The organism is Halorubrum saccharovorum DSM 1137 (assembly GCF_000337915.1).
GTDB lineage: Archaea > Halobacteriota > Halobacteria > Halobacteriales > Haloferacaceae > Halorubrum > Halorubrum saccharovorum.
Window position 1 is genome coordinate 54,829 of record NZ_AOJE01000060.1, and the last position, 54,292, is coordinate 109,120.

Below are 54,292 nucleotides of genomic sequence, written 5' to 3' on the forward strand. Positions count from 1 at the left end.
TCGCGGCGCCGACGAAGTACAGCCCCGCGGTCGGCAGCGTGAGGTCCGCGAGCTCGGGACGCGGTCCGCCGACCCAGTGGTACGGGTAGGCGTACGCGAACAGCGCGACGCCGAGGCCCATCACGCCCGCCCCGACGATCGCGGCGACGCGGGTGTTACGGTCCGCCGGGAGGACGGTCATCACGCCGAGAAACACCAGGGGGACGCCCACGCCGCCGAGTACGCCGCCGAGGCGCCGCGCTTCGCCGGAACTGTAGCCGCTCGGGAGGACGACCTCCGCGGCCACGAGGAGTCCGGCGACGAGGAGCAGCGTTCCGGCGACGAACGAGCCCACACCGAGGTACAGCCGGCGCGGGTCGACCTCGGAGCGCCCCCGCCCGCCGTACGCCTCCGAGAGACTGGTCATACGCGCCCTACGTCGTCCTCCCTGAAAACAGTATGTCAGACGTTCGCCCGCGGCGGGGGACGCGAGGGGGATCCACCCCGCTGGGCGGCGGGATCGACTCAGACCAGCGCGTCCACGTCGACGTGAGCGTCGAGCAGCTCCGCCATCCGCTCGACGGTGCGCGCGTCGCGCGTCCGGCCGCCGCGGACGATCCCCTCAGCGCGGTCGATGGCGGTGACCGTGTCGGTGTTCACCGCGAGGACGGGCTTGCCGGCGTCGGCCGCCTTCCCGAGCACGGCGCCCGAGGGGCGGTGTCCGCCGGTCAACACGAGACAGGCGACGCCGGAGGCCTCGAGCGCCGCGGTCTGAACGTCGGCGCGGTCGCCGCCGGTGATGACGGCGGCGTCGCGGGCGCGCCGGAAGTACCGGAGGGCCTCGTCGCCGCCCATCGCGCCCACGAGGAAGCGCTCGACGAAGCCGTCGGTCGGGGCGTCGGTCAGGAGCTCGGCGCCGAGCTCGTCCGCGAGCTCGCCGACGGTGACGCCGGCGAGCTCCTTCTCGGAGGGGATGGCGCCGAACACGGTGATCCCCTTCGACTCGAGGAACGGGATCCCGTCCTGATCGAGCGACTCGAACGCGTCGTCGGAGACCTTGTTGAACACGACGCCGGCGAGCCGGTCGCCGAACGCGTCGGCGGCCGCGAGCACGTCGTCGAGGTCGTTCGGGGAGTCGTAGCCGGCGACCAGCACGACCCGCGCGTCGAGCAGCTCCGCCACGTCCACGTCGGTGAGGTCGACGACGCCGCCGGTGGTCCAGCGGCCGCCGCCCTCGACGAACATGTGGTCGCGGTCGGCCGCGAGCTCCTCGTACTCCTCGCGGATCCGGTCGCGGAGCGCGCCGGCGTCCTCCGTGCCGCGGATCGCGCCCTCGACGAACGTCGGCGAGTAGACGACGGGCTCCATCTGGTGCATCTCGGCGTCCAGATCGAGCACCTCGCGGGCGAGCATCGGGTCCTGGTCGAGCGTCTTGCCGACGTTCGACTGGAGCCGCGTCCCCTTCGGCTTCATGTAGCCGACGCTGCGGTCGCGGTCGGCGGCCAGCCGCGCCAAGGCGACGGTGATCGCTGTCTTTCCGGCGCTGTCTCCGGTCGCGGTGACGAGTGTCGTGGTGGTGTCTGTCATTGGTCGAGTTCCTCCGGGTCGACGGTGAGTCTCACGTCGACGGCGGCGGCGTTCGTGCCGCCGTCGGCGTCGGGCAGTGCGACGAGCGGGTTGATGTCGAGTTCGAGAATCGCCGGGAAGTCGGTGACTAGCTGGGAGAGCCGGCCGATCGTCTCGATCACGGCGTCGACGTCGACCGGGTCGCGGCCGCGGGCGCCGCGCAGCAGCGGCGCCGACTGGATCTCCTCGGTCATCTCGCGGGCCTCCGGCTCGGAGACGGGCGCGACGCGGAAGGTGGTGTCCTCCATTACCTCCACGAAGATGCCGCCGAGCCCGAACATCAGGAGCGGGCCGAACTGCGGGTCGCGGTTCATCCCGACGATCGTCTCGACGCCGTCCTCTAAGTCGACCATCTCCTGGACTTGGACGCCGAGCACGGTCGCGTCCGGCTGGTAGTTTCGCGCGCGGGTGATCAGGTCCTCGTAGGTGTCCGCCACCTCGCCGTCCGCGACGCCGACGGCGACGCCGCCGATGTCGGACTTGTGGAGGATGTCGGGCGAGACGATCTTCATCACCACGTCGCCGTCGATGTCGGCGGCGACTTCCGCGGCGCGCTCTGGCGTGTCGACGATCTCGCCGTCGGGCGTGGGGATCCCGTACGCGTCGAGCAGCTCCATCGCCTCGACGCCGAGTCGGTTGTCGTCGCGGTCGCGGACCGTTTCGAGGATCTCGCGAGCGCGCTCTCGGTCGACATCGAACGACATGGGTTCGGCGTACTCGCGCTCCTTGATGTCGCGGTACCGCGCCAGCGTCGCGAGGCTCTCGATCCCGCGGGCGGGGTCGAAGTAACAGGGGATCCCCTTCGCCTGGAGCTGCTGTTTCGGCTCGCGGGTCCGGTCGCCGCCCATCAGGCAGGCGGCGACGGGCGCGTCCATCTCGTCGCTCACCTCGCTGACCGCGTCCGCGAGGTCAGCGAAGTCGATCGTCGCGGTCGGCGCGGCCAGCACCAGGGCGGCCCCGACGTTGTCGTCGGCGACGGTGATCTCCAGGGCCTCGCGGAACCGCTCCACGTCGGCGTCGCCGATCACGTCGACCGGGTTGTGGATGTTCGCCTCCCCCGGCATCGACTCGGCGAGCCGATCGGTCGTCTGACCGGTGAACGACGCCATGTCGAGGTCGGCGTCGCCGACCGCGTCGGTCGCCATCACGCCGGGGCCGCCGGCGTTGGTGACGATGGCGACGCTGTCGGTGTCGGGGAGCGGCTGGCTCCCGAGGATGCCCGCCGAGTCGAACAGCTCGTCGACCGACTCGGCGCGGATGACGCCCGCCTGATCGAGACCGGCCTCGTACGCCTTGTCGGAACCGGCGAGCGTGCCGGTGTGCGAGGAGGCGGCCTGCGCGCCCGCGCTCGTCCTGCCGGACTTCACGGCGACGATCGGGGTGTCCTGCGTCGTCTCGCGGGCGGTCTCGATGAACTCGCGACCGTCCTCGATCCCTTCGAGGTAGCCGATGATCACGTCGGTCTCCTCGTCGCCCCCCCAGTGGTCGACGAAGTCGGTCTCGTCTAAGACGGCCTTGTTTCCCAGCGAGACCACGTCCTTGAAGCCGATCCCGTTGTCGTTGGCCCAGTCGAGGACCGCGGTGACGAACGCCCCGGACTGGCTCATGAAGGAGAGCCCGCCCGGGAGCGCGTTCTCCGGCCCGAACGTCGCGTTCATGCCCGAGGGCGTCGACATGATCCCCAGGCTGTTGGGGCCGACGAGGTTCAGGTCGTACTCGTCGGCTATCTCCGCGAGGCGTCGCTCCCTCGCGGCCCCGTCCTCTCCCGTCTCGCCGAACCCGGCGGTGATCACGACGACGTTCCGGACGCCGGCCTCGCCGCACGCCTCGATCGCGTCTAGCACGATCGTCGGCGGCACGACGATCACGGCGACGTCGGCGTCCGCGTCGGCCACCTCGTCGACGCAGGCCGTCCCGAGCACCTCGTCGTAGTTCGGGTTGACGGGAACGGTGTCGCCGTCGAAGTCGTCGAGCAGATTCGACGTGACGGCGCGGCCGACGGCCCCCTCTCGGGCGGTCGCGCCGACGACGGCGACCCGGTCCGGGTCGAACAGCTCGTTGAGCGTACCCATCGGTGTTTAGATACACGCACCGACGGTTTAAGATCGACGGGAGCTTTCCCATGCTCTGATTATTAATGAACGACCGATCGCATCGGCGCCCGATCGTTCGAGGACCGATGATGTGATCTCCCGTCCGACCGTGCATTCCCTCGCTTTCGCCTTCGCTCCGTCGAACGGCCCGCCCGTTCAGTCCGAGTCGTCGGGCCCCTCGGGCTCCGAATCGCGGCGGTCCGGATCCGAGGGGGCAGACCCGTCCGTCCGCATCTGCGTGTCCGATCCACCGACTGCGGCGGTCCTCGGACGCTTCGAGGCGCTCACGTCTCTCGGCTCCTCGGCGGCCGCGCCGGACTTCGCGTTCGGGACGGAGAGGGTCACGACGTTCCCGCCGGCGTGGGTGTCGAAGGTCAGGTCGCCGCCCGACCGGTTCGCGACCCAGTACACGAGCCACAGGCCCATCCCCCCGGTGTGCCGGAGGTCGTCCATCTCCCACCGGTCGGTGATGACGTACCGCTCCTCGACCGGGATCGGCGGGCAGTTGTCCCGGATCGACACCTGGATCGCCTCGTCGCCCGCGCGCACGTCGATCCGGATCCGCGGCGTCGAGTCCGCGTGTTCGAGGGCGTTCTCGACCAGCTCGGCGATCGCGTAGTCGAGCTCCGGATGCGTGAACGCCCTCGCGTTCGGCGGGTACGAGACCGATATCTGCGGGGACATCGAGTCGGCGTCTTTCGGCTTCCCGCCCGCCGCTTCGCCGCCGGTCGCCCAGCCCGCGCTTTCGGTCCCGTCTCCGGCTCCGCTTCCCACGGTGCCCGCACTGTCGTCCGGCTCGCGATAGGCGATGTCGATCGCCTCGTCGCAGTCGTCGACGACCATGCCGAGCGCCTCCTCGACCACGGGTGCGACCTCGACCGATCGGGGCGATCCGCGCTGTCGAAGCAGGTCGATCACGCCACGCTGCTTCTCCGCCGTCGTCAACAGGTCGGAGGCGATCCGGCGGATCGTCTCCGCGTGCTCCTGTAGGTCGGCGCCGAGCGCGGCGAGGTCGTCGGGGTCGATCTGGGCGCCGGCGGCTTCCGGCCCGTCGGTGTCGGTGGCTTCCGGCCCGTCGGGGTCGTCCCCCGCGGCCGCGACGCCGTCGTCCCACGCCTCCGGATCGAACGCGTCCGACTCGTCGACGGAATCGACGATGCGCTCCGCGGTCCCGTCGACGATGTTCATGTCGTTGCGGATCGTGTGCCGCAGGAGGTTGTCCATCACGGCGAGCTGTCGCTCGCGGCGGTACTCCTCGGTGACGTCGCGAGCGAACCCCGCGACTGCGACGACCTCGCCGTTCTCCGTCACCGGTTCGCCGGGCACGCGGACCCACTTCGTGGTTCCGTCGGCGGAACCCAATCGGTAATCGATCAGCGTCGACCCGCCGTTCGAGAGCCGCTGCATCGCCCGCTCGACGTAGGGGCGGTCGTCGGGGTGGACCGCGTCGAGGAACCTCGTGGGACTCCGTTCGAGCGCGTCCGGTGACACGCCGAACACCTCCTCGGCGGCGTCGTTGACGAACAGCAGTTCGTCCCACTCGGCGGAGAACATCCAAAACACGTCGGAGGACACCGACGCGATCGTCTCCAGCCGGCGCCGGGACTCGACCTCGGCCGTGATGTCCCGCGAGGTCACCACGTAGCCGTCGATTCCCGTCTCGCCGGGCGGATGCACCGTCGTCCGGAGCCACACCCACTCGTCGTCGGCGGTGCCGTACCGGTACTCCAGCGACTCGCTGGCTCCCGGATCCTCGGCGACGATCCGCGCGAAGGCCTCCCGAAGTCGCCCCTCGTCGTCGGGATGTGCTCGCGCGAAGGCGTCCGTCCCGACGAGTTCCTCCGCTCGAAACCCGAGTAGGTCGGCGACGGACGCGTTGAGGTGCCGGTAGATCCCCTCCTCGTCGAGAACGGCGATCTTGTCTCCGGCGAGATCCAGAAGAGCGGCGGGATCCGGAGACTCGGTCATACGGGTACCGCTTTCCGAGGTCGGTGATAAGGCTAATCTCCCGATTATCACGTGAGAAATTTCTCGGCCGCGTGTCGGTCGGCCGAGGGAAGCGATCGATCGCTCCGCGAGACGTGCTCTCGATCGGTCGGATGGCGCCTCAGTCGGCCGAGACGCCGGTGGTGTCGAACGCGGCGCTCACCGGGTCGGCCGCCGAGTCGTCGACGGTCAGCGTGACGCCGTCGTCGCCGAGCTCGATGGTGGCGTCGGTCGCGCCCCGCGTGTACTCCGCCGCGTGGTCCCCGTCTGGGTCGAAGCGGACGCCCTCGACCAGCAGGGGGGTCTCGCTGAGCCGTTCGACCTTGCGGTACGCGGTCGAGAGCGCGATGTCGCAGGCCTCGGCCAGTTCGCTCGTCGTCATCGCCGTGTCGGCGGCCCCGAGGATCGCCCGGCAGTCGGGGTCGGCGAGCGCTTCGAACGTGTCGTCGAGCGTCTCGTCTCCTTCCGTCGCGGTCGTCGGTCCGGTCGCCTGCGGCGCGTGTCGCTTCATGGATGTACGTGGTGGCTCCGTCCACCCCAACACCGGCCCTGCATATGAGGGGTGTTTTATAAGGGAGAGTCGATCGGTGGCGCCTGCGAGCTGCCTCCGGCAGTGACGCCGCCCCGACGGCGTCAACGTTTTGCCGGGGGGCGGACACGAACGGACGCAGATGGGATCCGGAATCAGAGCGGAGGTCTCGCTCCCGACGGCGTCGCCCTCCCCGTTCGACGGCGTGGTCGACGGGTCGACGCCGATCTACAGCGTCGCGCGCAGTACGCCGGTCGACGACCCGGAGACTGTCGTCCTCGAGTTCATCGCCGACGCGGACCTCTCGGTTCCCGAGGGCGTCGAGGTCGTGTTCGACTACGGCGCCAAGGCCGCATACCGGTTCGAGGCGCCCTGGGCCGAGGGATCGCCGTTCGCGGTGCTCGACCGGCACGGCGTCCCCGCCTCGGAGACCACCATCCGGGACGGGCGACTGCTCGTCACTTTCCACGCGACCGACCTGCCGACGCTCCGTTCCGTGCTCGACGAGTTTCGAGAGCACTGCGCCGACATGCAGGTGTTGCGGCTGCTCCAGTCGTCGTCGACGCCCGAGGAGTCTGACCTGGTCACCGTCGACCGGAGCGAACTGACCGAGCGCCAGCGCGAGGTGCTCACCGCCGCCTACGACGCCGGCTACTTCGACCACCCGAAGGGGGCCAACGCCGGGGAGGTCGCCGAGTCGCTCGGCATCGACCGGTCGACGTTTTCGGAACATATCGCGGCCGCGCAGCGGAAACTGCTCTCGACGCTGCTCGACTGAACTCCCCTCCTCGTCGCTCGCGACCCTCGGGGCCCCGGCTCGCCGGATTCCGAACCCTCAGGAATCCGATCCATCCTTCATGTGGATCGGTGTCGTACTCTTCGCCATGAGCCCACGGACGCACACCTTCGTCTGTCCGGAGTGTCGCCGGTCGATCGAGGTGGACGACGCGATGCGGGCGACGCTGCTCGAAACGGGCTGTGTCGTCTGCGGCGCCCCCGTTACCGAGGGCGACATCGCGGACCCTCAGACCGCGTAGCGGTCGTCGTCTCCCTCGGTCTGCCCAACTCCCGGGTCCCGTCGCGGGCCTCCGCCACCGACAGCCGTCGGCTCCCCCTCGTCCGCTCTCGTGTCCTTTATCCCCTCGTACCCAGAGGATCGCGTATGGCGACGAGAAGCGAGGTCGAGATGTCCGACGCGGAGGTCGACGCGCTCCTGTCCCGGCACGAGACCGGGGTGCTGTCCCTCGCGCGAGACGAGACTCCGTACGCGATCCCGATCTCGTACGGGTTCGACGAGGAGTCGCGGAACGCCTTCCTCCGGCTCGTGTCGACGCCAGACAGCGAGAAGCGAGAGTTCCTCGCGTCCGACCCGCAGGCCCGAATCGTGGTGTACGAGGAGGGCGGGAAGGGCGGGAAGGGCGGCCGCGAGGAGTACGCGAGCGTCGTCGGCGTCGGGACCCTCCACCGGGTCGACCTCGCCGATCTCACGCCCGAGACGATCGCGCAGTACGGCGAGGCGCAACGGCCCCTGTTCGAGATCTGGGCCGAGGGGAAGGCGGACCTCGACATCGAGCTGTACCGGTTCGAGCCCGAACGGCTCACCGGCCGCACCGTCGTCGTCGACCGCGACGAGTAGGAGTTCGTCGGTCTGAATCGGTTTTTCGCTGATCACTTATAAACAGACTCCAGTGACCCCGCGGTGAACACCTCCAAAGCCACAGTCGCGACGACTCGCGCGACTCGCTGCGGTCCTCGTCGCTCGCTTCGCTCGCTCCTGCGGTCCTTACGTCGTCGTGCTTCGTCCTCGCGACTGCCCCTTTGAGTCCCNCTATCGCTCGCGGGAACGCAACCGCAGCCTCACACCTCCCCAGCCTCGCGGTTCGCGCTCTCCGAGCGCTCACCGCGTCCCTCGCGCGGCACTCCTCGCGGTCGCCGGTGGCGACCGCTCGGAGGCGCGCGCCGACAGCAGAATTCGTTTATAAAGAGTCGCTACCGGTGTCGCTCAGTCGTCCGCGGCCGCCGCGTCGACTTCGGGCTCGTACAGCTCGCCGGCGCGCTCGCGCTCGGTGAGGTACTCGTCGACGTCGAGCGCGGCCTTCACGCCCATCCCGCTGGCCGTGGCCGCCTGCTGGTAGTGGAAGTCCACCACGTCGCCCGCGCCGAACAGCCCCTCGACGCCGGTCGCGGTCTGGTTCCCGCCGCGACCGCCCTCGGTGATGAGGTAGCCGTCGTCGTCGGTCTCGATCCCGGTGCCTTCGAGGAAGTCGGTGTTCGGCGTGTGGCCGATGGCGAAGAAGACGGCGCCCACGTCGAAGTCGTACTCGTCGACCTCGTCGGCGGTGGCGGGGTCGTCGAGCTTCTCTTTGGGGTGGCCGTCCGGGTGCTCGACGAGGGTGACATGGTCGACGCCTTCCTCGGGAGTGCCGTGGATCTCGGTGAGCTCGGTGTTGAGGAGCAGTTCGATCTCGCCGTCCTCCACCTTCTCCATCGTGCGCTCAATCCACACGTCCTCCGCGCGGAACTCCTCGCGGCGGTGGGCGACGTAGACGGTGTCCGCGAACTTCGTCAGGAAGTTCGCCTCCTCCATCGCGGCGTCGCCGCCGCCGACGACGAGCATGTCCTCGTCGCGGAAGAACGCGCCGTCGCAGGTCGCGCACGTCGAGAGCCCGTACCCCATCAGCTCGTCCTCGCCAGGGACGCCCAGCGTGCGGGCGCTGGCGCCCGAGGCGGCGATGAAGGCGTCGGCGGTGTAGACGTCGCCGTCGGAGAGCTCGACGCGGAAGTGGCCCGCGGGCTCTTTGGTGACGTCCTCGATGACCCCGTTTCGGGTCTCGGCGCCGAACTTCGTCGCCTGCGCTTTCATGTCGTTGATCAGGTCCGGCCCGGAGATCCCCTCGGGGAAGCCGGGGTAGTTCTCCACGTCGGTGGTGAGCGTGAGCTGGCCGCCCGGCTCGTCCCCCTCGATGAGCAGGGGGTCGTTGTTCGACCGCGCGGCGTAGATGCCCGCGGAGAGCCCGGCGATCCCGGTGCCGGCGATGATGAGTCGGCGGTGTTCGACGGCGTTGTCTGTCATACTCACCAGTTCGACGTCGGGAAGTATGTAGGTTGCGACCGTTGCATCTCCGCTGCACGACCGGTGGACGATCACCCGTCGCACGGCGACGAACACGCCGGCCAGGCCCCGCCGTCGCCGTCCTCAGTCCGTCGGGAACTCCGGAACTCCCCCCGAGGGCGGCGAGGGCGCGTCGTCGAGCGCCTCGAAGAACCGTCCGGCGACGAACGCCTCGACGATGTCCTCGAGCGACTCCTCGTCGGTCACCTCTTCGAGGATGCCGAGCGAGACCTGTGCGCCGGCCATGGTCGCGTGGCCGCCGGCGGAGCCGACCGGGTCGAGCGCGTCGCGGAGCAGTTCGCCCACGTCGAGGTCCGCGCCGCGAGCGCGCGCGGAGCCGTAGATCACTCCGTCCATGTAGCCGAACACGAACGTCACCGCGATCCCGTCCAGATCGAGGAGGCGCTCGGCGGCCTGCGCGAGGGCGTCGCGGTCGCCGATCTCGCCCACGCAGGAGGCGACGGTCGAGCCGCGCACGTCCCGCCCCTCGATGGCGCGGGCGAGCACGCGGAGCGTCTCGGGGCTCACGCTCGGGCTCTCGACGCGTTCGAGCGTCGACTCGTCGGCGAACGCCGACAGCGACGCGGCCGCCTCGAAGTCCGGGATCGACGTCGACCGCGTGAAGTCCTTCGTGTCGATCCGGATCCCGTACAGGAGGGCGGTCGCGAGGTCCCGATCCGGCTCGATCCCGATCCGCGAGAGGTACTCTTCGATCAGCGTGCTCGTCGCGCCCGCGTCCGGTCTGATGTCGACGAACTCCCCGGCGACGGGGCCGCGCGGCGGGTGATGGTCGATGACGACGTCGACCGGGTACCCCTCGGGGAGGCTGTCGTTGATCCCGGCGCGCGAGTGGTCGACGAGGGCGACCCCGCCGTAGTCGTCGAGGTCGATCCCGTCGAAGGTCCGCAGCGAGAGGTCCAGGAGGTTCACCATCGCGCGGTTCTCCTGGTGGGCGATCTCGCCGCCGTAAGAGGCGTCCGCCGGGACGCCGACCTCCTCGGCGACGCGGGCGAGCCCGAGCGCGCTCGCGATGGCGTCGGGGTCGGGGTTGTCGTGCGCGACGACGAGCAGGGGTCCGGAGAGGTTCCGAAGCGCTCGCAACAGCCGGACCGGCTCCTCGTCGGCGTCGACGCCGGTCGCCTCGCGGACCCGCGAGACGACGGCCTCGACCGGGTCGACGACGCGGTCGGCGACCGCCTCCAGCGCGTCCTGCTGGGCCGCGGTCGGGTTCGTGCCGACGTGCGCGACGATCATCGCGTCCGGGTAGCGGCGCCGTGCGGCCTCCGCGGCGGCGACGTTCCGCTCCGGGTCGTCGCTCGCGACCAGCACGACCGCGGCGCTGTCGGGATACGCCGCGGGGTCGGTCGGGTCGGCCTCCACGGTGGCGACGTTGCGGTCGCGCAGCGTCGAGACCCACCCGGTGTCGTCGGTGATCGCGACGAGCTCGCCGTGCGACTCGCGGGTGCGCTCGACGAGCGTGTTCCCGACCGCGCTACAGCCGAGCAGCAGACGCCGGGCCATATCGGAGCGAGGCGGTCGCGACGCAAAACGCTGCCGTCATTCGCCCGGTTCGTCTCCTTCGGTCTCGTCGCCGGGGTCCGTCTCTCCTCGCGACGCCCCGCCCTCTCGGAGGGAGCCGTTCACCGCGGCGGCGATGTCGACGGCGGCGCGGTTCTCGGCCACGTCGTGGACCCGAACGATATCCGCCCCCCGATCGGCGGCGAGCGCTGTCGCGGCGACGGTGGCGTGCTCGCGGTCGTCCGGCCCCCGATCGACCGCACCGTACATCGACTTGTGGGAGTGCCCGATCAGCACCGGGCAGTCGAGCGCGGCGAACTCCCCGGCGCGGTCGATCAGCTCGAACGCCTCGGCGGCGGACTTGCCGAAGCCGATCCCCGGGTCGACGATCACCTTCTCCCGGTCGATCCCGGCGGTCTCGGCCAGCGCGAGCCGCTCGCGGAGCGCCGCGATCACGTCGTCGACGGCGTCGTCGTACTCGGGGTCGTTCGTCGGGTCGACAGGCGCGTCGAGGCTGTGCATCACCACGACCGGGCAGCCGGCGTCGGCGACGATCTCGCGCATCTCCGGGTCCGCCAGGCCGGTCACGTCGTTGATGACGTCGGCGCCCGCCTCCAGCGCCGCCTCCGCGACGGCCGGCTTCCGCGTGTCGACCGAGACCAGCACGTCGCCGTCGGCGACCGCCGGCACCGACTGAATCGCTTCGAGCGTCGGGACGACGCGGTCGATCTCCTCGTCGACCGGTACGGGCTCGGCGCCCGGCCGGGTCGACTCGCCGCCGACGTCCACGATGTCGACGCCGGCCTCGGCCATCCGCTCGACGCCCGCGACCGCGTCGTCGAGGCCCGCGTGTCGTCCGCCGTCGTGGAAGGAGTCCGGCGTGACGTTGAGCACGCCCATGACCGCGGTGCCGTCGGTCCACGGGTAGTCGTCGGAACCGTCGGGGTCGGAGTCGTCGGGAGCGAAGTCGCCCCGCGAGCCCTCGGCGATCCCGATCCGGTCGGCGATGTCGTCGGCGATCCCCGCGAACTCCTCGTCCTCACGCTCTCTGAGCCGAGAGAGCAGTGCGCGGTACTCCGCCACCGTCCCCGCGAGCGTGACGGGAACGCGCTCGCCACCGGGGACGCGTCCCTCCCCCGCCCCGAGCCCGCCGATCGCGGCGTCGCCGCCGGCCTCGCGGAGGGCGCCCGCGAGCCGCTCCGCTCGGTCGCCGCGGAGCCGGAGCGCGAGGACGCGGTGATCGACTGCCTCGCGTCGGGGTCGACCCGCGCCGGATTCGCCCGCCTCGGGCGGAACGCCGCCGGCGTCGAGCGCGCGCCTCGCGCTCGCGTCGGGGTCGTTCCCGCCGCCGACCGACCGCGGCGTCACGGTCCGCATGCGCGCCGCGCGCGCCTCGGCGACCGCGAACAGCGAGCCGACGAGCAGCACGCAGTCGTCGGGGTCGGCGCGCTCCACCGCGGCGTCGAGGGCGGCGGCCACGTCGCCGCCGGCGGCCACGTCGTCGACGCCCCCGTTCCGGAGCGCGGCGGCCAACACCTCGGGGTCCTCGGCGCGGTCGAGATCCGGGCGGCAGGTGACCGCCGAGGCGGCCGGGGGAAGCGCGCTCGCCGCGCCCGCGTGATCCTTGTCGTGCATCGCGCCGTACACGAGGTGGAGGTCGTCGTAGTCGTACTCGGCGAGGGTCCCCGCGAGGGTCCGGCAGGCCGCCGGGTTGTGCGCGCCGTCGAGCACCGTCAGCGGGGCCGTGTCGACCACCTCGAACCGACCGGGCCACGTCGCCCGGACGAGGCCGTCCCGGACCGCGGCGTCGGAGAGGGGAGCGTCGCCCCCGTCCGCGTCGCCGAGAGCCGCCGCGGTGCGCCGAGCGAGCGCGACCGCGATCCCCGCGTTCGTCGCCTGGTGGTCGCCGACGAGGGGGATCCGATAGGTTCCCTCCACCTCGCCCGACAGCGTCACCTCGGAGTCGGTCGGGCTCACGCATCCCTCGTAGGCGACGGAGATTGCGGGGTCGCCGTTCCCCTCGGCGTCCCCGCCCTCGTCAGCCCCCGCGACCGTCGCGACCGGGGCGCCCGCCTCGTCGGCGACCTCGCGAACGACCGACAGGGCCTCGCCCTCGCAGGCGGTGACGAAGGGGGCGCCCGACTCGGCGATCCGCGCTTTGGTGCGGGCGATCTCCTCGATCGTGTCGCCGAGGACCGCGGTGTGTTCGAGCGAGACGTTGGTGACCGCGGTCGCGACGGGGCCGACCGCGCTGGTGGCATCGTACTCGCCGCCGAGCCCGACCTCCAGGACGGCCACGTCGACCTCGCGGCGCGCGAAGTCGTGGACCGCCATCGCCGTGACGACCTCGAAGAAGGTGAGGGGCTCGCCGGCCGCCGCGCGCTCGACGAGCCACGGTTTCACCTCCGCGACGAAGTCGGCGATCGCGTCCTCGGTCATCGCCAGCCCGTCGACCCGGATCCGCTCGGCGAGCGCGGAGAGGTGCGGGGAGGTGTAGAGGCCGACGGAGAGCCCGACCTCGCGCAGGATCGACTCGGTCATCCGCGCCGTGCTTCCCTTCCCGTTCGAGCCGGCGACCTGCACGAACGACACGTCCTCCTCCGGATTCCCGAGGTGATCGAGCAGCGCCGCCACGCGCTCGGTCCCCGGCTTCACCGAGAAGCGGCGGAGGTCGAAGAGGAACGCCGCCGCCTCGTGGTAGTGCATACGCCGTGGGTCGGCTCGCCGTCGCTTAGGCGTAACGGACCGGGAGCGGTGTCGGGGGACTTCTCGGCCGCCCCCTTCGACCGACCACCCGCCGCGACCGGAAGAGCAACCCTTACGCGCGCGGCACCCCGACCGGTTCGCATGAACGAGACTGCGGCCGCGTCGGCGTCCGCGGCCGACGGCGGGGAGCCGGACCGCGAGGCCGACGCGACCGACTCCGCAGGCGGACCCGACCCGGTCGTCGTCGGAGAGGGCGTCCGCAAGTCGTACGGCGAGGTCGTCGCGCTCGACGGCGTCGACCTCCGGGTCGAGCCCGGTGAGGTGTTCGGGCTCATCGGTCCCAACGGCGCGGGGAAGACGACGCTCGTCCGTGCGCTGACGGGGACGACCGAGGCCGAGGGCGACCTGCGGGTGTTCGGTGCCCCGCCCGACGAGGTCGACCCGCAGCGGGTCGGGCTGCTCCCCCAGTCGTTCGACCCGCCGGAGCGGCTCACGGCGGCCGAGCTGGTCGACTACTACGGCGGGCTGTACGACGCGGCGCGCGACACCGAGCCCGTCCTGCGGGACGTGGGGATGGCCGACGACGCGGACGCGTGGTACGAGAAGCTCTCGGGCGGCCAGAAGCGTCGGACCTGCGTCGCGACCGCCATCGTCAACGACCCCGACCTCCTCTTCCTCGACGAGCCGACCACGGGGATCGACCCGGCCGGTCGACGCTCGATCCACCGCCTGATCGAGCGGCTCGCGGGCGACGGCACCACCGTCTTCCTCACGAGCCACGCGATGGACGAGGTCGAGCGGCTGGCCGACCGCGTCGCGCTCCTCCGGGACGGGGCAGTCGTCGCGGTCGGCGCCCCCGACGCGCTCATCGCCGAGCACGGGGGCGAGCCGAGCCTGGAGGTCGCGCTCGACGGTCCGGCTTCAGAGGCCGACGTCGAGTCGGTCCGAGGGGCGGTCCGTGGGGCGCTCTCGGTGGGGGCCGAGGAGGGGGGGGCGGAGGGTGGAGCAGACGCGTCCGGGAGCGAGGACGCGTCCGCGGTCGAGTCGACTCGCGAAGGGCTCCGGATCGGCGGCGTCCGGCCCGAGGGGATCGGCACCGCCGTCGACGCGCTGGAGGCGGCGGGGGTCGCCTTCGAGTCGCTCGCGTGGTCCGAGCCATCGCTGGAGGACGTGTACCTCCGGCTCACCGGCGAGGAGTACTCGCCGCGGTCGGAAGGGCCTGACGGGGTCACACGGGGCGGAGGTGACCGATGAGCCGGTTCGGGCGGATCGCGACCGAGGCGAGCGCGGCGGCGCGGTCGTTCCTCCGGCGGCGGACGGCGGTGTTCTTCACCTTCTTCTTCCCCGTAATCTTAGTGATGATCTTCGGCGCGCTGGTCCAGACGCAGCCGACCGGGGGCGGGCTGTTCGCGGAGCCCGCCGGCTACTACATCCCCGGCTACCTCGCGGTCGTCGTCCTCTTCACGCCGCTGTCGCGGGTCGGCTCCGAGATCGCACGCCACCGCGACGGCGGCCGGTTCGAGAAGCTGGCGACGACGCCCCTCTCGCGCGCCGAGTGGCTGCTCGCGCACACGCTGGTCAACGTCGCGATCATCGGCGCGGCGAGCCTGCTCATCCTCGGGCTCGTCCTGGTCGTGACCGACGCGGAGCCGGTCGTCTCGCCCGCGCTGGCGGCGCTGCCGGTCTTCGTCGCCGTCGCGGTCGCGCTCTTCTGCGGGCTCGGCGCGCTGCTCGGCGCGCTCGCGGACTCGCAGGACGGCGTGATCGCCGCGAGCAACACGGTCGCGCTCCCCCTGCTGTTCCTCTCCGAGACGTTCGTCTCGCCCGGCCTGCTGCCGGAGTGGTTCCTGCCGGCGGTCGCGGCCTCGCCGCTCACGTACTTCGCGCGCGGCACGCGAGCGATCATCTACGAACCCGGGCCGTGGATCGGCGATCTGGCGGTGCTGTCGGTCCTCGCGGTCGCGTTCCTCGCGTTCGGGGCGTACGCGGTCCCGCGGACGGACTGAAGGCGCCGGCGGCCGGCGCGCTCTCGGAGGCGGGCGCCGAGGTATCTCGGGGTCCGGACGCCGGATTCTCGGGTCTCGAAACGGAAGCCGGTCATTTATATCGCCCGCCGCCGTCTCCGACAACGAGAGAAAGCGTGCCCACCGTTCAATTCACCTGCTCGGACTGCACGCAGACGATCGAGGTCAACGAGGAGATGCGAGAGACGATCCTCGACACCGGCTGCCCGGTCTGTACAACCCCGGCCAGCGAGGACGACTTCGAGGACGAGTAGGGGTTTTACCGTCACGTGGTCAGGGCGTTTGTGTTTGGCTGCTTATAAACGATCGAGTCTTCTGCGGTGACGCTCTCCAAAGCCCCAGTCGGTGAGGACGGCGCACGCTCGCTGTGCTCCTCTCTCAGTCGCTGACGCTCCTTCGCTGCGGTGCTTGCGTCACCTGCGCCGTCCTCACCGACTGCCCCTTTGAGTCCCATCCCGCCCGCTACCGCACAGCAGCCTCACGCCTCCCCAGCCTCGCGGTTCGCGCTCTGCGAGCGCGAACCGCCCCCTCGCACGGCGCTCTCGCCGGCGGCGGAGCCGCCGGCTGTCAGAGAGACCTTCGGTCTCTCCCTACTCGCGGCCGCCGGTGGCGGCCGCTCGGAGGCGCGCGCCACCGCACCGCAGATCTATTTATAAGGCGTCTGCGATCACGAGAGCACTTCGACCTCGTAGCCGTCGGCTTCGAGGGCGTCGATGATGTCGGCGGCGTGTTCGGCGTCGTCGGTCTCCAGTTCGAGTTCGAGTTCGGCGGCGTTGACGGCCACGTCCCGCGAGGTGCGGTCGTGGTGGACCGCGTACACGTTCGCGCCGGTGCGGGCGACGATACTGGAGACGCGCTCTAACTCGCCGGGGCGGTCCTTCAGGTCGATCGTGATCTTGAGGTACCGGCCCATCTGGACCAGCCCGCGCCGGATCACGGTGCCGAGGCGGTTGAGGTCGATGTTGCCGCCACAGAGGGCGGCGACGATCGTCTCGTCGTCCTCGTAGTCGAACGCCTCGGAGAGGACGGCCGCCAGCGCGACCGCGCCGGCCCCCTCGACCAGCGTCTTCGAGCGCTCCAGGAGGAGCGTGAGCGCGAGGGCGATCTCGCGGTCGTCGACCGTGGCGACCTCGTCGACGTACTCGCTCATCACTTCGAGCGTCTGCTCGCCGATCGATCGGGTCGCGATCCCGTCGGCGATCGTGTCGACGCTGTCGATCTCGTGGACTTCTCCCCTCTTCAGCGACTCCCCCGCCGAGGCCGCGCCCTCGGCCTGCACGCCGACGACTCGCACGTCCGGGAGCTGCTCTTTGATCGCGACCGCGACCCCCGAGATGAGCCCGCCGCCGCCGATCGGGACGACGACCGTGTCCAGTTCGGGGCAGTCGTCGACGATTTCGAGGCCGAGCGTCCCCTGTCCGGCCATCACCACGGGGTCGTCGAACGCGTGGACGTAGGTCCGACCCTCCTCGCGTTCCAGCTGGTGGGCGTACGCCTGCGCCTCGTCGTAGTCGACGCCCTCCAGCCGGACGCTGGCGCCGTACCCGCGGGTGGCCTTCACCTTCGAGACGGGTGCGAACTTCGGCATCACGACGGTGGCGTCGACGCCCGCGCGGTCGGCCGCCAAGGCGACGCCCTGCGCGTGGTTGCCCGCGCTCGCCGTGACCACTCCGGCCTCGCGTTCGGCGTCTGAGAGCGTGGCGATCCGGTTCATCGCCCCGCGGATCTTGAACGCACCGGTGCGCTGGAAGTTCTCCAGTTTGAGGTGAACGTCCGCGCCGCTCATCTCGGAGAAGGTCCGCGACCGCTCTAAGGGCGTGTGCCGAGCCACGTCGTCGACGCGCCCGCGCGCCTCGCGAACGTCGGAGAGGGTTATCATACACCGCCTTCGCCGCGCCGGGCGCTAATCGGTTCCGGTCCGTCCCGTTTTGCCGTCGAACGAGGCGAGCCGAGACCGCGTCGAGCCGAGCCGCTGGCTCGCCGTCTGTGAAAGGGGGAATGCACGCGTGTGACGTGCAGGTGAACCGAGACGTGCCGAATACAAAAAGGTGAGGCTAGCGGAGTGAAAGTGAAACCGCACGACTGCAGCGCCGTCATCTCTCCGTCAGACGGATCTCAGGGGGCCAAACGCACCCCGACGGCTTCGCGTTCGAGGTACCGGTCGACCCGATCCGTGAACCCGGAACCGCCGCCGTTCCGTTCGCCATCGCTACCATCGCCTCCCTCGTCCGGCCACGTCGCGTCCGCGTCGAGCCGGTCGGGGTCGCCGACGTACACCGCCGCTTCGTCCGGGTGGCCGTCGGGCGCGTCGAGCGGGACCGTCACTCGCCGATACAGCCCCTCTCCGACGCGCTCGTACTCGTCGAGCGCGTCCATCTCCTCTGTCCGGAGGAGCCGACCGCCCGTCTCGCCGCCCGGCGCGAGCGTCGGGTACCGACCCTCGACGAGGTGGAGGCCGAACAGCGTCGCCGGCCCGACGTACACGTACGAGTCGAGCACCTCGGCGACCCGATCCGGTTCGGTCAGCGTCCCGTACACGAAGATGTCCATACTCCGTGTGTGTCCGTCACATGTTTCAACGTTCGGTCGCCCGGGCACTCCGATCCGGACCGGCGGACGGTTCGCATCCGGCGGCGCCCTCCGGCTCCGATACGCAAAAGCCCCGTCCGCCCCTCCGCGGTGACACATGGACCTTCCGCGGCTGCGGCGCGTCTGGACGCGGGTGTTCTCGCTCGCGTGGCCGGTCATGGCCGAGCAGACGTTCCGCACCGCGATGCGGACGACCGACGTCCTCGTCACCGCGCTGTTCTCGCCCGCGGCCGTGGTCGCGATCGGGCTCGCCGACCTCTACGCCCGGTTTCCCCTCCGGATTGGCCTCGGACTCGGCGGCGGCGCGATCGCGCTCTCCTCGCAGGACACCGGCGCGGGCGTGACCGGAACGCGCGACGAGGCGGTGACGCAGGCGGTCCTCGTGGGCGCGCTCGCCGGGATCCCCTTCGTGCTCTTCGGCCTCTTCTTCGGCGAGTTCGCGATCGGCGTGTTCGGGCGGCTCGTCGGCGATCGGACCTCGCCGGCCGTCGTCGATCTGGGCTCCACGTACCTCGCGATCGTCTTCGCGACCGCCCCCGCGCGCCACGTCGCCTTGGTCGCCGCTCGCGCGTTGCAGGGGACCGGCGACACCCGCACCCCGATGTACGTCAACGTCGCCGCCAACTCTGTCAACATCGCGGGGTCGGTCGCCCTCGGACTTGGTCTGCTCGGGCTCCCGCGACTGGAGGTCGTCGGCGTCGGCCTCGCGACCGCCGGCGCCAACGTGCTCACGGCCGGGCTCCTCTGTCTCGCCATCTGGGGCCCGTGGACCGAGGCGTCGTTCGCGCGCCCCCGCGACCTCACGATCGCGAGCCAGCTCCTCCGGGTGAGCGCTCCCCGCGTGCTGGAGGGGTTCGGCTCGGAGATCGCCGAGTTCCCCTTCAACGCGCTACTCCTCGGCTTCGGCGAGTCGGTCAACGCCGGGTTCCAGATCGGGCGTCGGGTGTACCAGCAGGTGACCGGCCCGCTCTCGCGCGGCTACAACGTCGCCGCCTCGGTGCTCGTCGGGCAGTCGCTCGGCGCAGGCGACCCCGACGAGGCCCGGTTCAACGGGTGGGCCGTCGCCGGGCTAGGCGTGCTCACGGTCGGAGCGATCGGAATTGGTCTGGTCGCGCTCGCGCCCCGGCTCGTCCCGATCTTCACCGACGACGGACCCACGATCGCGTACGCGGTCGACTTCGCGCGCGTCTACGGCCTCGCGGGCGCCGTCCTGGTCTGCTTCTCCGCGCTCTCCGGCGCGCTGCAGGGGGCGAGCGAGACCCGGATTCCGCTCGTCGCCCGCGTCTCCGGGATGTTCGGCCTCTTTCTCGGGGCGTCCTGGCTGCTCGGGCGCACCGCCGGATTCGGCCCGCAGGGGGCGTACGTCGGCGTGTTCCTCGCGTACGCGTGGATGGCGCTCGTCGTTATCGCTGGCTTCCGCTATTCGGGGTGGGCCGACCGCGCCGCGGAGATGATGGCCGAGCGGGGGAGCGACAGCGGGCCGGGCGTTTCGACGCCAGGCGGTCCGTCACCGGACGACCCGACACCGGACGACTCGGCTTCGGACCGTGCCTCGAAGTGAGCGCCCGGACCGCTCGGGCTTTTAAGTATTCGACGGACAAACCGCTCCGCATGGACTTGTCATCCGCCGTCTCCGCCACCGCGTCGACCCTCCGACGGCGCCCCGCCGACCTGCTCCCGTTTTACCTCCTCGGCACGGCGGTCCCCGTCGTCGCCCGGATGGGCCTCTTCGTCGCGCTCGCCGGGACGTACCTCCACTACGAGCTGACCGGTCGGCTCGCTGACGCGCGCCGAGCGCTCGCCGACCTGGATCTGACGCCGCCCGACACGCAGGACCCCGAGGCGGTCCAGGCGTGGGGCGAGAGCGTGGCGCCCGCGCTCGAACCCCTCGCGTCGCCGACCGCGCTCCTCCTCCTGACCGTCGGCACGGTCGCGACGCTTCTCCTGGCTATCCTCACGTACGCTGCGGTCTCCGCCGGACAGATGTCGGCGGTCGCGGGCCGCGTCCGCGGCGACCGTGGACTCCCCGCCGGAATCGCCGGTGTGCGGGGGCGCTGGCTCACGTTCCTCGGCCTCTACGTCTCCGAGTTCCTGCTGTGGGTCGGCGTGTCGCTGCTCGCCGGCCTCGCGATCGGCGGGGCGTTCCTCGTTAACCCCTTCGTGGGCGCCGTGGTCGCGCTCCTCGCGCTGCTCGTCGGGTTGGTCGTCCTGCTTCTCGTCCGCGCGGTGTTCGCGTTCGCGCCGGCCGCGGTCGTCGTCGACGACGCCGGCGTCGTCGGCGCCGTCGAGGGCGCCGGCGGATTCATCCGGTCGAACCCCGTCGACGCCCTCGCGTACCTCGTCGTCGCCGTCGGCGTGCTCGTGGCGATCTCCTCGGCCGCGTCCGCGCTCGCGTTCCTCGGGGGCGGGGCCGTCGTCGCGCTCGCCAGTGCGGTCGTCGCCGCTCCCGCGCTCGATCTGCTCAAGACCGTCCTGTACGGCGACCACCGCGGCGCGGTCGCCCCCATCGATCCGGTCGACGCCCGGCTCCGCGACCAGTTCGTCGGCGGCGTCCGCCGCGGCTGGCGGGAGATGATCGGGTTCGTCCGCCGGACCCCGGGGCTGCACGTGATCACCGTCCTCGTCGGCGTCGGGTTCGGCGCGGTCGGGTGGCTCGCCGTCGACCCCTTCGTCGGCGCGTTCACCACGTCGATCGAGTCGCGGCTGGTCGGCCACCTCCCGCCGACGGCAGCGCTCAACTTCTTCGGGAACAACTGGTCGGTCGCGATGGCGACCTCGCTCGGCGGCGTCGCGCTCGCGGTCCCCGCGCTCTCGTCGATTGCGTTCAACGGGATCGCGCTCGGCGCCACCGCGGCGCTCGAGGAGAACCTCGCCGCGCTGCTCGCGTTCGTCGTCCCGCACGGAATCCTCGAAATCCCCGCGCTGTTCATCTCCGGCGCGCTGGGGATCCACCTCGGGATCGTCTCGTGGAAGACGCTCCGCGGCCGTCTGTCCCGCGAGGCGTTCGCCGATTCGCTGGAGAACGCGTTCTGGGTGCTGATGGGTATCGGCGTGTTGATCGCCGTCGCCGCGTTCATCGAGGGGTTCGTGAGCCCGTACTACTGGCGGCCGTTCCTCTAGGTCTCGACTCCTCGCGCCGCTTCCGTTTCGCTTTCCGTACGCTCGACTACCGCCCGTACGTTCAAGTCTCTCCGTCACGAATCCTGACCTGTATGACGCGACGCGATCCCTTCACCGAGATAGAGGACCTGCTCGAACGGATGGGCCAGGAGTTCGAGGAGCTCGGCGGCACGCTCGACTCGCCCGGCCCCGGCGCCCCCGACTTCCCGGGCGCTCGCGACGTCGATGTCGACGTTATCGAGGACGGCGAGGTGATCACCGTGCTCGCCGACCTCCCCGGCTTCGACGCCGCCGATATCGAGGTAGAGCTTCACGACGACGCGCTGTCGATCGCGGCCGCCCGCGAGGAGACGCGGAGCGCCGAGGTGACCGCCGACGAAGGCGGCGCGGCCGGAGACGACGCGGCTGAGGGCGACACAGCCGAACCCGACGACGCGGGCGACGCGGACGTTCGCTACCATCGCCGCGAGCGCCGTCACCGCGCGGTATCACGCCGGATTTCGATCCCAGAACCCGTCGAGAGCGGCGGCGCGACCGCCTCGTACGACGACGGCGTGCTCACCGTCACCCTCCCCAAGCGGTCGCCGTCGGACTCCGCCGGCCACAGCATCGACGTGAACTGACCGTCCGGCGATCGGGCCTCCTCGTCGTGGTTTCGAGTCTTCCGATCCGCCTGACCCGAGCTATCAATCATCCTGTCGTCTTTAATACCACAGAGTGCGTCTCCATAGATGATCACCATGAACGGAACCAACCCCTTCGACGAGATCGAGCAGTTCCTCGGCCGCACCTCTTTCGGCGGCGACCGCGCGTGGGGGCGTGACCTCCGGACCACCGACATCGACGTGGCCGAGTACGACGACGAGTTCGTCGTCATGGCCGACCTCCCGGGGTACGACCGCGAGGACATCGATGTGCGCGCGACGGACGGCCGGCTCACGATCACCGCCGAGCGCGACGCGGAGCGCGAAGCCGAAGAGAGCGAGGACGCGAACCGGCGGTACCTCCGACGCGAGCGGCGCCACGAGTCGATCACCCGGTCCGTCGACCTTCCGGGACGGGTCGTCGACGCGGACGCGAGCGCGACGTACCGCCACGGCGTGCTCACTGTCACGCTCCCGAAGGCCGCCGCCGAGGAGGACGACGGCCACCGGATCGACGTGGCGTAGGTCCCGGTTTCGTCTCTCTTACCCCGCCGACGTTCTCTCCCCCGCCGACACCTTCTCCACGCGCGGCGTGCTAGGGTGACCCATGGACGACGCTGACCGCGAAGCGGCGCGCCGCGAACTCGTCGACGCGCTCCGCCGTCGCCTCGACGTCGACGAGCGCACGCTCGCGGCGATCGAGGCGGTACCGCGACACGCGTTCGTCCCGGAGGGCCGACGATCGCGCGCCTACGCCGACCGACCGCTCCCGATCGGCCACGATCAGACGATCAGCGCGCCGCACATGGTCGCGGTCATGACCGACCTGCTCGATGTCGAACCCGGCGACAGGGTGTTCGAGATCGGCACGGGCTGCGGCTATCACGCCGCGGTCGTCGCTGAGATCGTCGGTCCGGGGAACGTCTACAGCGTCGAGTACGAACCGGACCTGGCCGGATCCGCCCGCGAGCGACTTCGGCGGCTCGGGTACGACGTGACCGTCTGCGCCGGCGACGGTCGGACGGCATTCTCCGACGAGGCCCCCTTCGATGCCGCGTACCTGACCTGCGCGCCGACCGACGGTGTCCCCGATCAAATCGTCGACCGCGTGCGGACTGGCGGTCGGGTCGTCGCGCCGGTCGGTCGCGCCGGTACGCAGCGGCTCGTCCGCCTGACGATCGAGGAAGAGGGCGTCGACCGCGAGGACCACGGCGGCGTCCGGTTCGTTCCGATGCGATGAGGGACGGTGTGACGGTGGCTGACGCGATGCCGAGCGAGCGCTTTTAGAGGACCGAGCACCGAGTCCGACTATGGACGAGGCGTCGCTTCGGGCCGACATGATCGAGGGGCTCGAACACCAGATCGGCGAGACGCTGGACGAGCCCGTGCTCGCGGCGCTCCAGCGCGTCTCCCGGGATCCGTTCGTCGACGACAGCCCGACTGCGGCAGGGGGCGACGCTGGCCGAGAACGGGGGAGCGCTGGGAACGGGGATCGATCGCTGGCTCCCGAGACGGTCGTTCGGCTACTCTCAGCGCTCGACGCCGACGAGGGTGACGAAGTGCTCGTCGTGGGCGCGGGTGTCGGCTATTCTGTCGCGCTGCTCGCCGAGATGGCCGGCGCGAGGCACGTCCACGCGGTCGACATCGATCGCGAGGCAGTCGCGGTCGCCCGCTCGAACCTCTCGACGGCCGGATACGACGCCGTCCTCGTCGACCGACGCGACGGGGCGAACGGGCTCCCCGAGTACGCCCCGTACGACCGGATACTCCTCGAAGCCGGGGTCGTCGAGCCGCCGCGCGCGCTCCGCGAGCAGCTGGCCGAGGGAGGCCGGATCGTCTACCCCCGCGGGACGGCGGTCCAGACGATCGCCGCGATCGAACCCGACTCGGAGCGGGGTGCGTCCGACGGCTCGGCCGACGACGATGACGCCCCGCCGGGATTCCGGACCGTCGAGACGGCCGGTCCGGCGCGGCTCCAGCCGATGCTCGTCGACGGCGAGCAGCGCGGCGTCGAACGGAACCGAACGCGCCGAGAGGACGCTGAGCGCGCCGATATGGGTCACTTCGCGCGTCACGGCTGGGAGCAGGACTGGATCGACTGGGACGACCGGCTCTAATTCTCCGCGACGACCAGCACCTCCGTGTTCCCGCGCTCGTCGACGTAGTCGCCTTCAGCCGGCGGTTTCACTTCGACGGTGAGAGTGCCGTCCGGCTGGTTCGGTCCGAGCTCCGGGTCGACGTCGACCGTCGCGACCCCGTCGGAGTCGGTCGTTCCGGTGGCGACGCCGTCTATCTGTGCCGATCCGCTTCGCACGATCACGGTCGCGTCGGCGACCCGGGAGCCGTCCGGATCGACGACGGCCACGTCGAGCGACTGCTCGCCCGGCGTGGTAACTTCCGGCTGCGGCTGCGCGTCGAGCTCCGTCGCCGACAGCCCTTCGATGTCGCCGATCATCCCCATCATCACGCTGAGGCTCGCGACGCCGACGACGAGCGCGATGACCAGCCTGACCGGAAGCCCCTCGATCGCCCGGCGGTCCGCGCGAAACGATCGGTCGTTCGCGGTGCGTCCGTCCCGTTTCGAGTGCGTCATATCGTCGGTGGCCGCGGTATCACTGATAAAGGGTCGGACTCCGGAGCCGGACCGACCCTAACGTACAAAACGTCTTGTCTCACACACACGACGTGACCGGGGATGGTACTCGATTCAACCGCTGCGTACGCCGAAACAGCGGTCGGTACCGTCGGTTCACACGCCGCCGTCGTCGGGGGGAGCATGGCCGGGTTGCTGGCCGCCCGTGTGCTCGCCGACGGGTACGATCGAGTCACGCTCGTCGAACGAGATCCGATGCCGGACGGATCCGTCGTCCGCCGAGGCGTCCCGCAGGCGAGTCACGTCCACGTGATGCTTGAGCCGGCCCGCGTGATTCTCGAAGACCTGTTCGACGGCTACCAGTCGGAGCTGCGGGCCGCGGGCGGGCTCGTCATCGACGCCTGTCGGGAGTTGGAGTACTACGACAACGGTGGCGTGCTAACGCCCGCGGAGCCCGAGATGCTGATGCCCTGCGCGAGCCGGCCGCTGTTCGAGCGGGTCGCCCGGCAGCGGGTCGCCGCGGCGACCGGGATCACGGTCCGTGACGAGTGTCACGTCACGGAGTACGAGACGAGCGCCGACGCGGACGCGGTCGAAGGGCTCTCGATCAGGCGGGCGGACGGAGGCGAGGAGACGCTCGAAGCCGACCTCGTCGTCGACGCGACGGGGCGCGCGTCCAAGACGCCGATGTGGCTCGCGGAGCACGGGTATCGAAAGCCGCGAACGGAACGGGCCGAGGTCGATCTCGCGTACGGAACGGTGACTGTCGACCGGCCGAGCGAGGATACGTCGGCGTATCTGTGTGCCCCGTCCGCGCCGAACACGCGCGGCGGGACGGCGATCCCGATAGAGGGCGATCGCTGGCTGGTAACCCTGTTCGGCATGCACGGTGACCATCCGCCGACCGACCGGTCGGGGTTTCTCGCGTTCGCCGACGCGCTGCCGTTCGATCGCCTCGCGGGCCTGCTCCGGGAGCGAGAGTGGACGAGCGACGAGATCGAGCGGTATCCGTTCGCGGCGAGTCAGTGGCGCCGGTACGACGAGCTCGACCGGTTTCCCGACGGGCTGGTCGTGACCGGCGACGCGATCGCGAGTTTCAATCCGATCTACGGGCAGGGAATGTCCGCCGCCGCGCTCGACGCGCTACAACTTCACCACACCATTGCGAACGGAACGGAGAACATCGGGTCACGCTTCTTTCGTCGGGCGGCCGACCACCTCGATGTCGTGTGGCAGACGGCGGTGGGCGCCGACTTCGAGTTCGAGGAGACGACGGGAACGAAGCCGACCGGAGCCGGACTGTTCAACCGCTACGTGGATCGAGTGACTGCGACGGCACACACCGACGCCACCGTCGCCGAGGCGTTCTATCGCGTCCTCCGACTCGAACGCGAGCCGACAACCCTGTTCCGTCCGCGGATCGCCGCCCGAGTCCTCTGGCCGTCGTAACTCTCCGTCGCGTTTCGGCACAGGGCAGCGGGACGAGCGCCTCCGCGCTCGCCCCACGTTTTTGTGCGATACCGCGGCCACCGCGGCTATGCACGTGCTCGGACGCGACTCCGATTCGGACGACGGGGCCAGCCCCGACGGGGGCATCTCCCCCCGCACGAACGGTGAGGGCGACTGCGAGACCGACGGCGAACTCCCCCCGACCGTCCGGATCGGGTCGTTCCTCGCGCGCGACGGCAGCGCCGGCGCCGCGGTCGGCGTCGACGCCGACGGCCCGCACGCCGGCGTGGTCTTCGGGAAGCGGGGAACCGGAAAGTCGTACACGCTCGGCGTCCTCGCGGAGGGGCTCGGGATGGCCCGCGGCGTCGCGCCGGTCGTGGTCGACCCGATGGGCGTCTTCGGCGGGCTCCGGGCTGCCGGCGGGCGGGTCGTCGAGCCGCGAGTCCGACCGGCGGCGATCCCCCCGAAGGCGTGGCCGGACCTACTTGGCCTCGACCCGGCGAGCGGGCCGGGAAGCCTGGTGTGGCGCGTCGTGGCCGACGCTCGCGACGACTCGGACCCCCTCGCGTCCGGAGACGATTCGGAGGGGTCGGACGGGTCGCCCTCGCTCGCGGCGCTCCGCGACCGAGTCGCGGACGCGGACGCGCCCGCGGCGGACCGTCGCGCGGCCGCGAACCACCTTCGTCTCGCCGAGTCGTGGGGCGTGTTCGGCGCGGACGCGCCGCCGGTCAGACGGTTCGTCGCAGACGGGGACCCGACCGTGCTCGATCTCGCTGGAACGCCCGAGGCGGCCGCGGGCGCGGTCGTCAGGGCGGTCGCCCGCGGGCTCTACGACGCCCGGATCGACGGTGAGATCGACCGGCTCCCGTGGCTGCTCGTCGACGAGGCGCACGCCTTCTTCGACGGCGTGGCCGACCCCGCGCTCCGGACGCTGCTGACGCGCGGCCGAGCGCCCGGCGTCTCGTTGGTCTGCGCGACGCAGCGCCCCGGCGCGCTGCCGAGTGTCGCCGTCTCGCAGTCGGATCTCCTCGTTGCCCACCGGCTCACGGCCGAACGCGACCTCGACCGGCTCGCCGAGGCCGAGGCGACCTACCTCGCCGGCGACCTCGCCTCGCGGCTCCCGACCGGGACCGGCGAGGCGCTCGTCGTCGACGACGCGACGGAGACGGCCCACACCGTTCGGATTCGCGAGCGGCGGACTCCGCACGGCGGCGGGAGCCCTCGGGCGAGCGAAACGGAGGCAGTCACGGGGGCCGCCGCGGAGTCCGAAGACCCAAGATAAGCGCCGGTGACGCCCCGGTATGGAACGGACGCCGCTGGGATTCTCACTCGTCGCGCTCGGCGGATTCGCCGGCGCCGTCGCCCGACACGGGATCGACGTCGCCGTCGGCGACGCGACCGGGGCCGGAACGCTCCTCGCGAACGTCCTCGGCTCCTTCGCGCTCGGCCTGCTGCTTACGCGCGCCGCGAGCCGTCGGACGCGACTGTTCGTCGGCACCGGCGCGCTTTCCTCGTTCACCACCTACAGCACCTTCGTCGGTGACGCCGTGTCGCTCGGGACGACGGCCGGCGCCGCGTACGTCGCCGCGAGCTACGCCGCCGGGTTCGGAGCCGCCACGGCCGGACTGCTCGTCGGGGGGAGACTGTGACCGACCCGCTGCTCGCGGCCGTTCTCGTGGGTCTCGGCGGTTCTGTCGGCGCAGTGGGGCGACACGCGGTCGGCCTCCGGGTCGAGGGCCGGCGCTCGGTCGTGGCCGTCAACGCGCTCGGGAGCCTCGCGCTCGGCGTCCTCCTCGCCGCGCCGATCGGCTCGGGAGCGATCCTTTTCGCCGCGGTCGGGTTCTGCGGCGCCTTCACGACCTTCTCGTCGTTCGCCGTCGAAACCGTCTCCGCCGCGGCCGACGGGGACAACCGGGCCGCCGTCGAATTCGCGGTCGCGAACCTGGCGGCCGCGCTGCCCGCGTTCCTCGTCGGCGCGGCGGTCGGGGGCGCGCTCTCCTGACCGGGGCTCGGGGAACGACAGGTACAGGCGCATTCGGACCGTACCGCCTCGCGTGACCGACGACGCTGAGGACCGAGCCGATGTCGGGGATCGGACCGACGCCGACGGATCCGCAGTCGACGTCTCGCCAGGCGATGCCCTTCCCGACCCTCCCGACGACCGCGACGTTCCGGTCGATTTCGGAGACCTCTCGCTCCCGCAACGCGCGTTCGTCGCGGCCGTCCAGAACCCCACTCGCGGGATCGTGATCGTCGGCCTGCTCGCGTTCGCGTTCTCGTTTTACGTCGCCTTCTGGCTGGTCTTCCCGCGAGTCGCGGCCTTCATGTCCGCGATCGGCGCCGCCCTGCTCGCGATCGTCGCTCTCGTGTACCTCGTCTCGGACCGGCGATCGCGGTAGGCCGTCCCCTCGGTCTCGGCTCTCACGTCTCCCCTGTGCGACTCACGGGTGCGGCTCGTAGAACTCCCTGAGCGGCACCCCGAACGCGGGCGCCAGCGTCGCCACCGCGTCGCCGACCAGTACGTCGCGCTCGGCGAACTCCCGTTCCACCTGCGCGCCGAGTGCCACGTCGCCGGCCGCCTCGCTTTCGAGGTATTCGCGGACCGTCGTGAACTCCCGCTCGCGCTCGACGACGTACCGGTCGCCGTCGATGAACGGACCGTAGGTCTCGGGGTCCACGTCGTCGGCGTACGACTCGTAGAAGCTCGCTGCGTGTTTCCGCACCGCGACCGGTGGCCCCTCGTGACGCGTGACGGCCGGCCGCTCTGCGACCTCCAGTTCGGCGTACAGCGCGGCGCGCTTGGCGCTGTCTCCGTCGGGGTCCCGATCGCTCCCGTCAGTCATCGCCCGCGCGCGGAGCACGTCGAAGCCGCGGCCGTTCAGCCCCCGAACGATCCCGTCGAGCGACCGCCGGAGCTGCGGCCACAGCTGGTCGTCGACCACGTCGGGCGCGTCGAACACGACCGCCGCCGGCGTCGTTTCCCGTCGGTCGAGGTGGTCGCGAACGCCGGCGGGATCGAGAGGGGCCGGATCCGCCGGTTCGAACAGCTCCTCGCTCGGCGCCGCGAGCAGCTCGCGGGCGTAGTGCTGGAACCGCGCGAGGTTCGCGGCCGAGAGGACGGCCGCGACGTTCCGCGTCGGGTCGGTCGGGTCGACTACTACGAGCGGGTCGTCGAAGGTCCGTTCGGCGTGGCCCTCCGAGTCGAACTCGACGGGCGGATGCCAGCTCCGCGCGGACTCCACCAGGGGGACGAACCCGCCGAGTTCCAAGACGAGCAGCTCGGTCAGATACCCCGAGAATCCCTCGGTGCGGAGGTCGCTGCCGTACGCGCCGATCCCCTTCAGAAACGCCTTCGCGAGCACCACGTCGCCGGCGAGATCGTCGTCCAGTCGCGCGGAGAGGTACGCGTCGTGAAACGGGGTGCGGTCGACGGCGGAGACGAGGTCGCCGGCGGTCTCCACGTCGTGACAGGGCACCAGGTCCACGTCGAACCCCTCGTGGGTGCCCTTCACGTAGGGGTGCTCGGCGTACTCTTCGTGGCCGTCCGGGAGGACCGCGTGGCCGACGGCGAGCCCGTACTCCTCCAGCTGTTCGCGGTCGAGATTGGCGTCGAACCGCACGAACAGATCGATGTCGCGGTCGCCGGAGACCCACGTGCCGCGGGCGGTCGATCCCACCTGCACCACGTCGGCGTCGACGGGGAGGTCGGCGATCGCCTCGCGCGTCCGGTCGGCGAGCTCGGTGGCGACCGCCCGCAGGTGCTCGCGCTCCGCGGGCTCGGGCACCACCCGGTCGCGAACGCGCGACAGCACCGCCTCGAGATCGTCCATGGAGTCGCATTCTCGCGGTCCGGCCGAAAACGTGTCGGTCACCGGGCGAACGAGATGCTCCGGGTCGCGATCGGGCGACGTCGAACCGATGAGAGCGGGGCGCGGTAACCGATCGCATCCGAGTCGGGCGGAAACGAAAGCCCTATCAAAACGAATCGAGTACCCTGAATCGAGCCGAAGTAGCTCAGTTGGTAGAGCGCCTCGCTGTTAACGAGGCGGTCCCAGGTTCGAGTCCTGGCTTCGGCGCCTCTTTCCGTTTCCTACATCTTGTAGCGTTGAATGTAGCTTCCGGCTTTTCGTCGTCGATTTCATCGCCGGTCCCGTCCGGCGATCACGTGAATTCGGTACGCTAAAGGGTTCGTCTCGTTTACCCCGAATCACGGGCCTTTAGCTTAGTCCGGTTAAAGCGACTCGCTCATAACGAGTTGATCGCCGGTTCGAATCCGGCAAGGCCCATCTTCTACTCCAACAGCTCGACGAGATCGTTCACGTCCCCGACGACCGCGTCCGCTCCGACCTCGGTGTACTTCCGTCGCCCCTCGTCACCGGTCAGCCCGCCGGTGAGGACGCCGATCCCGTAGTAGACGCGACTCGGGTCCTCGTCGTCGGCGTTGCGCGCGGTCCGCACGTCGTCGAGGGTGTCGCCGGCGAAGGCGACCCGGTCGGCGTCGAACCGCTCCGCGAGCTCGACGAGCGCCCGCGGGTGCGGCTTCCCCTCCTCCCAGTCGTCCATCGTGAACCGGTGTTCTTCGGGCACGTCGAGGCCGACGCGCTCCAGAGCGATCTCCGCCTCGGCGGCGGGCCGCCCCGTCAACACCCCCACGTCGAACCGCTCTGTGAGGTCGGCGACCGTCTCCGGATCGACCAGCGTGGGCTCGTCGTGGATGTACCCCGGCGCCGAAATCGGGGGCTCGCCGCCCTCTAGCTCGCGGTACAGCTCCTCACCGAGATACAGCGCCTGGAACGTCTCGCGGAGGCGGTCGGTGTCCCACTGGTCACGGACCCGCGCCTGCGCGACCCGGGGCAGGTCGCCGACGGCCTCCTTCGCCGCGTCGAGCCCGCCGCCGCCCTCGGCGACCCGGTCCGTGAACGTCTCCACGTCCATCCCGAGTCCCTCGCGGCGGGCCAGCACGTAGAGTGCGGCCGCGTTCGTCAGCTCCCAGTCGTTGTTGAACCCCCCGGCGTCCTTGAACGACTGGACCGCGTCGCGATCGATCGTCTTGTCACACCCCCGTTCGACGGACTCGATGATCGCCCGTCGGTAGGAGTCCGCCACGTCGACCAACACCCCGTCGATGTCGAGGACGACTGCGTCGACCTGCATACCCGTACGCCGGTAGGAGCGGGAAAGAACGTTCGGGTTCTCGTCGAATCGGCCGCCTCTCGGTCTCCGCCGGCTCACTCGGGAGCGATCGACCGCTCACCGAAGTCGTCGTCCCGAGCGACGTACAGCGCGGTCCCCCCGACGGAGCGACGCCGGACCGGGACGACCGGCTCTTCGAATCCGAGGGTAGTGAACACGCAGACGGCGTCGAGGCGGTCTGCGAGCCCGACGGTCGGTCGCTGGATCTCGGCCGGGAGGTTACACGCGTACACCGCGTCGATCGCGTCGATTTCGCCGATCGCGCCGACCGCGCCTCTATCGTCCGCGTCCCCGATCGGTCCGAGTTCGCTTTCACCCGTCCCCTTCGCGAGCGCGAGCACGTCCCCTCGACGGACGCGGAGCGAGCCGTCGCTCGCCTCGTCTCGGGTTGCCCGCGCAGCGGCACGCGTCCGATCGCCCGGATCGACGTCGACGGCGACGACCCGACAGCCGCGCTCCGCGAGCGCCTGCGCGACCGCCGGTCGGTCGCCGACGCCGATTTCCACGAGGCGATCGTGTTCCGCGAGTTCGTCGGTCAGTGCGCGTCGAGAGGGAGAGACCACGGCGCGGGCTTTATGATTGCGGCGGTCATAAGCGATTCCATGCTCGTGGACATCGTCCCAGTCGGGGAGGTCACCCCCCGCGTGAAACGCGAGGCCTCCGCCGCGCTCCGTTCGGTATACGACTGCGACGTGACCGTCCACGACGACCAGCCGATCCCCGGGACGGCCTACGACGAGGGCCGCGATCAGTACCGCGCCGAGGACCTCATCGAGACGGTCGGCCGCGTCGGCGGCGGCGACAAGAACATCGGGATCACCCCGCGCGACCTCTACTACCGCCGCCGGAACTACGTGTTCGGGCTTGCGTACCTCAACGGCAGCGGCTCCGTCATCTCGACGCACCGGCTCCGAACCTCCTCGGACGGGGGCGTCTCCACCAAGCCCGCGGTCGACGTGTTCGCCGACCGCGTCCGTAAGGAAGTGGTCCACGAGATCGGCCACACGCTCGGCTTGGAGCACTGCGACAACAGCAAGTGCGTCATGTCGTTCTCGCCGACCGTGCGCGAGGTCGACGTGAAAGAGGAGAACCTCTGCGGTTCCTGTTCGCGGCTCGTCCGGTAGGGGCTCCGTCGGCCGGCGACGGCTCGTCCCCGCCGGTAAACGTAAACCGCACCCTGTTCAACAACTGCGTATGGCCGCAAAGCCGGAGTACCGCGACCGGCCGGACGTCGAGGTCGCGCTGCTGGACGCGCTCGTCGACCGCGGCGACGACGGGATGACGGTGCTGGAGTTGCGCGCGGCCGTCGACGCCGACATCGACGCCGTCGAGGAGGCGCTCTCCGCGTTGAAGGAGGACTCGCTCATCACCGTCGAGAGCGAGGAGCGGGTGCGCGTGTACCCGCACGACCGCGTCGTTCCCGACCCCGAAGACCAGGTTGAAGCGGACTCGGAGACCCTCGTCGACGCCGTCCGCGACCGACTCGGACTGTAGCGATACGGCACGTTTACGAGGCCCGCGCGGAGCGGCCTCGCGTCCACACCGAAGCCAGCGACCTTTTGCCGCTCCCCCGACTCCCTACTGGTATGACTCTCGTCTCCGATACCCACGGCGCCCACGGCGCGGTGTACCGCGACCGCGGCGGTCGTCAGGTGGTCGACCACTACAGGAAGCCAGAGCGCGTCGGCAAGGCGGTCCGAAACGTCGTCGGCGCGATCGAGATGGGATACGGCGTGCTCGCCGTCACGGGCGAGGACCGCGTCGAGTTCATCGACAACGCCGTCTCCAATCGAGTCCCGGACGAGGACGGGCGAGGCGTGTACGCGCTCCTGCTCGATCCCCAGGGCGGCATCGAGACGGACATGTACGTGTACAACGCCGACGAGCGCCTGCTCGTCTTCCTCCCGCCCGAGCGCGCAGAGGCGGTCGCCGAGGACTGGGCGGAGAAGGTGTTCATCCAGGACGTGGCGATCGACGACATCTCCGACGAACTCGGTGTCTTCGGGGTCCACGGCCCCAAGTCGACCGAGAAGATCGCCTCGGTGCTCGGCGGGCCGGGCGCGCCCGAGGAGCCGCTCTCGTTCGTCCGCGGGTCGATGGTCGACGCCGGCGTCACCGTGATCGCGAGCGACGCGCCCCTCGGCGAGGAGGGGTACGAGGTCGTCTGCGCGGCCGAGGACTCGGAAGAGGTGCTCGACACCCTGCTCAACCGCGGGCTCAACGCGGCCCCGTTCGGCTACCGGACGTGGGACGCGCTCTCGCTCGAAGCCGGCACTCCCCTCTTCGAGTACGAGCTGGAGGGGACGGTGCCGAACGTCCTCGGGCTCCGCAACGCCTTGGACTTCGACAAGGGGTGTTACGTCGGCCAGGAGGTCGTCTCCCGCGTCGAGAACCAGGGCCGTCCGAGTCGGCGGCTCGTCGGGCTCGACCTCGACGGGCTCGCCGACGCGATCGCTGCGATCGACGGCGACGCAGACCCGGAGGGGTACGACGAGGTCCTTCCCTCCCCCGGCGCGGCCGTGTTCGACGGCGACGAGGCGGTCGGCGAGGTGACACGCGCGGCGGTCGGCCCCGCCGACGGTGACCCGATCGCGCTTGCGCTCGTCCGGTTCGACGCCGGCCTCGTCGACCCCGCCGTGCGCGTCGGCGGCGAGGAGGTCTCGGTGACGCGCGCCGACCTCCCCTTCCCGTCCGTCGAGGGGAGCGCGCAGTCGGCGCGGCTGCCGACGTACCCCGACGCCTGACGGATCGAGACGCGTCCCGCTACAGGACGAACTGCACGGCGGTGTACACGCCGAACCCGAGTCCCAGCGACCCGACGAGCGACGCGATCCACGCGAAGACGGTGTACCCCATCTTCGCCCGGCTCACGCCCGCGTCTCCCGCGGCGTAGCCGGCGCCGACGATGGCGGAGACGATGATCTCGTTGAACGAGACGGGGATCCCGAACGCGACGGCGGTCTGTGCGATCGCGAACGACGGGATGAGCGCCGAGATCGACCGCCGCGGCCCCATCGAGGCGTAGTCCTGCGAGATCGCCTTGATCATCCGCGGCGCGCCGGTCCACGACCCGACGAGCAGTCCCGCGCCGCCGCCGACGAGCAGCGCCCACAGCGGGACCCCCACGTCGCTGAAGATCGGGACGAGCGGACCGATCGCGAGTCCGACCTGCGAGCCGCCCGCGGAGAAGGCGACGAGCCCGCCCATCGCGAGGAGGAACCGTCGCTGGGCGCCCTCGCGATCGCGACCGAGGTCGGCGTACACCGCGAGGGCGACGATCGAGGCGAACGCGACCGTGACCAGGGGCGTGCCGATTTCGCCGACTCCGAGTCCGGGGGCGACCGCCTCCGACAGCGACGCCTGCTCGCCCGCCGGTCCGAGCAGCGCGAATCCGACGTTCGCGACGATCGCGCCGACCACCCCGGCGAGCGCGGCGGTGAGTGGTCGTTGCGGGATCTTCTCGCCGATGAGGCCGCGCGCGACGACGTAAGCGACGCCGCCGCCGACGAACGGGGTGAGCACCCACAGCGTGAGGATCTCGGAGTACTTCGGCCACGCCGGATCGCCGCCCATCGCGAGGCCGACGCCGACGACGGCGCCGGTGACGGTGAAGGCGGTCGCGATCGGGTAGCCGGCGAACACCCCGATCGCGACGAGCGCGGCCGCGGTGAGCAGCGCGACGATGGCCGCGCCGGCGGTGAGGGTGACGCCGCCGATCAGCTCGGTCCCCACCGCCTCCGTCACGTTCGCGCCCTGGAGGATCGCGCCCATCAGCCCCAACACGCCGACGATGAGGCCCGCGCGCATCACGGAGATGGCGTTGGCGCCGACCGCCGGGGCGAACGGCGTCGACCCGGAGGAACCGGCGCCGATCGACCACGCCATAAAGAGGCTGGCCGCGCCGGCGACGCCGAGGGTGGCGACGGTTACGACGGCCATGTTACCGCTGCCCGTCGTCGTACCCTTCGCGGAGCCCCGTCAGGGTGCGTCGGACAAGTAGGTACGCGAAGAAGAAGAACCCGAGCAAGACGAGAAGGATCACGACGAACAACGGTTCGACCGGGAGCATACACTCGAATCCGTCGGGACGGTGTTATGCGTTTCGGCAGCCGGATCGTCCGCCGATTCCGGTCGTCCGCCGGCCGTCGGGTTCGGCCGCCGTCTGTCGATGACTAAAACGCGCTTTTGTCCATAAGCTACCTATAAGCAATTACCGGCGTAAGATGTCGATGCGACCCCCCGCTTCGGCCCTCCCCCACGATCGGTCGCCGACCGGCGAGCCGCGACGGCACACGACGCCCGCGAGATCGGGTCTCCGCCTACTCTCCCCCTCCCTCTTCGCCGTCCCCGCCTCCCGGTCTGACCGACGCACGCGGGGCGTCGCGTTCGCCCGCCGAGCGCTCCCCCCCTTCGGCGGGCGTCACCTTCTCGACACCCGACTCAGGGCGCGATCCGGAACTCCTCGAAGATCTCACCGTCCGGCGTGACGAGCCGCCCGTTCAGCCCGGCCTCTTCGGCGATCGGCCCGAGCTCCGCGTGCGCCGGTCGGTTCCCGCGCGGCTGGGCGTGACTTCCGGGGTTCAGTATCGGGAGCGCACCGCTGTCGTCGAACCGAGGTCGGTGGCTGTGTCCGCAGATCACGGCGTCGGCGTCGCGCTCCCGGCCGAGCATCACGAGTCCGGTGTCGCCGTTGCGGTGTCGGTGGGTGACCGCGAATCGGACGCCCGCGTACTCCACCGTTCGCACTTCGGGGAGTCGGTCGCGGATCGCCGCGTCGGCGTTGTTGCCGTAGACGGCTCGGAGGCTCCGAGCGGCCGACTCGAACGCGTCGAGCACCGGCTCCCGGTAGAAGTCCCCGGCGTGAATGACGAGGTCGGCCTCGCGGACCGCCTCGGCGGTCCGGCCCTGTAGCTTCGTCTCCTCGCGCGAATGGGTGTCCGAGACGACGACGAGCATACCGTCGCTCGGCCGCGGGCGCTCTTAAAAAGCCCGACGGCGACGAATCAGCCCGGGGCGAGTCGGTCCGGCGACGCCGCGGAACCGCCTACGCCTCGTCCAGCGACAGCGACGCGAGCAGCGACTCCAACTGCACCTGCTCGTTCGCGCCCTCGGCGATCCGGTAGTCGGCCTCGCCGATCCGCTCCATCAGCGCGACCGCCTCGCGCTCGCTCAGGTCGAACTCCCAGACGGAGCGGTGGAGCTGGTCGATCACGTCGCCGCCGGCCATCCCCGTCTCGGTGAGAAGCGTATCGAGCGTCGCCCGCGCCCGCGAGAAGTCGCCCTCCAGCGCGTTCGTCACCATCGACTCGATCTCCTCGGGCCGCGCGGTCGCCGTGATCGCGTACACTGCCTCCTCGTCGACGACGTCGCCGGTCGTCGCCGCCGCCTGCAGCGAGTTGATCGCGCGGCGCATGTCGCCGTCCGCGGCGTACACCAAGGCGTCGACACCCTCGTCCGTCACCTCGATCCCCTCCGCGGCCGCGATCTCGCGGGTCTGCGCGGCGACGGCCTCGTCCGAGAGCGGCGAGAAGCGGAAGACGGCGCAGCGCGACTGGATCGGGTCGATGATCTTCGACGAGTAGTTACACGAGAGGATGAAGCGCGTGTTGTCGGAGAACTGCTCCATCGTGCGGCGTAATGCTGACTGAGCGTCATCGGTAAGCGAGTCAGCCTCGTCAAGAAACACGATCCGGAAGTCGCCGCCGAACGACGAGCGCGCGAACCCCTTGATCCGGTCGCGCACCACGTCGATGCCGCGCTGGTCTGAGGCGTTGAGTTCGAGGAAGTTCCCCCGCCAGTTGTCCTCGCCGTACACCTGCCGCGCGATGGCGGTGGCGGCGGTCGTCTTCCCGACGCCCGCCGGCCCGCTGAAGAGCAGGTGGGGGATGTCGTCCTGCTCGATGTAGCTCTGGAGCCGCTCGACGATCTCCTCCTGTCCGTGGATGTCGTCGAGCGACTGCGGCCGGTACTTCTCGATCCAGATCTCCCGGCCGGTCGCGGTCGCAGCCGTCTGCTCGTCGGCCTCGCTCATGGCGAATCGGAGGGTCGGCGGGGTGATAAACGCCCCGAGACCCGGCCGCGTCGGCGAGCGGAGGAGAGCAGAAGCGAGAAGGTTCGCGCCCCGACTCCCGGGTGTCAGTCGCTCCGCGAGAGCCGCTGGAGCTCGTAGGCGAACACCCAGATACCCATCAACACGCCGACGGGCAGGACCACCTCAGCGATCTCTCGCGAGATCGGCAGCTCCGCGACGTCGAAGAGCAGGTGCGTCGTCGTCGCGGCGAGCTGCGCGAACAGCTCGTACTCCGCGCGAATCGTGTTCGTTAGCATTGACCCGACCACGAGCATCACCATCGCGGCGACGCCATGGATCGTCCCCCGAATATGTGGCATAACCGTCAGATCCGCGACGACCCCCATAGGTGTTTCTCCCGCGGCGGTTCGCTTACAGGCGCCGTCGGACGGCTTCACAGAACGCATCCGCCGCGTCGACCTCGGCCTCCGCGTCCCGCAGGCGCGCGCTCGCGGCGGCGTCGACCTCGGGCGCGAGTACGACCCCCGCGGCGCCCGTCGCGACGGTCTCGGTCCGCCAGTCGACGTACGGCCCGCCGACCCACGCCGGGAGGTCGGCGCGCAACACGGCGTTTCGCCACGCGAACTCCCGGCTCCCTTTCAGTCCGAGCAGGGCCAACCGGTCGTCGAAGGGGTCGAGAAGCGTGTCGATCCCGGCGATTCCGACCGCGGCGTACGTCTCCACGAGGGCGTCTTGGACGGTCTGGACGAGCCGAGCCAGGATGGCGTTTATCCGGTCGTGGTCCTCCCGCTTCGCGTCGCGATCGGGATCGATCCCCACGTCGCCGAGCGTGTACGTGAGATCGTAGGTGATGTGCGCGTTGATACCCAGCAGGGCGTCCTGCGCGACGAGCGTCTCGCCGCGAGCCGCGGCGGCGAAGGCGATCAGCCACGGGCGCGGGAGCGACTCGAAGGCTCTGCGCTCGAACGCGACCAGCGCCCGGCGGTAGCGGTTCGCGAAGGCGACGAGATACGACGCGGCCCACTCGGGGTCGAGGAACGCGCCGTCGTCGATCGCGGTTCGAACGGCCCCAGTCATCCGACTGTACACCGTGAGAAACACCGCGCGCCGGTCGCCGCGCTCGCGGAGGTACGACTCGGTCCGGGACAGCCGCTCGTCGACGTCGGCGACGGACGCGAACGGCGTCGAAACGAGATCGAGCAGCGCCGCGTCCGGCTCGTCGTCGGCCAGTTCCGCGGCGACGGTGTCGGCCTCGACGTCGACGGTCCGGCGGACCCCGGCGAGCAGGGCTCTCGCTTCCTCGACGGTCGGGACGGCGGCGCGGATCGGGATCATCGTGAGCGACGGCGGGCGCCGTCGGATCGGCCGATACTCAGCCGGCACGGAAGAGCGTTGCTGCCGGAACGGGTCGCCGCCGACTCCCTACACTCGTCGATGGATTCCGCGAACTCGTCGATCAGCTACGCGAACTCGTCGATCAGCTCGGGCACCACGTCGAACAGGTCCCCGACGATGCCGTAGTCGGCGATGTCGAAGATCGGGGCGTTCGGGTCGGTGTTTACCGCGACGATCGTGTCCGAGCCCTTCATGCCGGCGACGTGCTGGACCGCGCCGGAGATGCCGATCGCGATGTACACGTCCGGCGTGACGACCTTCCCGCTCTGCCCGACCTGCCGGTTCTTCGGGAGCCAGCCGTTGTCGACGATCGGTCGCGACGCGGAGAGCGTCGCGCCGAGCGCGTCGGCGAGGTCCTCGACGAGCTCCAAGTTCTCCTCCTCCTCGATACCGCGGCCGACCGAGACGAGCACGTCGGCGTCCGCGATGTCGACGTCGCCGCCGCCGACCTCCTCGAAGCCCGTGACGCGCGCCCCCGACTCGGGGTGGTCGACCTCGACGGGCTCGACCGTCGCGTCGCCGACGCCCTCGGCGGGCGCCCACTCGCCGCCTCGGACGGTGAGGACGAACTGGTCACCGGTCACGTCGACGGTCGTCTCCACCTTCGAACCGTACATCTCGCGGGTGACGGTCAGCCCGTCGTCGTACTCGAAGCCGATCGCGTCGGTCACCAGCGGGTAGCCGTGCGCCTCGGCGACGGCGGGCGCGTAGTCCAGCCCGTTGACCGAGTTCGGGATCACGACGGCCTCGGCGCCGGTCCCCTCTAGCAGTGCCCCGACGGCCGACTGGTAGACGTTGTGGTCGAACTCCTCGCCGTTCGAAACCGCGTGGACCGCGTCGACGCCCTGGCGGTTCAGGTCCTCGGCAAATCGGCCGACGTCGCCGCCGACCACTGCGACGTGGAGGTCACCGTCGCGCGCGTCGGCGAGCTCGCGACCCGCCGTGATCGCCTCGTAGGAGACGTCGCGAAGCTCTCCGCGCCGATGTTCCGAGACGACGAGAACGTCGGACATCACGCGCCCACCCCCTTCTCGCGGAGGACCTCCGCAAGTCGCGACGCGGTCTCCCCCGCGTCGCCCTCGATGATCTCGGCGTCCGACTCGCTCTCCGGCTCGTACATCGAGGTGATCGCCAGCGAGCTTTCGACGTCCTCGACTGACAGCCCGAGGGCGGACAGGTCCTTCGCGTCGATCTCCTTGCGCTGCGCCTGTCGGATGCCCCGGAGGCTCGCGTATCGCGGCTCGTTGAGCCCGGTCTGGACGGTCAGCACGGCGGGGAGGTCAACGTCGGTCAGCTCCTCGACGCCGCCCTCCAGTTCGCGGTGGACGTGCGCGACGCCCGCGTCGTCGTCGACCTCGAGGTCGTTGACGACGGCGGCGTGCTCGAAGCCGATCCGCTCGGCGAGCGCGACGCCCGTCGCTCCGAACCCGGTGTCCGCTGCCTGGACGCCGCCGAGCACGAGGTCGGGATCCTCCGTCTCGACGACCGCCTCGAACGCCGTCACCTTCGCCGCCACGTCGGCGAAGCCCGCCTCGAAGGCCTCGTCCCAGACGCGTACGGCGCGGTCGGCGCCCTTCGCGAGCGCCATCCGGACCGTCTCCTCCGCGCGCTCCGGCCCGATGGTGACGGCGACGACCTCGTCCGCGATCCCCGCTTCGGCCAGCTGCACCGCGGCCTCGACCGCGTAGTCGTCCCACTCGTTGAGGTCGTACTCGAGGTCGGACGCCGCGATGTCGGTGCCCTCGACCGCGAAGTCGTCGTCCGGCTCCGCGACCTCCTTGACTGTCACCAGAACTTTCATGATCGATACTCCGTCGTTCGACCTGTAAGAGCTTTCGGAACACCTCACCGCGGGCTCGCGGTTTCTGCTGCCACGCGGCCTCTCGCCGCGACTCTGGAGCCTCGGATCAGCGTTCGTCGTCGGTCCCGACGCCGTCTCCGCCGTCTTCCTCGCCGCCGTCTCCGCCGCCTTCCTCACTGTCGTCTCCGCCGTCTTCCTCGTCGTCTGGGACCGAGATCAGGTTCTCGCGACCGAGACGGAGCTTCTCCACGCGGCCCGAATCGGCCATCGACGAGAGCAGCTGCGACACCTTCGCGTCCGACCACCCAGTCTCCGCGACGATGTCGGCCTGCCGCATCCGCCCGCCGTTGTCTTCGAGGAGCCGTTCGACGCGCTCCTCGTCCGACAGCAGCGAGAGGTCCTCCTCTCCGGCCGCTACGTCGTCGGATTCCGTCCCGCCGCTTGCCGGGCCCGGATCGCCAGAGACCCCGGTCGCGGCGTCGCGCCGCCCGCTGTCGGTGCGTTCCCCGCCGTCGCTGTCGACGGTCGCCTCGTCGGCGCTCCCTCTCCCCCCGGATCCGGTGTCCCCGTCTATCCGACGGTAGCCGACGATGCTCCCGGCGATGAGCACCGCGGCGACGACGATCGCGGCGGTGAGCATCGTCCACGGGGGCGCGGTCGTTTCCGTGGGCGCGTACACGACTGCGATCCGATCGTTCTCGCCGAAGGTGCGCGGCCCCTCGACGATCACGGCGTTATCGCGTAGCGGGACGGTTGCGCCCGGAGTTCCCGTGACGGTGTACCCCTCCGGCGTCGCCACTTCGAGCGTCTGTCCCTCCTCCAGCGAGACCAGCCACGTTCCGCCGTCGGGGGTCGTCAGCGCGTCGCCCAACAGCAGGTTCTCGCCGTCCTCCTCGAGGAACTCGGTCCAGACGAACGTCAGTCGGAACTCGCCGACCGCCGTCGTTTCGGCGTCCGCCACGTCGAACGACGAGGTGTCCTCGTGGACGACGACCTCGCGGTCGACGTCTTCGATCTGCATCTCTCGGTCGACGCTCCGGCTGGCCTCGCGGGCGAACCCCTCGAACAGGGTTGCGTCGGGACCGATCTCACCGTCGAGAAACCTGTCTCGGATCGCGTCGAACGCCGCGCGATCGGTCTCGTCGGCGAGCGCGTATCTGACCGAGACGGTCCACCGCGCGTCGCGCTCCGGCGTCAGCTCGATCCGGATCCGCGTCGCTGTGGTCGGGTCGAACGGCTCGTCGATCTGTTCGGTGGCCGACGGGTCGACGGCCGGCGGTTCGACGACCGACGGTTCGACGGTCGACGGGTCGACGGTCGACGGATCGGCGTCGAGGGAGGGCGAAGACGAGGGCGAGAGCGCGTCTCCCGCGACGGGCGCGACGCCGCTCGCGACGAGCGCGACGGCCACCAGCCCGACGAGGAGAACGCGAAACGGGGCGTTCCGCATACAGATCAGCGCACTCAGGCGCCGGGCAAAACGCTTTCCATCGTTCGTTTTGCTCGTCCACGAATTCGAGATGACCGGATCGGATGCGGACCTCGGCGGGTCGCGTCGCTTCGTTGAGGTGGATTTTTTATATCGCGACGCGAACCGACGTGGTATGAGAGCCCTCCCGATCTCCCTCGCGGTGCTGCTCCTGCTCGCGCCGATCGCCGGAGCGGTGTCGCCGGCGGCCGTCGCGGGGGCGGTCGTCGACCCTCCGGCGGCTACCGACTTTGATGCAGAGGACACCGGATCGGATGCGATCGGAGTCGAGCCGGCCGTCGGTGTCGAATCGACCGCCGTCGGCGTCGATCCGCCCGTCGGGAGCGCCGTCGACCCACTTGACGTCGACGGTGTGGACCGCGACCGCCCGCAGGTCGATCCGGAGAATCTCACTCTCCGGACGCTGTCGTCGCCGGTTGACGTCGACACGCGCTTCGGATCCGGGACCCGCGGCGCGAATCTCGGCCCGTCGGTCGGGTTCGCCGTCGGCGAGACGGACGCCGCCATGGAGACCGCGGCGGTCGTCCAGCGGATCGAGGCCGCCGAGACGAACGCCGAACGGCAGCGCCGAATCCTCGCCGCGATCAACCGCGTCGAGCGCGACGAGGTGACGCTCAACAGCCGACAGGCGGAGGTGTTCAGCGCCCACGCCACCGGCGAGCTCTCCAACCGAGAGCTCCTCGACGAACTCGTTCGCATCGCCGCGACCGCCCGCGAGTACGACGAGCGACTCGAAGAGCTCGACGCGCTGGCCCAAGAGACGGACGGGTTCAGCGCCCCGGTCCGACTCGACGAGCTCCAGGTCGCGCTCCAAGTGTACGAGGGGCCCGTCCGCGACTACGCGCTCTCGGCCGCGCGCGGCGAGTTGTCGCCCACCGAGGTGTACGTCGAGTCGAGCGAACGGTCGATCGTGTTAGCGACGATCGTCGACGGCGAGTACGTTCGTGAGGTCTTCCGGCTCGACCGCTGGGACCGGGGGGGAGGTTCGATCAGCAACGACGAGGCGATCAATGTCACCTCCGCAGCCTATCCCGAGACGGCGTCGCTCCGCGAGCCCGACGCCTTCGGCGCCGGCTCGGTCCAGCGGATCACTATCCCCCACGAGTTCGGGATCCTCCGAACCTTCGTCAGCGGCGGCACGGGACAGGTGTTCGTCGAGCACCAGCGGATCGCGCTCGCCACGTTCCCCGACAGTGAGTCCGTCTCTGTGACTGGTGACGGCTTCAACATCACCGTCGATCGGAGCTACGCCGGCGGCCCGGTGACGGTTACCGTCCGCGACGAGGAGACCGGCGAGCCCGCCCCCGACGTCACCGTTACGAAGAGCGTCGGTGACGGCGACAGTCAGGCGATCGGCGCCACCGACACGGACGGCGTGGTTCGGACGCTCTCGCCCGCGGAGTCCTACCGAATCACCGTCGTCGACGAACCGCGTGCGGTGTTCGTGGACGGCCTCGAACCCGTCGCGACCCCGCGCCCGGTCGACGACGAGTAGGCGCTCGCTGCTCGTCCGGACGTTTTTATCGGATCCCGCGGCAGGCTCTCCGTGCCCAGCGACACCGACCCGTCGACCAAGACGAAGTCGCCGGCTGAGCCGCGATCGACAGCCGATCGGTCCGACCGCGCGCTCACGCCGATCGCCGGCGTGTTGCTGCTCGCCATCACGGTCGTGCTCGCGGGCGGCGTCGTGACCGCGGCGATCGACGCGCCGCCCGAGCCGGCACCGACGACTTCCCTGTCGCTGTCGGCGACCGACGATCGGATCACACTCACGCATCGCGGCGGCGACGCTCTCGACGTGAGCGAACTGAACGTTCGGGTGCGCGTCGACGGCGAGCCGCTCGCCCGGCAGCCGCCCGTCCCGTTCTTCTCCGCGGCGGGGTTCCATCCGGGCCCGACGGGCGCGTTCAACGCCGCGACCGACGGCGACTGGCGGGTCGGCGGATCGGCGTCACTCCGGGTCGCGGGGACGAACGAGCCGACTCTCGAACCCGGTCGAACCGTGAGCGTCACGGTCTCGGCCGACGGCCTACCCGTCGCGACGTTGGAGACGGTCGTCGAGCCGGGGTAGCGTCGCGACGTTGGAGACGGTCGTCGAGCCGGGGTGGGGGAAAACGGTCCGAGCGCTGCGCAGCTACTCTTCGGGGACTCGTGCGACCGTCGTGATCGCTCGCGGGCTCCGCGGCGTCGACCGCTGGATGTGGTGTTCGTACGCTTCGTAGCCGGCCGCCTCGAACATCCGGTCGGCCTCGTCCTCGTCGTAGAACAGCATGATCGCGTCGGCGACTCGCTGGAGGATACGGTTGTGCGGGTAGTCGGGGCCGACGACGAGCACCTGACCGCCCGGCTTCGCGACGCGCCGGAGCTCCCGGAGCCCCTCGATCGGGTTCGGCCAGTACTCGATCGATCCCGAGGACCAGACGACGTCGAACGTGTCGTCACGGAACGGGAGGCGCTCGGCGTCGCCGCGGTAGAAGTTCACGCGGTCGTGTTTCCCGAACTTCTCGAACGCCTTCTCCATCTGGTGGACGCTCTGGTCGAGTCCGTGAACGTCGTCGGCGTGTTCGAGCAGGCCCTCGGTGCCGAACCCGGTGCCACAGCCAACGTCGAGCACTTTCGGATCCTCGCCGAACTCCAGCCACGAGAGCGCCTCCGAGCGCATCTCCTCGTTCCAGTTGAACCAGTTGATCTTGTCGTACACCTTCGAGAGGTACTTGTAGAACACCCGGGCGTTCGACTTGTCCTCGAGGATCCCCATTTACCGCTCGGTTAGGCCGCCCGCCCCATAACGACACGGATCCGGTGTCTCCGTTCCGACCGGCTTTTCCGCTCCCCGCCCGACCGTCGGATATGGAACCGACGACGAGCGGCCGCTTCCGCGTCCACGACCGCCGCCCGCGTCCCGACATCGACGGGACCGGGCCGTCCGACCCTCCCGAGGAGTTCGTCCTCGTCGAGCACCCGGAGGAGCCGATCGATCCGGCTGCCCCCGACGCCGAGGACCGGTTCGATCCGCTGTACACCGCCGCCGAGGGGTACGAGGGAGATCTCGCCGACCGCGTGGCGTCGCTGGAGCCCGGGTTCGTCGTCGACGCGACGCTGGCGTGGACCGACGGTTCGGCTCGCTTCGTGGACGTCGAGACCGTCCGCGAGAGCCGCTTCCGTTTCGCGGACGAGGTGGAAGGGATGTTCGAGGCGGCCGTCGACGCGTGGGACCAGATCCGCTCCGCCGGCGAGGCCGTCGGCTCGATCACGACGCGATCGAACGACGGCGAACCGAACGGCGCGCTGTACCTGTTCGCCGACGCGCCCGGGAGCGACGCGTTCGCCGACCTCCGGGCGGGTCGACTCCCGATCGAACCGCTCGTCGCGCGGGTCAACGAGTCGCGCGAGGACGACGAGCCGCGAGAAGTGTTCGTCCTCCGACCGGCCGCGCACGACTTCGTCGCCGTCTACGTCGTCTTCGACCGCGAGGGCGTGTTGGCCCAGACGGTGCGCGACACCTACGACCTCGGCCCCGGGCTCGCGGCGGGCCTCGATGACGGCGCGCTCGACGCCGCCAAGGCGGGAGCGGACGGTGACGGTGCGAGCGACGGCGAACGGGACGACTCAGGAGACGACGGCAGCGACGAAGACGGCTTCGACGCGCTCGATCGGTTGTAGCCGCGGTCCGTCCTCTCTCCTCGGCCCGCTTAGAGCCAGTCGGCGTCCGGATCCACCCGCCCGTCCGGGACATCGCCGTTGAGAACGGCGGCCACGTCGGCGGCGCCGCTCCGGTTCAGGTCGTCGCGCGCCTCCTCGCTGTACCACGCCGCGTGCGGCGTGACGACCGTGTCGTCGCGGCCGACGAGCGGATCGTCCTCGGGCGGTTCCTCGGTGAGAACGTCGAGCCCGGCGCCCTTGACGGTCCCCGACTCCAGCGCGTCGAGCAGCGCGTCGTCGTCGACGACCGGCCCGCGGCTCACGTTGACGACCACCGAGTCCTCGTCGAGGCGGCCGAGAGCGTCGGCGTCGACCATGCCCCGAGTCGCGTCCGTCAGGGGGGCGTAGACGACGACGTGGTCGGCGCGGTCGAACAGCTCGTCGAACGACGCCTTCTCGACGCCGTACTCCGCCATCTCTTCGGAATCCACGAACGGGTCGTAGGCGACGAGCTCGGCGTCGAAGCCGGCGATCTGCTCGGCCGCGCGTTTCGCGATCGGGCCGAACGAGACGAACCCGATCGTCGACGCGTTCACACGGCGGATCGGTCGCCCGGCCTCCCAGCTCCAGCCCCCGGCGGTGACGGCGTCGTCGTACCCCTTCAGCGACCGCAGGCAGGCGAGCAGCAGCGAGACGGAATGGGTCGCCACCTCGTCGGTGCAGTAATCGGGAACGCGGGTGACGGTGACGCCGTTGTTGGCCGCGGCGTCCACGTCGACGTTGTCCACGCCGACGGCCGACCGGACGACGGCCCGCAGGTCCAGCCGGTCAAGCGCTTCCGCGGTGACCGGCGTGTTGATGTCGGTCACGACCGCGTCGGCGCCCGCCGCCGCCGCGATCAGGTTCTCCGTGGACCCCAGCTCGGCGACCTCGATATCGACGGGCTCGTCGACCGCTTCGCCGAGTACCTCACGGTACATCTCCGGGTCGATCATCGGAAACGCCGACAGCACCACTCTGGCCATATGGAGCCGTTCGTCCCGCCCCCACTTGACGGCTTTCTTGCGTTCTCAGCCCCCGAGACACCGGTACACGATCGTGATGAATTGTCTCGTCTCGGCTTCGATCCGCCTCGCTCTCAGTTCCGATGCCTCTTTGCGCGCGCGCTCGCTAAAGCGTCCGTGAGCGACGATACTTCGGTCGACCGATCTTCGGTCGACCAATCTACCAAACCGCCGATGCTCGTCCTCTTGGAGTCGCTGGCGTTCTACCGGAACGCCCGCGTCGGGCTCGTCGCCGGAGCGGTCCTCGCCGCTCTCCTGTACGCGGTCCGGGCGCTGGAGCTGCTCGGCCCGGTGATCGACACCCGAGACTACCCGCTGTTCGGTCCGGACGTGTGGTTCCTGCTGTTGGCGTTCGTGCTGGCGGCGACGTTCGCGCTGCTCGTCGCCATCGCGCTCACAGTCGCCGAGGCCGTGCGTGGGGCCCGCGGCATGTCTGAGGAGAGCGACGAGTAGAAGACCGAGAGACGCGGCGATCAGTCGGCGGTGCAGGAGGCGTCGCTCTCGTCGCCGGTGAACTCCTGTGCGGGCTCGGTGAGCTTGTAGAGATTCTGCCGGGCGTCCGCGAAGTACACGTCTTCGTCGACGACGCCGATCCCCTCTAACCGTTCGAGCGCGTAGCGGACGGTTCGGGCCGACAGCATCGACTCTTCGACGATCCCCTTCTGGGTCAACGGCCCGTTGTACTCGAGCACCTTGAAGACGAGCTTGGCGCTCGGCGGGAGGTCGTCGAGCCCCTCCGTTTGAGTTCCTTCCATCGTTACGAATCGAAACCGCACATCGGCATAAATGTTGATGCGTCACCGCGCTCGATCCGGGGTTTTCTCGCAGAAAGAGGATTTTATTGCCGGATTATCCCGCAATATGCGGCAATATTGTCTGACAAACCGGTTCCAAACTGACCAGTCAGTCAGCGACTCTCTCTCGCGCGCTTCGCTCCCGGCCGTCTGCGGGGTCGATTGTCGGACGGCGTCCCGGCCACCCGACGCGACCCGGGCGGGTTCGTCACTGCGGTGACATCGCGGCCGGTGGCGCCCCGTGACGGATCGCTCGGCGGAACGAACGGCTTTTCACCTGTGCTCGCGGATCGACTCGTATGAGCGACGACTCGGGGATATCAGGCCATACCCGAAGCGTGGTCGTCACGACGATCTGCTGTCTCGCGGGGATCGCCGCCGGCGTCGTTTCGGCCGCGTACGTCGGGACGGCTCCGGCCGACGCCGCCAGCACCACCGGCGTGTTAGTGATGGGTGCGTTCGTGGTCGCCCAGTTCCCGCTGTACAAGGTGATCGGCGTCGGCGACTTCGGGGTCAAGGACAACCTCTACGTGGCGTTTCTGACGTTCACGCTGTGGTTCATCAGCTACACCGTGCTTGCGACGTCCGGCGTCCAACTGGTGGCCTGAGATGGCGGACGACAGCATCGCGGTCGTCGACCTCGATCGGTGTCAGCCCGACCGGTGTAACTACGAGTGCATGAACTACTGCCCGCCGAACCGGACGGGCAAAGAGTGCATCACGAAGCGCGGCGAAGACGCCGCCGAGGGCGACCCTGACCAGATCCACATCTCCGAGGAGATCTGTCTCGGCGAGACCTGCGGGATCTGCGTCGAGAAGTGCCCGTTCGACGCGATCGAGATCATCAACCTCCCCTCCGAACTCGACGAGGAGCCGGTCCACCGCTACGGCGACAACGCCTTCTCGCTGTACGGACTTCCGACTCCGGAGCCGGGCAACGTCACCGGAATTCTCGGCCCGAACGGGATCGGGAAGTCGACGGCGGTCCACGCGCTCGCCGGCGAGATGGTCCCGAACCTCGGCGACCACGAGTCGGAGGACGACTGGGAACGCGTGCTCGACCGGTTCCGCGGCACCGGGCTGCAGAACTACCTCGAATCGCTGAAGGAGGGCGACGTGACGGTCGCGCGCAAGCCGCAGTACGTCGATCAGATCCCGAACCAGTTCGACGGCAACACCCGCGAGCTGTTGGAGCGCACCGACGAGCGCGGCGCGCTCGACTCCCTCATCGACCGGCTCAACATCGCCCCGGTGATGGACCAACCGATCGACTCCATCTCCGGGGGCGAGCTCCAGCGCGTCGCCATCGCGGCGTGTCTCGCCCGCGACGCCGACTTCTACTTCCTCGACGAGATCACGCCGTACCTCGACATCGGTCAGCGGATGGTCGTCGCCCGCCTCATCCGCGAGCTCGCGGACGACGACGCCGCCGAGCGCTCGATGCTCGTCGTCGAGCACGACCTCGCCATCCTCGATCTCCTCGCCGACACCCTCCACGTCGCGTACGGGGAGCCGGGGGCGTACGGGGTCATCACCGACCCCAAGTCGGTCCGCAACGGGATCAACGAGTACCTGAAGGGGTACCTCGACAACGAGAACATGCGGATCCGGCCGTCCGCGATCACCTTCGAGGAGCACGCCCCGCGGGTCTCCTCGCGGAGCGAGACGCTGATCGAGTACCCCGAGCTCACGAAGTCGTACGGCGACGGCGAGTTCGAGCTGCACGTCGAGGCGGGCGAGATCAACCGCTCCGAGGTGCTCGGCGTGGTCGGCCCGAACGGGATCGGGAAGTCGACGCTCGCGAAGCTGTTCGCGGGCTCGCTGGAGCCGGACGAGGGCGAGCTCGACTTCGCGCTCGACATCGCGTACAAGCCGCAGTACATCGAGATCGACCAGCCGATGCGCGTCGACGCGTTCCTCTCCTCGATCACCGACGAGTTCGGGAGCTCCTACTGGAACACCGAGGTCGCCCAGCCGCTCCAGCTCGACCGCGTGATGGAGCAGAACCTCTCGGACCTGTCGGGCGGGGAGCGCCAGCGCGTCGCCATCGCGGCGTGTCTCTCCGAGGACGCCGACCTCTATCTCCTCGACGAGCCCTCCGCGCACCTCGACGTGGAACAGCGGGTGCGCGCGACGACGGCGATCCGCCGATACGCGGAGAACCACGACGCGACCGTGATGGTGATCGACCACGACATCTACATGATCGACCTGCTGGCCGACCGCCTGATGGTGTTCGACGGCGAGCCGGCCGAGCGCGGGCACGCGACCCCGCCCCAGGAGATGCGCGAGGGGATGAACGAGTTCCTGGCGGACCTGGACATCACCTTCCGGCGCGACGAGCGGACGGGTCGTCCCCGGATCAACAAGCCGGGCTCGCAGCTCGACAGCCAGCAGAAGCGCGACGGCGAGTACTACTACTCCACCTAAGCCGTCGGCCGCTCCGCCACGTCGGCCCGCCCACCGCTCTCCCGTTCCGCCGCCCGCTTTTGGAACCCACCGATCGGCGGTATCGAAGCGATTAAGCGGGGAACCCGCAAACGACGGTGTATGCAACACCTCATCATTCGCGGCGACCCCGGGATCCGGCGGGACGCGGTGATCGAGTACGAGGGCGAGGAGCTGGTGTGTTTCGGCATCAACGTCCAGGGCGGCTGGCACGGCCCGGACGAACCCCAGCTCTGGTGTACCGTCGGCACCGAGGACGAGCGCGAGGCCTACGACAAGCGCGAGTACGTCCCCCACTGGCTCGACGTCGACACGATCGACGCCGAGGAGCTCGACGTGATCAAAGCGAAGGGCGAGCTGTCGGTCTAGCGGCGCGGCACTTCTGCGGTTTCGACTCGGCTCCTACACCGGCGGGTCGTCCAGCCACGCCTCGATCGCCCCCGCCATCGCGCCGCGGCGGTGGATCGTCCTCGACTCGGGGTCGACGACGGTGCTCTCGGTGCCCGGCGTCTCGCCGTCGTCGACGACGGCCGCGACCCCCTCGCGGATCCGGTCGTCGAGGTCGTCGGGGTGCGTGACGCTCCCCCGTCCGGAGACGTTCGCACTCGTCGCGGTGAGGGGCCCGGTCTCCCCGAGTAGCTCGCGGGCGACCGCGTGGTCAGGGACGCGGATCCCGACCCGGTCGCGTCCGGCGGTGAGCGCGTCCGGGACCGCGTCGCCGCGCTCGACGATCACGGTCACGGGACCCGGCAGGAACGCCCGAGCGAACGCGACCGCGAACTCCGTGGGATTGGTGTAGCGGAGCGCGGCGTCGGCGCTCGGGACGCCGAGCGAGAGCGGGTTCGAGCGCTCTCGACCCTTCAGCTCGAAGACCCGTTCGACGGCGGCGGGATCGAGGGCGTCGCCGCCGAGCCCGTACACCGTTTCGGTGGGGTAGACCACGAGGTCGCCGTCGGTGGCCGCCTCGATCGCTCGTCGGAGGGCGTCGCTGTCCTTTGTCACAGAGATCCGTTCGTGACGGTCGCGAAAAAGGGTGACGAGTGGGGGTGTCGCGGTCGGGATCGGCCAACGGGTCGATCGGAGTCGGCACTCCCGCCCCGTCTCAGTCGACGAGACGGTCGATCGCGTCCTCGATGGGCTCGGCGTCGGGGAACTCGGGGTGTTCGCTCGCGACCCACGCGTACTCGACGGTGCGGTCGGCGTCGAGGAGGAAGACTGCCGGGCGCGACTCCGTGATCCCGGTCATGCCGTCGATGTCGTGTTCGAGGCCGTACTCTCCGATCACGCCCGCGCCGGGGTCGGAGAAGATCCGGGCCCCGTCGCCCCGCTCGGAGAGCAGGCGCTTGTGGGCGTACGGCGAGGAGATCGAGACGCCGACGACCTCCAGATCGTCTGCCCAGCCGTGGTCGTCGACGGTGTTGTAGAGGTACGTCGCCTGGAACGCGCCGTTCATCGGGTGGAACAACAGGAGGGTCGGCCCGTCGACGACCTCGCTCAGCGCGCGGTCCTCCCAGTACTCCTCGTCGACGAGCGGCCGGGTGAAGTCGGGCGCCGTGTCGCCCTCGTCGACGTGATCGGTCTCGGGCAGGGAGACGACGTCGAAGTCGGGCATCTCAGGCACCCCCCTCGGCGTAGGTGGACTCCAGGTACTCCACGATGTTCGCGCTCTCGGACATGGTCACGCCCGTCTCGCGGTCGACGATCGCCGGCACGCTGCGCGCGCCGGAGACGCGCTTGACGACGTTGCGCTCGGAGTGCATCGGCTCGACGTACCGCGACCGGTACTCCAAGCCGAGCTCGTTCAGGGTGCGGACGACGCGCTCGCAGAAGGGACACGCCTGCAGTCGGTACAGGGTGATCGCTGGTTCGCTCATGCCCCGCTGTTCGCCGGCGAGACGGGTAATCGTGTCGACGGCGGTATTCGAGAAGGCGGCGCCTCGGACCGCGGGCTTCGGTGTCGAACCACTCGCGTCGCTGTCGGCCGCCTGAGTGCCCGAGGGTGGCCGAGGGATCCGATGCGCCGGCCGTGAGGGTGTCCGAAGGGAACGCTTTAATCGCGGGGCGACAGAAAACAAACGAATATGGGCTTGTCGTCTAGCGTGCCAGTGACCGACCTCCTCCAGATACCGATGCCCGCAGACGGCGTCGTAACTATTCTCGGCGTCGCCGCGATTCTCATCTTGGTCGGGCTGTCGGCGTTCTTCTCCTCGTCGGAGATCGCCATGTTCTCGCTGCCGCAACACCGCGTCGACAGCCTCGTGGACGAGGGTGTAACGGGCGCGAAGACGATCAGCGACATGAAACAGAACCCCCACCGCCTGTTGGTGACGATCCTCGTCGGCAACAACATTGTCAACGTGGCGATGACCTCCATCGCGACCGCGCTGTTCGGGATCTATCTCTCGCGGGGGGAGTCGGTGCTGGCGACGACGTTCGGCATCACGACGCTCGTGTTGATCTTCGGCGAGAGCGCGCCGAAGTCGTACGCCGTCGAAAACACCGAGTCGTGGGCGCTCCGGATCGCCCGCCCGCTGAAGCTCTCGGAGTACGCGCTCTATCCACTCGTCGTCCTCTTCGACTACATCGTGAAAGGGGTCAACAAGGTCATCGGCGGCTCGTCCGCCATCGAGTCGACGTACGTCACCCGCGACGAGATCCAAGACATCATCGAGACGGGCGAGCGCGAAGGGGTCATCGAGGAGGAGGAACGGGAGATGCTCGACCGCATCTTCCGGTTCAACAACACCATCGCCAAGGAGGTGATGACGCCTCGCCTCGATGTCACCGCGGTCGCGAAGGAGTCCTCGGTCGAGGAGGCGATCGAGAAGTGCATTCAGGCCGACCACGAGCGTGTCCCCGTCTACGAGGGGAACCTCGACAACATCATCGGCGTGGTCACGGTGCGAGACCTGGTACGCGAGCTGCGCTACTCCGAGGGCGAACCCTCCCTGGAGCGCGTCGTCAAGCCGACGCTCCACGTCCCCGAGTCGAAGAACGCCGACGAGCTGCTCGCGGAGATGCAGGACAATCGCCTCCAGATGGTCACCGTTATCGACGAGTTCGGGACCACGGAGGGGATCATCACCCTCGAAGACATGGTCGAGGAGATCGTCGGCGAGATCCTGGAGGGCGACGAGGAGGCCCCGGTGGAGTTCTTAGAGGAGAACGTCGCCGTCGTGCAGGGCGAGGTGAACATCGACGAGGTCAACGAGATTCTCGGGATCGACCTCCCCGAGGGCGAGGAGTTCGAGACGCTCGCCGGCTTCGTGTTCAACCGTGCCGGGCGCCTCGTCGAGGAGGGGGAAGAGATCGAGTTCGACGGGATCCGGATCCGGATCGAGCGGGTGGACAACACCCGGATCATGTCCGCCCGGGTCACCGTGCTCGAGCCCGCGGAGGCGGCCAAGTCGGCCGACTCCGACGGCTCGGTCGACCGAGTCGCCGACGACGGGGTCGTGGAGTCGAGCGCCGACCCCGAGGCGACCCCGAACGACGCTGAGTAGAAGTCGAACACGATCTGTTCCCCTCGCGAAGCCCGATCCGCAACCCGGCTTCGAGGCGCTATCTGACTCTCGGTTGACGTTCAAACGGCGTACGCGCGGGCGGCGGCGACGAGCGCCTTCCGGTAGTCGCTCTCCGAGGGATCGGGACCGAGCTCGAGGAACCGGCGCTTGAACGCGTCGACGTCGACGGCGTCGGTGTCGCTGCCCGCCGCGCGCGCGAGGTCGTAGATCCGGTGGTCCGGGCCGGCGATCTCGTGTCGCTCGACCAAGGCGAGCGCGAACGCGGCGTTGACCGCGGTGATCTCCGGGTCCGCTCCGCCCGTGACCGGCGGAGAGCCGTCCCGCGAGATGTCGGGGCGATCGGCGACGGCGGCCGCGAGGGTCGATTCGAGGAAGCCGAGGAGCTTGTTCGCGGGCGCGACCGAGAGCGTGATGTCGTCGGCGTAGATGTCTTTCATGTGATTCGCGATCTGGTAACAGTGAGCGAGCTTACGCCGCTCCACCTGTTCGCCGGCGAGTCCCAGATACAGCGCCTCCTCCGTCGACTGGACGTGGGAAGGGTGGCCCTCCTCGTAGCGGGCCATGTGCGAGAGCTCGTGGACGGCGAGCTCGCGGGCCATCGCGCTGGTGGCGGCGCGCTTCGAGACGTTGAGGACGTGATAGCCGTCGTAGTGGCCGGCCCACGTCCGCTCGTCGGGGTCCTCGCGCACCTTCACGTGGACCGGGTCGTCGAGGGACCACTCGGTCTCGAACAGGTCGGCGGCGCCGAGAAACGGGTCGGGGGGAACATCCCCCTTCACGCGGAGATCCATGCGTACAGTTCACACGGGAGCGTCGGGTAAGTCTCTTGCGCTCGTCGAAGCCTTTTGCCGCCGCGTGTCCAACGTCGGGCCATGGAGACACGCGTTCACGCGGGCTACGACGACGGGCTCCGGATCGTCGACCCCGAGACGGGATCGGTCTC

The 54,292-nt window shown here is 70.0% G+C and carries 59 protein-coding genes and 2 tRNA genes (2 of these 61 running past the window's edge); 31 read left to right on the forward strand and 30 right to left on the reverse strand.

What is annotated here, in order from left to right; translation table 11 throughout:
* The 5 genes from C471_RS11495 to C471_RS11515 all read right to left on the reverse strand — a co-directional run.
* A protein-coding gene (locus C471_RS11495) for a DUF7139 domain-containing protein (protein WP_004049191.1) crosses the window boundary here: on the reverse strand, window positions 1-406 show its 5' end (the start). 599 nt of this gene lie to the left of the window's left edge; the window shows 406 of its 1,005 coding nt (coding positions 1-406); it begins with the start codon at window positions 404-406; its stop codon lies beyond the left edge, outside the window.
* A 98-nt stretch (window positions 407-504) separates the two neighbouring features.
* On the reverse strand, window positions 505-1,566 hold the full coding sequence (locus tag C471_RS11500) for a phosphotransacetylase family protein (RefSeq protein ID WP_004049193.1): 1,062 nt from the start codon (window positions 1,564-1,566) through the stop codon (window positions 505-507).
* Window positions 1,563-3,677 (reverse strand): acetate--CoA ligase family protein, encoded by a 2,115-nt coding sequence (locus C471_RS11505; protein WP_004049195.1) that lies wholly within the window; start codon window positions 3,675-3,677, stop codon window positions 1,563-1,565. Before C471_RS11505 ends, C471_RS11500 begins: the two co-directional genes overlap by 4 nt.
* Before the next feature lie 177 nt (window positions 3,678-3,854).
* Complete coding sequence (locus C471_RS11510) at window positions 3,855-5,666, reverse strand: PAS domain-containing protein (protein ID WP_004049197.1); 1,812 nt, start codon at window positions 5,664-5,666, stop codon at window positions 3,855-3,857.
* A gap of 139 nt (window positions 5,667-5,805) precedes the next feature.
* Entirely contained in the window at window positions 5,806-6,195 is a 390-nt protein-coding gene (locus tag C471_RS11515; RefSeq protein ID WP_004049198.1) for a winged helix-turn-helix domain-containing protein, read from the reverse strand.
* A 160-nt stretch (window positions 6,196-6,355) separates the two neighbouring features.
* Here C471_RS11515 and C471_RS11520 point away from each other — a divergent pair, with 160 nt between their 5' ends.
* The 3 genes from C471_RS11520 (at window position 6,356) to C471_RS11530 (ending at window position 7,849) form a co-directional block, all read left to right on the forward strand.
* Window positions 6,356-6,991, forward strand: a complete 636-nt coding sequence (locus tag C471_RS11520; RefSeq protein WP_004049201.1) for a helix-turn-helix domain-containing protein — start codon at window positions 6,356-6,358, stop codon at window positions 6,989-6,991.
* Between the two features lie 106 nt (window positions 6,992-7,097).
* The gene (locus C471_RS17730) at window positions 7,098-7,250 is read left to right on the forward strand and encodes a DUF7560 family zinc ribbon protein (protein WP_169332431.1); all 153 of its coding nucleotides are present in this window, start codon (window positions 7,098-7,100) and stop codon (window positions 7,248-7,250) included.
* A gap of 125 nt (window positions 7,251-7,375) precedes the next feature.
* Window positions 7,376-7,849 (forward strand): pyridoxamine 5'-phosphate oxidase family protein, encoded by a 474-nt coding sequence (locus C471_RS11530; protein ID WP_004049204.1) that lies wholly within the window; start codon window positions 7,376-7,378, stop codon window positions 7,847-7,849.
* Between the two features lie 366 nt (window positions 7,850-8,215).
* Here C471_RS11530 and C471_RS11535 read toward each other — a convergent pair whose 3' ends face one another.
* From C471_RS11535 to folP, 3 genes are all read right to left on the reverse strand, one after another.
* Window positions 8,216-9,286, reverse strand: a complete 1,071-nt coding sequence (locus C471_RS11535; RefSeq protein ID WP_049909339.1) for an NAD(P)/FAD-dependent oxidoreductase — start codon at window positions 9,284-9,286, stop codon at window positions 8,216-8,218.
* A 123-nt stretch (window positions 9,287-9,409) separates the two neighbouring features.
* A complete protein-coding gene (locus tag C471_RS11540) occupies window positions 9,410-10,846 on the reverse strand; it encodes a DHH family phosphoesterase (protein ID WP_004049209.1) in 1,437 nt (478 codons plus the stop codon).
* A 36-nt stretch (window positions 10,847-10,882) separates the two neighbouring features.
* Window positions 10,883-13,549, reverse strand: coding sequence for a dihydropteroate synthase (folP, locus tag C471_RS11545; RefSeq protein WP_004049211.1), 2,667 nt, complete (start codon window positions 13,547-13,549; stop codon window positions 10,883-10,885).
* A gap of 141 nt (window positions 13,550-13,690) precedes the next feature.
* Between folP and C471_RS11550 the strand changes: the two genes are divergently transcribed.
* From C471_RS11550 to C471_RS17190, 3 genes are all read left to right on the forward strand, one after another.
* Entirely contained in the window at window positions 13,691-14,803 is a 1,113-nt protein-coding gene (locus C471_RS11550) for an ABC transporter ATP-binding protein (RefSeq protein ID WP_004049213.1), read from the forward strand.
* On the forward strand, window positions 14,800-15,555 hold the full coding sequence (locus tag C471_RS11555; protein WP_004049215.1) for an ABC transporter permease: 756 nt from the start codon (window positions 14,800-14,802) through the stop codon (window positions 15,553-15,555). The genes C471_RS11550 and C471_RS11555 overlap by 4 nt, the downstream gene beginning before the upstream one ends.
* Window positions 15,556-15,689: 134 nt before the next feature.
* Window positions 15,690-15,827 (forward strand): DUF7560 family zinc ribbon protein, encoded by a 138-nt coding sequence (locus C471_RS17190; protein ID WP_004049218.1) that lies wholly within the window; start codon window positions 15,690-15,692, stop codon window positions 15,825-15,827.
* A gap of 413 nt (window positions 15,828-16,240) precedes the next feature.
* On the opposite strand, the gene ilvA is transcribed toward C471_RS17190, so the two are convergent.
* Entirely contained in the window at window positions 16,241-17,452 is a 1,212-nt protein-coding gene (gene ilvA, locus C471_RS11560) for a threonine ammonia-lyase (RefSeq protein ID WP_004049220.1), read from the reverse strand.
* A 236-nt stretch (window positions 17,453-17,688) separates the two neighbouring features.
* Window positions 17,689-18,123 carry a gamma-glutamylcyclotransferase family protein gene (locus tag C471_RS11565; protein WP_004049222.1) on the reverse strand — a complete coding sequence of 145 codons (435 nt, stop codon included), beginning with the start codon at window positions 18,121-18,123 and terminating at the stop codon, window positions 17,689-17,691.
* Between the two features lie 136 nt (window positions 18,124-18,259).
* Here C471_RS11565 and C471_RS11570 point away from each other — a divergent pair, with 136 nt between their 5' ends.
* The 6 genes from C471_RS11570 to C471_RS11595 all read left to right on the forward strand — a co-directional run bounded on the left by C471_RS11570 (window position 18,260) and on the right by C471_RS11595 (window position 24,043).
* Complete coding sequence (locus C471_RS11570; RefSeq protein WP_004049224.1) at window positions 18,260-19,723, forward strand: MATE family efflux transporter; 1,464 nt, start codon at window positions 18,260-18,262, stop codon at window positions 19,721-19,723.
* 50 nt (window positions 19,724-19,773) lie between these two features.
* Window positions 19,774-21,282, forward strand: a complete 1,509-nt coding sequence (locus C471_RS11575) for a stage II sporulation protein M (protein ID WP_004049225.1) — start codon at window positions 19,774-19,776, stop codon at window positions 21,280-21,282.
* A gap of 92 nt (window positions 21,283-21,374) precedes the next feature.
* The gene (locus C471_RS11580; protein WP_004049227.1) at window positions 21,375-21,905 is read left to right on the forward strand and encodes an Hsp20/alpha crystallin family protein; all 531 of its coding nucleotides are present in this window, start codon (window positions 21,375-21,377) and stop codon (window positions 21,903-21,905) included.
* Window positions 21,906-22,022: 117 nt separating this feature from the next.
* On the forward strand, window positions 22,023-22,451 hold the full coding sequence (locus tag C471_RS11585) for an Hsp20/alpha crystallin family protein (protein ID WP_049909367.1): 429 nt from the start codon (window positions 22,023-22,025) through the stop codon (window positions 22,449-22,451).
* A gap of 82 nt (window positions 22,452-22,533) precedes the next feature.
* Window positions 22,534-23,166 (forward strand): protein-L-isoaspartate(D-aspartate) O-methyltransferase, encoded by a 633-nt coding sequence (locus tag C471_RS11590; RefSeq protein WP_004049230.1) that lies wholly within the window; start codon window positions 22,534-22,536, stop codon window positions 23,164-23,166.
* A 70-nt stretch (window positions 23,167-23,236) separates the two neighbouring features.
* Window positions 23,237-24,043, forward strand: coding sequence for a protein-L-isoaspartate O-methyltransferase family protein (locus tag C471_RS11595; protein ID WP_004049232.1), 807 nt, complete (start codon window positions 23,237-23,239; stop codon window positions 24,041-24,043).
* Here the strand turns inward: C471_RS11595 and C471_RS11600 are convergent.
* Window positions 24,040-24,519 (reverse strand): DUF7382 domain-containing protein, encoded by a 480-nt coding sequence (locus tag C471_RS11600; protein WP_004049234.1) that lies wholly within the window; start codon window positions 24,517-24,519, stop codon window positions 24,040-24,042. The two genes, C471_RS11595 and C471_RS11600, sit on opposite strands and share 4 nt — an antisense overlap.
* A gap of 102 nt (window positions 24,520-24,621) precedes the next feature.
* On the opposite strand from C471_RS11600, the gene C471_RS11605 reads away from it, so the two are divergent.
* From C471_RS11605 to C471_RS11625, 5 genes are all read left to right on the forward strand, one after another.
* Entirely contained in the window at window positions 24,622-25,968 is a 1,347-nt protein-coding gene (locus C471_RS11605) for an FAD-dependent oxidoreductase (protein WP_004049235.1), read from the forward strand.
* Window positions 25,969-26,056: 88 nt separating this feature from the next.
* Window positions 26,057-27,250, forward strand: a complete 1,194-nt coding sequence (locus C471_RS11610) for an ATP-binding protein (RefSeq protein WP_004049237.1) — start codon at window positions 26,057-26,059, stop codon at window positions 27,248-27,250.
* Window positions 27,251-27,269: 19 nt separating this feature from the next.
* Window positions 27,270-27,617: a fluoride efflux transporter FluC gene (locus C471_RS11615; RefSeq protein ID WP_004049239.1), complete on the forward strand. Its 348-nt coding sequence runs from the start codon at window positions 27,270-27,272 to the stop codon at window positions 27,615-27,617.
* On the forward strand, window positions 27,614-27,970 hold the full coding sequence (locus C471_RS11620; protein WP_004049241.1) for a fluoride efflux transporter FluC: 357 nt from the start codon (window positions 27,614-27,616) through the stop codon (window positions 27,968-27,970). The genes C471_RS11615 and C471_RS11620 overlap by 4 nt, the downstream gene beginning before the upstream one ends.
* A 52-nt stretch (window positions 27,971-28,022) precedes the next feature.
* Window positions 28,023-28,367, forward strand: a complete 345-nt coding sequence (locus C471_RS11625; protein WP_004049242.1) for a hypothetical protein — start codon at window positions 28,023-28,025, stop codon at window positions 28,365-28,367.
* Between the two features lie 42 nt (window positions 28,368-28,409).
* Here C471_RS11625 and cca read toward each other — a convergent pair whose 3' ends face one another.
* Window positions 28,410-29,798, reverse strand: a complete 1,389-nt coding sequence (gene cca, locus C471_RS11630) for a CCA tRNA nucleotidyltransferase (protein ID WP_049909342.1) — start codon at window positions 29,796-29,798, stop codon at window positions 28,410-28,412.
* Between the two features lie 173 nt (window positions 29,799-29,971).
* Here cca and C471_RS11635 point away from each other — a divergent pair.
* Window positions 29,972-30,044: transfer RNA gene (locus C471_RS11635), tRNA-Asn, on the forward strand.
* A 135-nt stretch (window positions 30,045-30,179) separates the two neighbouring features.
* Window positions 30,180-30,254 (forward strand) — tRNA-Ile (locus C471_RS11640).
* A 4-nt stretch (window positions 30,255-30,258) separates the two neighbouring features.
* Here the strand turns inward: C471_RS11640 and C471_RS11645 are convergent.
* Together C471_RS11645 and C471_RS11650 are read right to left on the reverse strand one after the other, a co-directional pair.
* Window positions 30,259-31,122 carry a TIGR01548 family HAD-type hydrolase gene (locus C471_RS11645; RefSeq protein ID WP_004049251.1) on the reverse strand — a complete coding sequence of 288 codons (864 nt, stop codon included), beginning with the start codon at window positions 31,120-31,122 and terminating at the stop codon, window positions 30,259-30,261.
* Window positions 31,123-31,196: 74 nt separating this feature from the next.
* Complete coding sequence (locus C471_RS11650; RefSeq protein WP_004049252.1) at window positions 31,197-31,724, reverse strand: UPF0146 family protein; 528 nt, start codon at window positions 31,722-31,724, stop codon at window positions 31,197-31,199.
* Between the two features lie 39 nt (window positions 31,725-31,763).
* Here C471_RS11650 and C471_RS11655 point away from each other — a divergent pair, with 39 nt between their 5' ends.
* The 3 genes from C471_RS11655 (at window position 31,764) to ygfZ (ending at window position 33,905) form a co-directional block, all read left to right on the forward strand.
* Complete coding sequence (locus C471_RS11655; RefSeq protein WP_004049254.1) at window positions 31,764-32,285, forward strand: archaemetzincin family Zn-dependent metalloprotease; 522 nt, start codon at window positions 31,764-31,766, stop codon at window positions 32,283-32,285.
* Between the two features lie 70 nt (window positions 32,286-32,355).
* Entirely contained in the window at window positions 32,356-32,655 is a 300-nt protein-coding gene (locus C471_RS11660) for a DUF6432 family protein (protein WP_004049257.1), read from the forward strand.
* Window positions 32,656-32,747: 92 nt separating this feature from the next.
* Complete coding sequence (ygfZ, locus tag C471_RS11665; RefSeq protein ID WP_004049263.1) at window positions 32,748-33,905, forward strand: CAF17-like 4Fe-4S cluster assembly/insertion protein YgfZ; 1,158 nt, start codon at window positions 32,748-32,750, stop codon at window positions 33,903-33,905.
* A 19-nt stretch (window positions 33,906-33,924) separates the two neighbouring features.
* On the opposite strand, the gene C471_RS11670 is transcribed toward ygfZ, so the two are convergent.
* The 9 genes from C471_RS11670 to C471_RS11705 form a co-directional block, all read right to left on the reverse strand.
* The gene (locus C471_RS11670; RefSeq protein ID WP_004049264.1) at window positions 33,925-35,100 is read right to left on the reverse strand and encodes an inorganic phosphate transporter; all 1,176 of its coding nucleotides are present in this window, start codon (window positions 35,098-35,100) and stop codon (window positions 33,925-33,927) included.
* 1 nt (window position 35,101) lies between these two features.
* Window positions 35,102-35,230 (reverse strand): DUF7859 family protein, encoded by a 129-nt coding sequence (locus C471_RS18245; RefSeq protein ID WP_004049266.1) that lies wholly within the window; start codon window positions 35,228-35,230, stop codon window positions 35,102-35,104.
* 371 nt (window positions 35,231-35,601) lie between these two features.
* Entirely contained in the window at window positions 35,602-36,117 is a 516-nt protein-coding gene (locus C471_RS11675) for a metallophosphoesterase (protein WP_004049268.1), read from the reverse strand.
* Between the two features lie 88 nt (window positions 36,118-36,205).
* Complete coding sequence (locus C471_RS11680) at window positions 36,206-37,192, reverse strand: replication factor C small subunit (protein ID WP_004049270.1); 987 nt, start codon at window positions 37,190-37,192, stop codon at window positions 36,206-36,208.
* A gap of 104 nt (window positions 37,193-37,296) precedes the next feature.
* Window positions 37,297-37,551 carry a hypothetical protein gene (locus C471_RS11685; protein ID WP_193366122.1) on the reverse strand — a complete coding sequence of 85 codons (255 nt, stop codon included), beginning with the start codon at window positions 37,549-37,551 and terminating at the stop codon, window positions 37,297-37,299.
* A 52-nt stretch (window positions 37,552-37,603) separates the two neighbouring features.
* The gene (locus tag C471_RS11690; RefSeq protein ID WP_004049272.1) at window positions 37,604-38,527 is read right to left on the reverse strand and encodes a DUF5995 family protein; all 924 of its coding nucleotides are present in this window, start codon (window positions 38,525-38,527) and stop codon (window positions 37,604-37,606) included.
* A gap of 125 nt (window positions 38,528-38,652) precedes the next feature.
* Entirely contained in the window at window positions 38,653-39,600 is a 948-nt protein-coding gene (locus C471_RS11695; RefSeq protein ID WP_004049274.1) for an electron transfer flavoprotein subunit alpha/FixB family protein, read from the reverse strand.
* A complete protein-coding gene (locus C471_RS11700; protein WP_004049276.1) occupies window positions 39,600-40,388 on the reverse strand; it encodes an electron transfer flavoprotein subunit beta/FixA family protein in 789 nt (262 codons plus the stop codon). Before C471_RS11700 ends, C471_RS11695 begins: the two co-directional genes overlap by 1 nt.
* 106 nt (window positions 40,389-40,494) lie before the next feature.
* Window positions 40,495-41,838 (reverse strand): helix-turn-helix transcriptional regulator, encoded by a 1,344-nt coding sequence (locus C471_RS11705; RefSeq protein WP_004049278.1) that lies wholly within the window; start codon window positions 41,836-41,838, stop codon window positions 40,495-40,497.
* Window positions 41,839-41,992: 154 nt separating this feature from the next.
* Between C471_RS11705 and C471_RS11710 the strand changes: the two genes are divergently transcribed.
* Both C471_RS11710 and C471_RS11715 read left to right on the forward strand, forming a co-directional pair.
* The gene (locus C471_RS11710) at window positions 41,993-43,372 is read left to right on the forward strand and encodes a DUF7094 domain-containing protein (protein WP_004049280.1); all 1,380 of its coding nucleotides are present in this window, start codon (window positions 41,993-41,995) and stop codon (window positions 43,370-43,372) included.
* Between the two features lie 51 nt (window positions 43,373-43,423).
* Window positions 43,424-43,948 (forward strand): type IV pilin N-terminal domain-containing protein, encoded by a 525-nt coding sequence (locus C471_RS11715; RefSeq protein ID WP_004049282.1) that lies wholly within the window; start codon window positions 43,424-43,426, stop codon window positions 43,946-43,948.
* Window positions 43,949-44,011: 63 nt separating this feature from the next.
* Here C471_RS11715 and C471_RS11720 read toward each other — a convergent pair whose 3' ends face one another.
* Window positions 44,012-44,635 carry a methyltransferase domain-containing protein gene (locus tag C471_RS11720; RefSeq protein ID WP_004049286.1) on the reverse strand — a complete coding sequence of 208 codons (624 nt, stop codon included), beginning with the start codon at window positions 44,633-44,635 and terminating at the stop codon, window positions 44,012-44,014.
* A gap of 92 nt (window positions 44,636-44,727) precedes the next feature.
* On the opposite strand from C471_RS11720, the gene C471_RS11725 reads away from it, so the two are divergent.
* Window positions 44,728-45,540, forward strand: a complete 813-nt coding sequence (locus C471_RS11725; RefSeq protein WP_004049292.1) for a DUF6663 family protein — start codon at window positions 44,728-44,730, stop codon at window positions 45,538-45,540.
* Window positions 45,541-45,569: 29 nt separating this feature from the next.
* On the opposite strand, the gene C471_RS11730 is transcribed toward C471_RS11725, so the two are convergent.
* Window positions 45,570-46,544, reverse strand: a complete 975-nt coding sequence (locus C471_RS11730) for a C-terminal binding protein (RefSeq protein ID WP_049909346.1) — start codon at window positions 46,542-46,544, stop codon at window positions 45,570-45,572.
* Window positions 46,545-46,700: 156 nt separating this feature from the next.
* Between C471_RS11730 and C471_RS11735 the strand changes: the two genes are divergently transcribed.
* Window positions 46,701-47,036: a DUF7536 family protein gene (locus C471_RS11735; RefSeq protein WP_449272104.1), complete on the forward strand. Its 336-nt coding sequence runs from the start codon at window positions 46,701-46,703 to the stop codon at window positions 47,034-47,036.
* 20 nt (window positions 47,037-47,056) lie between these two features.
* Here the strand turns inward: C471_RS11735 and C471_RS11740 are convergent, their stop codons facing one another.
* Entirely contained in the window at window positions 47,057-47,338 is a 282-nt protein-coding gene (locus C471_RS11740) for a MarR family transcriptional regulator (protein ID WP_004049297.1), read from the reverse strand.
* A 338-nt stretch (window positions 47,339-47,676) separates the two neighbouring features.
* Between C471_RS11740 and C471_RS11745 the strand changes: the two genes are divergently transcribed.
* The 3 genes from C471_RS11745 to C471_RS11755 all read left to right on the forward strand — a co-directional run bounded on the left by C471_RS11745 (window position 47,677) and on the right by C471_RS11755 (window position 50,194).
* The gene (locus tag C471_RS11745) at window positions 47,677-47,985 is read left to right on the forward strand and encodes an EMC6-like membrane protein (protein ID WP_004049298.1); all 309 of its coding nucleotides are present in this window, start codon (window positions 47,677-47,679) and stop codon (window positions 47,983-47,985) included.
* Between the two features lies 1 nt (window position 47,986).
* A complete protein-coding gene (locus C471_RS11750) occupies window positions 47,987-49,807 on the forward strand; it encodes a ribosome biogenesis/translation initiation ATPase RLI (RefSeq protein ID WP_004049299.1) in 1,821 nt (606 codons plus the stop codon).
* Between the two features lie 120 nt (window positions 49,808-49,927).
* On the forward strand, window positions 49,928-50,194 hold the full coding sequence (locus tag C471_RS11755) for an HAH_0734 family protein (protein ID WP_004049300.1): 267 nt from the start codon (window positions 49,928-49,930) through the stop codon (window positions 50,192-50,194).
* Between the two features lie 33 nt (window positions 50,195-50,227).
* Here the strand turns inward: C471_RS11755 and C471_RS11760 are convergent, their stop codons facing one another.
* From C471_RS11760 to C471_RS11770, 3 genes are all read right to left on the reverse strand, one after another.
* On the reverse strand, window positions 50,228-50,827 hold the full coding sequence (locus C471_RS11760; protein WP_004049303.1) for an L-threonylcarbamoyladenylate synthase: 600 nt from the start codon (window positions 50,825-50,827) through the stop codon (window positions 50,228-50,230).
* A gap of 100 nt (window positions 50,828-50,927) precedes the next feature.
* The gene (locus C471_RS11765) at window positions 50,928-51,437 is read right to left on the reverse strand and encodes a redoxin domain-containing protein (protein ID WP_004049305.1); all 510 of its coding nucleotides are present in this window, start codon (window positions 51,435-51,437) and stop codon (window positions 50,928-50,930) included.
* A gap of 1 nt (window position 51,438) precedes the next feature.
* Window positions 51,439-51,699, reverse strand: coding sequence for a glutaredoxin family protein (locus C471_RS11770; RefSeq protein WP_004049307.1), 261 nt, complete (start codon window positions 51,697-51,699; stop codon window positions 51,439-51,441).
* 207 nt (window positions 51,700-51,906) lie between these two features.
* On the opposite strand from C471_RS11770, the gene C471_RS11775 reads away from it, so the two are divergent.
* Complete coding sequence (locus tag C471_RS11775; protein WP_049909348.1) at window positions 51,907-53,328, forward strand: hemolysin family protein; 1,422 nt, start codon at window positions 51,907-51,909, stop codon at window positions 53,326-53,328.
* A gap of 80 nt (window positions 53,329-53,408) precedes the next feature.
* On the opposite strand, the gene C471_RS11780 is transcribed toward C471_RS11775, so the two are convergent.
* On the reverse strand, window positions 53,409-54,140 hold the full coding sequence (locus C471_RS11780; protein ID WP_004049311.1) for a DUF5781 family protein: 732 nt from the start codon (window positions 54,138-54,140) through the stop codon (window positions 53,409-53,411).
* Between the two features lie 81 nt (window positions 54,141-54,221).
* Here C471_RS11780 and C471_RS11785 point away from each other — a divergent pair, with 81 nt between their 5' ends.
* Window positions 54,222-54,292, forward strand: the beginning of a protein-coding gene (locus tag C471_RS11785) for a WD40/YVTN/BNR-like repeat-containing protein (RefSeq protein WP_004049318.1). Its footprint extends 982 nt past the window's final position; only the first 71 of its 1,053 coding nucleotides appear in the window; the start codon lies at window positions 54,222-54,224; its stop codon lies beyond the right edge, outside the window.

Bases quoted from the DNA above. Each gene is read 5' to 3' on its own strand.
- C471_RS11500 (WP_004049193.1), bottom strand. From the start codon at position 1,566: ATGACAGACACCACCACGACACTCGTCACCGCGACCGGAGACAGCGCC.
- C471_RS11505 (WP_004049195.1), bottom strand. From the start codon at position 3,677: ATGGGTACGCTCAACGAGCTGTTCGACCCGGACCGGGTCGCCGTCGTC.
- C471_RS11510 (WP_004049197.1), bottom strand. From the start codon at position 5,666: ATGACCGAGTCTCCGGATCCCGCCGCTCTTCTGGATCTCGCCGGAGAC.
- C471_RS11515 (WP_004049198.1), bottom strand. From the start codon at position 6,195: ATGAAGCGACACGCGCCGCAGGCGACCGGACCGACGACCGCGACGGAA.
- C471_RS11520 (WP_004049201.1), top strand. From the start codon at position 6,356: ATGGGATCCGGAATCAGAGCGGAGGTCTCGCTCCCGACGGCGTCGCCC.
- C471_RS17730 (WP_169332431.1), top strand. From the start codon at position 7,098: ATGAGCCCACGGACGCACACCTTCGTCTGTCCGGAGTGTCGCCGGTCG.
- C471_RS11530 (WP_004049204.1), top strand. From the start codon at position 7,376: ATGGCGACGAGAAGCGAGGTCGAGATGTCCGACGCGGAGGTCGACGCG.
- C471_RS11535 (WP_049909339.1), bottom strand. From the start codon at position 9,286: ATGACAGACAACGCCGTCGAACACCGCCGACTCATCATCGCCGGCACC.
- C471_RS11540 (WP_004049209.1), bottom strand. From the start codon at position 10,846: ATGGCCCGGCGTCTGCTGCTCGGCTGTAGCGCGGTCGGGAACACGCTC.
- folP (WP_004049211.1), bottom strand. From the start codon at position 13,549: ATGCACTACCACGAGGCGGCGGCGTTCCTCTTCGACCTCCGCCGCTTC.
- C471_RS11550 (WP_004049213.1), top strand. From the start codon at position 13,691: ATGAACGAGACTGCGGCCGCGTCGGCGTCCGCGGCCGACGGCGGGGAG.
- C471_RS11555 (WP_004049215.1), top strand. From the start codon at position 14,800: ATGAGCCGGTTCGGGCGGATCGCGACCGAGGCGAGCGCGGCGGCGCGG.
- ilvA (WP_004049220.1), bottom strand. From the start codon at position 17,452: ATGATAACCCTCTCCGACGTTCGCGAGGCGCGCGGGCGCGTCGACGAC.
- C471_RS11565 (WP_004049222.1), bottom strand. From the start codon at position 18,123: ATGGACATCTTCGTGTACGGGACGCTGACCGAACCGGATCGGGTCGCC.
- C471_RS11570 (WP_004049224.1), top strand. From the start codon at position 18,260: ATGGACCTTCCGCGGCTGCGGCGCGTCTGGACGCGGGTGTTCTCGCTC.
- C471_RS11575 (WP_004049225.1), top strand. From the start codon at position 19,774: ATGGACTTGTCATCCGCCGTCTCCGCCACCGCGTCGACCCTCCGACGG.
- C471_RS11580 (WP_004049227.1), top strand. From the start codon at position 21,375: ATGACGCGACGCGATCCCTTCACCGAGATAGAGGACCTGCTCGAACGG.
- C471_RS11585 (WP_049909367.1), top strand. From the start codon at position 22,023: ATGAACGGAACCAACCCCTTCGACGAGATCGAGCAGTTCCTCGGCCGC.
- C471_RS11590 (WP_004049230.1), top strand. From the start codon at position 22,534: ATGGACGACGCTGACCGCGAAGCGGCGCGCCGCGAACTCGTCGACGCG.
- C471_RS11595 (WP_004049232.1), top strand. From the start codon at position 23,237: ATGGACGAGGCGTCGCTTCGGGCCGACATGATCGAGGGGCTCGAACAC.
- C471_RS11600 (WP_004049234.1), bottom strand. From the start codon at position 24,519: ATGACGCACTCGAAACGGGACGGACGCACCGCGAACGACCGATCGTTT.
- C471_RS11605 (WP_004049235.1), top strand. From the start codon at position 24,622: ATGGTACTCGATTCAACCGCTGCGTACGCCGAAACAGCGGTCGGTACC.
- C471_RS11610 (WP_004049237.1), top strand. From the start codon at position 26,057: ATGCACGTGCTCGGACGCGACTCCGATTCGGACGACGGGGCCAGCCCC.
- C471_RS11615 (WP_004049239.1), top strand. From the start codon at position 27,270: ATGGAACGGACGCCGCTGGGATTCTCACTCGTCGCGCTCGGCGGATTC.
- cca (WP_049909342.1), bottom strand. From the start codon at position 29,798: ATGGACGATCTCGAGGCGGTGCTGTCGCGCGTTCGCGACCGGGTGGTG.
- C471_RS11645 (WP_004049251.1), bottom strand. From the start codon at position 31,122: ATGCAGGTCGACGCAGTCGTCCTCGACATCGACGGGGTGTTGGTCGAC.
- C471_RS11655 (WP_004049254.1), top strand. From the start codon at position 31,764: ATGCTCGTGGACATCGTCCCAGTCGGGGAGGTCACCCCCCGCGTGAAA.
- C471_RS11660 (WP_004049257.1), top strand. From the start codon at position 32,356: ATGGCCGCAAAGCCGGAGTACCGCGACCGGCCGGACGTCGAGGTCGCG.
- ygfZ (WP_004049263.1), top strand. From the start codon at position 32,748: ATGACTCTCGTCTCCGATACCCACGGCGCCCACGGCGCGGTGTACCGC.
- C471_RS11670 (WP_004049264.1), bottom strand. From the start codon at position 35,100: ATGGCCGTCGTAACCGTCGCCACCCTCGGCGTCGCCGGCGCGGCCAGC.
- C471_RS18245 (WP_004049266.1), bottom strand. From the start codon at position 35,230: ATGCTCCCGGTCGAACCGTTGTTCGTCGTGATCCTTCTCGTCTTGCTC.
- C471_RS11675 (WP_004049268.1), bottom strand. From the start codon at position 36,117: ATGCTCGTCGTCGTCTCGGACACCCATTCGCGCGAGGAGACGAAGCTA.
- C471_RS11680 (WP_004049270.1), bottom strand. From the start codon at position 37,192: ATGAGCGAGGCCGACGAGCAGACGGCTGCGACCGCGACCGGCCGGGAG.
- C471_RS11685 (WP_193366122.1), bottom strand. From the start codon at position 37,551: ATGCCACATATTCGGGGGACGATCCATGGCGTCGCCGCGATGGTGATG.
- C471_RS11690 (WP_004049272.1), bottom strand. From the start codon at position 38,527: ATGATCCCGATCCGCGCCGCCGTCCCGACCGTCGAGGAAGCGAGAGCC.
- C471_RS11695 (WP_004049274.1), bottom strand. From the start codon at position 39,600: ATGTCCGACGTTCTCGTCGTCTCGGAACATCGGCGCGGAGAGCTTCGC.
- C471_RS11700 (WP_004049276.1), bottom strand. From the start codon at position 40,388: ATGAAAGTTCTGGTGACAGTCAAGGAGGTCGCGGAGCCGGACGACGAC.
- C471_RS11705 (WP_004049278.1), bottom strand. From the start codon at position 41,838: ATGCGGAACGCCCCGTTTCGCGTTCTCCTCGTCGGGCTGGTGGCCGTC.
- C471_RS11710 (WP_004049280.1), top strand. From the start codon at position 41,993: ATGAGAGCCCTCCCGATCTCCCTCGCGGTGCTGCTCCTGCTCGCGCCG.
- C471_RS11720 (WP_004049286.1), bottom strand. From the start codon at position 44,635: ATGGGGATCCTCGAGGACAAGTCGAACGCCCGGGTGTTCTACAAGTAC.
- C471_RS11725 (WP_004049292.1), top strand. From the start codon at position 44,728: ATGGAACCGACGACGAGCGGCCGCTTCCGCGTCCACGACCGCCGCCCG.
- C471_RS11730 (WP_049909346.1), bottom strand. From the start codon at position 46,544: ATGGCCAGAGTGGTGCTGTCGGCGTTTCCGATGATCGACCCGGAGATG.
- C471_RS11740 (WP_004049297.1), bottom strand. From the start codon at position 47,338: ATGGAAGGAACTCAAACGGAGGGGCTCGACGACCTCCCGCCGAGCGCC.
- C471_RS11745 (WP_004049298.1), top strand. From the start codon at position 47,677: ATGAGCGACGACTCGGGGATATCAGGCCATACCCGAAGCGTGGTCGTC.
- C471_RS11750 (WP_004049299.1), top strand. From the start codon at position 47,987: ATGGCGGACGACAGCATCGCGGTCGTCGACCTCGATCGGTGTCAGCCC.
- C471_RS11755 (WP_004049300.1), top strand. From the start codon at position 49,928: ATGCAACACCTCATCATTCGCGGCGACCCCGGGATCCGGCGGGACGCG.
- C471_RS11765 (WP_004049305.1), bottom strand. From the start codon at position 51,437: ATGCCCGACTTCGACGTCGTCTCCCTGCCCGAGACCGATCACGTCGAC.
- C471_RS11770 (WP_004049307.1), bottom strand. From the start codon at position 51,699: ATGAGCGAACCAGCGATCACCCTGTACCGACTGCAGGCGTGTCCCTTC.
- C471_RS11775 (WP_049909348.1), top strand. From the start codon at position 51,907: ATGGGCTTGTCGTCTAGCGTGCCAGTGACCGACCTCCTCCAGATACCG.
- C471_RS11780 (WP_004049311.1), bottom strand. From the start codon at position 54,140: ATGGATCTCCGCGTGAAGGGGGATGTTCCCCCCGACCCGTTTCTCGGC.